Below are 57671 nucleotides of genomic sequence, written 5' to 3'. Positions count from 1 at the left end.
ATGAAGGACGCGATTTCGCGGATCGTCACCGACTCCAAAGCTCCAGGCGAAGCCAAGGATCCGGACAACTCGCACCTGTTCACTCTGTTCCAGGCCTTCGCCACGCCGGCGCAATCCGACGAATTCCGCAGCGAACTGTTGGGCGGTCTGGGTTGGGGCGAGGCGAAGAACCGTCTGTTCCAGTTGCTCGACAACCAACTCGGCGAGGCTCGCGACAAGTATCACCAGTTGATCGAGCGTCCGGCTGATCTGGAAGACATCCTGCAGATCGGCGCGAAAAAGGCCCGTGCCGTGGCGACGCCGTTTCTCAACGAACTGCGCGAAGCCGTTGGCCTGCGCTCTTTCGTCAATCAGGTGCAGGTCGCCGCGACCACCAAGAAGAAAGCCGCGAAAGCCGCACGCTTCGTCAGTTTCCGTGAAGACGACGGCAGCTTCCGTTTCCGTCTGCTGGCGGCCGATGGCGAGCAACTGCTGCTGTCGCGCAACTTCGCCGACGGCAAAACCGCCGGCCAGGTGACCAAGCAACTGCAATCCGGCCAGCCTTTGGATGTGCGCAGCGAAGACCTGAGCTTCAGCGTGTGGCTGGAAGGCGAGTGCGTCGGCGACAGCCCGGCGTTCGCCGATGTTGCTGCGCGGGATGCGGCCGTCGAGGCCTTGCGGATCGCTCTGACACCGGTTCAGGAATAATCAACGGGCCGGCCCGACCAAGGGCTGATTGCCATTCCCACGGGCCGTCGCTACAGTGACGGCCCGTTTTTGTTGCCTTGCTAACGAATTATGACGCCCCTAGAACGATACCAAGCTGATCTGAAACGCCCGGACTTCTTCCATGATGCCGCGCAGGAAACTGCTGTGCGTCATTTGCAGCGCCTGTACGAGGATCTGATCGCCGCCGATCAGAACAAGCCGGGCCTGCTGAGCAAACTGTTTGGCAAAAAGGATCAGACCCCGGTCAAGGGCCTGTATTTCTGGGGCGGCGTGGGTCGCGGCAAAACTTACCTGGTCGACACCTTCTTCGAAGCGCTGCCGTTCAAGGAAAAGACCCGCACCCACTTCCACCGCTTCATGAAGCGTGTGCACGAAGAGATGAAAACCCTCGGCGGCGAGAAAAACCCGCTGACCATCATCGCCAAGCGTTTTGCGACTGAGTCGCGGGTCATCTGCTTCGATGAGTTCTTCGTTTCCGACATCACCGACGCGATGATCCTCGGCACGCTGATGGAAGAGCTGTTCAAAAACGGCGTGACCCTGGTCGCGACCTCGAACATCGTTCCGGATGGTCTGTACAAGGATGGCCTGCAGCGTGCGCGCTTCCTGCCAGCCATCGCGCTGATCAAGCAGAACACCGATATCGTCAACGTCGACAGCGGCGTCGACTACCGTCTGCGTCACCTCGAACAAGCGGAACTGTTCCACTATCCGCTCGACGAAGCCGCGCACGAAAGTCTGCGCAAGAGCTTCAAAGCGCTGACACCGGAATGCACTGCGGCCGTGGAAAACGATGTGTTGATCATCGAAAACCGCGAAATCCGCGCCCTGCGCACCTGCGATGACGTGGCCTGGTTCGACTTCCGCGAACTGTGCGACGGCCCGCGCAGCCAGAACGATTACATCGAACTGGGAAAAATCTTCCACGCCGTGCTGCTCAGCGGTGTCGAGCAGATGAGCGTCACCACCGACGACATCGCCCGACGCTTCATCAACATGGTCGACGAGTTTTACGACCGTAACGTCAAGCTGATCATTTCTGCTGAAGTCGAGCTGAAGGATCTGTACACCGGTGGACGTTTGAACTTCGAGTTCCAGCGCACGCTGAGCCGTCTGCTGGAGATGCAATCGCACGAATTCCTGTCGCGGGCGCACAAGCCTTAAGCGGATTCGCCAAAAAAAGGGCCTGCAATTGCAGGCCTTTTTTATGCGCTGAAGAACAGCTCGAATGCACCGCAATCCCTGTGGGAGCCGGCTTGCCAGCGATGGCGTCGTGTCAGGTGATATTTATGTCTCTGACAAACCGCTATCGCTGGCAAGCCAGCTCCCACAGGTTTTGTATTTGCTTCGGGGGGTTAAGCAGCCTGCTGAAACTGCTGCCGATACTGGTTCGGCGACAGTTCGGTGTGCTGGCGGAACAATCGCGCAAAGAAGCTCGCATCGTCGTAACCGACTTCATAGCTGATGGTCTTGATGCTCTTGCGACTGCCGGACAGCAAGCCTTTGGCCGTCTCGATGCGCAGACGTTGCAGGTAGTGCAGCGGCTTGTCGCCCGTCGCGGTCTGGAAGCGGCGCATGAAATTGCGGATGCTCATGCCGTGCTCGCGGGCCACGTCTTCGAAGCGGAACTTGTCGGCGAAGTGCTCTTCAAGCCAGTGCTGGATCTGCAGGATGATCACGTCCTGATGCAGCTTCTGGCCGCCGAAACCGATACGTCCCGGCGAATAGCTGCGCTGCACTTCATAGAGGATGTCGCGGGCCACGGCCTGCGCCACGTTGGCCCCGCAGAAACGTTCGATCAGGTAGATGTAGAGGTCACACGCCGAAGTAGTGCCGCCGGCGCAATACAGATTGTCGGCGTCCGTCAGGTGTTTGTCCTGATTGAGGTAAACCTTCGGGAAGCGCTCGGCGAAGGCATTGAAGAAGCGCCAGTAGGTGGTCGCTTCCTTGCCGTTGAGCAGCCCGGCCTCGGCCAGCCAGAACACCCCGGTGGCTTCGCCGCATAACACGGCGCCCCGTGCATGCTGCTCGCGCAACCATGGCAGGACTTGTGGATAACGGCTGCATAGCGTGTCGAAATCGTCCCAGAACGCTGGAAGGATAATCACGTCGGCGTTTTCCAGACCGCCGTCCACCGGCATCACGACGTCACTGAAACTGTTCACCGGTTTGCCGTCGGGGCTGACGAGGCGGGTTTCAAACGCCGGTGTCAGGCCGTGGCCCAGTTGTTTGCCGTAACGCAGGCTGGCCAGATGGAAGAAATCCTTGGCTTGCATGAGAGTGGAGGCGAAAACCCGGTCGATAGCCAGGATGCTGACGCGCCGCAAGGGCGTGGAGACTTGCTTAGACATAATTCAACTTTTGTTTTGTTTTTATAAGGGAAAGTGGTCACCAGACGGCTGGATCGTCTTATTTTTTGTCGGATGTGTCCAGTGTCCTGTATCGGAGGCGAGGCTTAGTCTCTGAAGGTCATAACCCTCCAACAAGAAAGAAAGGTGCCGCATGATCCCCAGAACCTTGTTCAGCTCCGAGCACGAATTGTTCCGCGACAGCGTACGAACCTTCCTCGAAAAAGAGGCCGTGCCGTTCCATGCTCAGTGGGAAAAACAAGGCCATATCGACCGCAAGCTGTGGAACAAGGCAGGGGAGGCGGGGATGCTCTGCTCGCATCTGCCGGAAGAATACGGCGGGCTGGGGGCGGATTTTCTTTACAGCGCGGTGGTGATCGAGGAGGTCGGTCGATTGGGCCTGACCGGGATCGGTTTCTCGCTTCATTCGGACATCGTTGCACCGTACATCCTGCATTACGGCAGTGAAACGCTGAAGCACAAATACCTGCCGAAACTGGTCTCGGGCGAAATGGTCACGGCCATTGCCATGACCGAGCCGGGTGCCGGCTCCGACCTGCAGGGCGTGAAGACCACCGCCGTGCTGGACGGCGATGAATATGTGATCAACGGTTCGAAAACCTTCATCACCAACGGCTTTCTCGCCGATCTGGTCATCGTCGTCGCCAAGACCGATCCGAAGGCCGGCGCCAAGGGCACCAGCCTGTTTCTGGTCGAGGCGAATACGCCGGGCTTCGAGAAGGGCAAGCGCTTGGAGAAGGTCGGTATGAAGGCCCAGGACACGTCGGAATTGTTCTTCCAGGATGTGCGCGTACCGAAAGAAAACTTGCTGGGGCAGGCCGGGGCGGGGTTTGCCTATTTGATGCAGGAGTTGCCGCAGGAACGTTTGACCGTGGCGATCGGCGGTCTGGCCTCAGCCGAGGCTGCGCTGAAGTGGACGCTGGATTACACCCGTGATCGCAAGGCGTTCGGCAAGGCGATTGCCGATTTCCAGAACACGCGCTTCAAGCTGGCGGAGATGGCAACTGAAATCCAGATCGGTCGAGTGTTCGTCGATAAATGTCTGGAACTGCACCTGCAAGGCAAGCTCGACGTGCCGACGGCGGCGATGGCGAAATACTGGGGCACCGACCTGCAATGCAAGGTGCTCGACGAGTGCGTGCAGTTGCACGGCGGTTACGGCTTCATGTGGGAATACCCGGTAGCCCGGGCGTGGGCGGATGCGCGCGTGCAGCGGATTTATGCCGGCACCAATGAAATCATGAAGGAGATTATTGCGCGGTCGCTGTAATACAGCGGGATGATGATCGTTCCCACGCTCTGCGTGGGAATGCCGCCATGGACGCTCTGCGTCCGCTTTGGGAGTGACGCGGAGCGTCATGGTATGCGTTCCCACGCAGAGCGTGGGAACGATCATCTTCCTGGATTACGGTGCAGGATTCGGATGATCCTTGTGAATCGCCTCGATCCCCGCCAGCACTTCATCGGAAAGCTTCAGATCGAAGCTGGCAATGTTGCTGTCCAGTTGCTCAAGCGTCGTCGCGCCAATGATGTTGCTGGTGACGAACGGTTGCTGAGTGACGAACGCCAACGCCATTTGCGCCGGATCCAGACCGTGCTCTCGGGCCAGCGCGACATAACGGCTGCACGCTGCTTCGGATTGCGCATTGAAATAGCGGCTGAAGCGGCTGTAAAGGCTCAGGCGGCCTTTTGGCGGACGCGCACCACCTTCGTATTTGCCCGACAGGAAGCCGAACGCCAGCGGCGAATAGGCGAGCAACCCGCACTGTTCGCGAATGGCGACTTCCGCCAGGCCGACTTCAAAGCTGCGGTTTAGCAGGTTGTACGGGTTCTGGATCGACACCGCACGCGGCCAGCCACGAGCTTCGGCCAAGGCGAGAAAACGCATGGTGCCCCATGGCGTTTCGTTGGACAGGCCGATGTGGCGGATCTTGCCGGCCTTAACCTGCTCGTCGAGTGCTTCGAGGGTGTCTTCGAGCGGGGTGAGGTTGGCTTCGATCTTGTGTTTGTAGCCCAACTGCCCGAAAAAGTTGGTGCTGCGCTCAGGCCAGTGCAATTGGTAAAGGTCGATGTAGTCGGTCTGCAGGCGCTTGAGGCTGGCATCTACCGCTTCGGTGATGTGCTGGCGGTTGTGGCGCAGGTTTTTGTCGCGGATGTAATCGATAGTGTTGCCGGGACCGGCGATCTTGCTGGCGAGGATCCAGTCGGCGCGGTCGCCGCGACTTTTGAAGTAATTGCCGATGTAGCGCTCGGTGGTGGCGTAGGTTTCGGCTTTTGGCGGCACCGGATACATTTCGGCGGTGTCGATGAAATTGATCCCGGCCTCTTTGGCCCGTTCGATCTGCGCGAAGGCTTCAGCTTCAGTGTTTTGCTCGCCCCAGGTCATGGTGCCGAGGCAGATTGCACTCACGTTCAGGTCGGTACGGCCTAGCTGGCGATAGTCCATCGGGTGCTCCTTGGGCAAAACAATCATAAAAGCAGGTTGAAATATTTTTCGCAATCTGCATAATTGCCGACCTCTTTCTGCAGTGGAAGTGATGCGCCGCCGCCGAAGAATCTTGCCGTTGAACGGACGCGCCGACCCGAGCCCCCGAAAGCGTCTGTATCCGGCTGCCTTTGACTTGTCAAAGTACGCACTATTCAGTAAGATCCGCCGTCTAATTTACAGGGCGGCCCCTGAGGCTATAAAGAATGAAAACTTTTACTGCTAAACCGGAAACAGTAAAGCGCGACTGGTTTGTCGTCGACGCTGCTGGTCAGACCCTGGGTCGTCTGGCCACCGAAATCGCGAGCCGTCTGCGTGGCAAGCACAAGCCTGAGTACACTCCTCACGTTGACACCGGCGACTACATCGTCGTAATCAACGCTGAGCAGATCCGTGTTACCGGTGCTAAAACCACTGACAAAATGTACTACTCCCACTCCGGTTTCCCGGGCGGCATCAAGTCGATCAACTTTGAAAAGCTGATCGCCAAAGCCCCTGAGCGCGTGATCGAGACCGCGGTTAAAGGCATGCTGCCTAAAAACCCACTGGGTCGCGACATGTACCGTAAGCTGAAAGTCTATGCGGGCGCTGCACACCCACATACTGCTCAGCAGCCCCAAGAACTGAAGTTTTAACGGAATAGTACATTATGTCGGCGACTCAAAATTACGGCACTGGCCGTCGCAAGACCGCAACCGCACGCGTTTTCCTGCGTCCGGGTACTGGTAACATCTCCATCAACAACCGTTCGCTGGATAACTTCTTCGGCCGCGAAACTGCCCGCATGGTAGTTCGTCAGCCGCTGGAGCTGACCGAGACTGTCGAGAAGTTCGACATCTACGTCACCGTGATCGGCGGTGGTGTAAGTGGCCAAGCTGGCGCAATCCGCCACGGCATCACTCGCGCTCTGATGGACTACGACGAAACCCTGCGTGGCGCTCTGCGCAAAGCTGGCTTCGTTACTCGCGACGCCCGTGAAGTTGAACGTAAGAAAGTTGGTCTGCGTAAAGCGCGTAAGCGTCCGCAGTACTCGAAGCGTTAATTTCGCTTCCACGTTCAAAAAGAACGCCCGATTCCTCACGGAACCGGGCGTTTTTTTATGCCTGCGATTTATCAAAAGAATTGCGCTGTGACAACTTGCCACATTCGTAGACCCCCTATACTGCAAGGCTTGAGGGTGAGAGCTCCGGGTAATTCCCTTGTCAGAATTGGGGCTTTTCATTACCATCTCGGCAAAATTTTTATAAGTAACATTGATTTATTTAGTAGATGCCTGATTTAACAGGCCACAAAGCTGATGGGAGAGGACTGAATGAGCAATGACGGCGTGAATGCAGGCCGGCGTCGCTTCTTGGTAGCAGCCACATCCGTGGTGGGTGCTGCAGGAGCGGTGGGGGCTGCGGTCCCGTTCGTGGGGTCATGGTTTCCCAGTGCCAAGGCGAAAGCCGCCGGTGCACCGGTGAAAGTGAATGTCAGCAAAATCGAGCCAGGGCAGCAGATGATTGCTGAGTGGCGCGGCCAGCCGGTGTTCATTGTTCGTCGTACTGCGGAAATCCTGGGGAATCTCAAGAAGATCGAGGGCCAGCTCTCCGATCCAACCTCCAAAAACTCCACGCAACCTACCTATGTCGACCCTGAGGTGCGATCGATCAAGCCGGAAATTCTCCTGCTGATCGGGATCTGCACGCACCTGGGTTGCTCACCGACCTTCCGTCCCGAAGTGGCACCTGCGGATCTGGGTAAAGACTGGGTGGGCGGTTATTTCTGCCCGTGCCACGGTTCCCACTACGATCTGGCTGGCCGCGTCTACAAGTCGCAACCTGCGCCTTTGAACCTGCCAGTTCCCCCGCATTCCTATGAGACCGATGACCTGATTGTCATTGGCGTCGATACGGAGAAAGCGTGATGAGCAAGTTCATGGATTGGGTTGATGCGCGCTTCCCTGCGACCAAGATGTGGGAAGACCATCTCAGCAAGTATTACGCTCCAAAAAACTTCAACTTCTTCTATTTCTTCGGCTCGCTGGCGCTGCTGGTGCTGGTCAACCAGATTGTCACCGGTGTCTGGCTGACGATGAGCTACACGCCATCAGCAGAAGAAGCGTTCGCTTCCGTCGAATACATCATGCGCGATGTCGAGTACGGCTCGATCCTGCGTCTATTGCACTCGACCGGCGCCTCGGCGTTCTTCATCGTGGTCTATCTGCACATGTTCCGTGGCTTGCTCTACGGTTCGTACCAGAAGCCGCGTGAACTGGTCTGGGTGTTCGGCATGCTGATCTACCTGGCGCTGATGGCTGAAGCCTTCATGGGTTATCTGTTGCCTTGGGGGCAGATGTCCTACTGGGGTGCCCAGGTGATCATCTCGCTGTTCGGTGCGATTCCGGTCATCGGTAACGACCTGACTCAGTGGATTCGCGGTGACTACCTGATCTCCGGGATCACCCTGAACCGCTTCTTCGCCTTGCACGTTGTCGCTCTGCCGATCGTGATTCTCGGTCTGGTGGTGCTGCACATCCTGGCGCTGCACGAAGTCGGCTCGAACAACCCGGATGGCGTCGATATCAAGAAACACAAAGACGAAAACGGCATCCCGCTGGACGGCATTGCGTTCCACCCTTACTACACCGTGAAAGACATTGTCGGTGTCGTAGTGTTCCTGTTCATCTTCTGCTTTATCGTGTTCTTCTTCCCGGAAATGGGCGGCTACTTCCTCGAAAAACCAAACTTCGAGCAGGCTAACCCATTCAAGACGCCAGAGCACATTGCGCCGGTCTGGTACTTCACGCCGTTCTACGCGATCCTGCGGGCAATCCCGGACAAGCTCATGGGTGTTATCGCCATGGGTGCGGCAATCGCAGTGCTATTTGTCTTGCCTTGGCTCGACCGCAGTCCGGTCAAGTCGATGCGCTACAAAGGCTGGATGAGCAAAATCTGGCTGGTAGTGTTCTGCATTTCGTTCGTGATTCTCGGCATTCTGGGCGTTCTCGCTCCGACACCTGAGCGCACGCTGGTATCGCAGATCTGCACGTTCCTGTACTTCGCCTACTTCATTCTGATGCCGTTCTACACCAGGCTCGAGAAGACCAAAAAGGTTCCGGAAAGGGTGACTGGCTGATGAAAAAGTTATTTTTTGCTCTGATTTTTGCTGCTCTGCCAGTGCTGTCCTTCGCCGCTGAACATGGTGGTCCGGAGCTGGAAAAAGTCGACATCGACGTTTCCGACAAGGCTGCGTTGCAGGATGGCGCGCGTACCTTTGCCAACTATTGCATGGGTTGCCACAGTGCCAAGTTCCAACGTTACGAGCGAGTTGCCGATGATCTCGGCGTACCTCATGAGCTGATGCTGGAGAAGCTGGTGTTCACCGGTGCCAAGATCGGTGATCACATGAGCATCGGCATGCAGCCGGCCGACGCCAAGACCTGGTTCGGCGCTGCGCCACCGGATCTGACGCTGGTCGCTCGTGTGCGTGGCACTGACTGGCTCTACGGTTACCTGAAGTCGTTCTACGAAGATCCGGCACGTCCATGGGGCGTGAACAACAAGGTTTTCCCGAACGTCGGCATGCCCAACGTACTGGTCGGCCTGCAAGGTCGTCAGGTCGTGGGCTGCAAACAGGTGCAGATCGTCGAAGACGGCAAGAAGCAATATGATCCGCTGACCGGTACGCCGCTGACTCATGAAGCGTGCGATCAGCTGACCATCGTGCCGAAGTCCGGTGCTCTGAACGAAGAGCAGTTCGATGAGAAGGTCAAGAATCTGGTAACCTTCCTGGCTTACTCGGCTAACCCGGTTAAGCTGCAACATCAGCGCATCGGTACTTACGTCTTGCTGTACCTGGCGTTCTTCTTTGTGTTCGCCTATCTGCTCAAGCGTGAATACTGGAAAGACGTGCACTGATACGCTTCAAAAGCATTGCTGTTAATCGCGCGCGCCCAAGGGCGTCTCCGATAGCGCAACGTCTGGTCAGCCAGGTGTTGCGGGAGGCGCCCTCTGGGCGCGCGCGTTTTTCCGGTTCCGATAATTTCAACAAGCGAGGAGGATCGCCATGGGCGTGACCAATCGGTTGGCCTGTTACTCCGACCCCGCCGACCACTATTCCCACCGAGTGCGCATTGTGCTCGCAGAGAAGGGTGTCAGCGCCGAGATCATTTATGTGGAAGCTGGTCGCCAGCCGCCTAAACTGATTGAGGTGAACCCTTACGGAAGCCTGCCCACGCTGGTCGATCGCGACCTGGCGTTGTGGGAGTCGACCGTGGTGATGGAATATCTGGATGAGCGTTACCCGCACCCGCCGTTGATGCCGGTTTATCCGGTGGCGCGTGCCAACAGTCGTCTGCTGATTCACCGCATTCAGCGTGACTGGTGTGGTCTGGTGGATCTGATTCTGGATCCCAAGTCCAAGGAGGCCGCGCGTGTCGTGGCGCGCAAGGAATTGCGTGAAAGCCTGACGGGCGTGTCGCCGCTGTTTGCCGACAAGCCGTTTTTCCTCAGTGAGGAACAAAGTCTGGTGGATTGCTGCCTATTGCCAATACTCTGGCGTTTGCCGATTCTGGGTATTGAACTGCCGCGGCCAGCCAAGCCGTTGCTTGATTATATGGAGCGCTCGTTTGCGCGTGAGGCTTTCCAGGCGAGTCTGTCTGGTGTCGAACGCGATATGCGCTAAGGCTTAAGGAGCCGCTATGAACTCCAGTCGACCTTATCTGGTCCGCGCGCTCTACGAGTGGATTGTGGATAACGATTGCACCCCGCACATGCTGGTCAATTCCGAGTACCCGGCCGTGCAGGTGCCGCAGGGTTTCGCCAGTGACGGGCAGATTGTCCTGAACATCTCACCCAGTGCCGTGCGTCATCTGCACATGGACAACGACGTGGTGACCTTCGAGGGGCGCTTCGGCGGCGTCCCGCACAGTCTGTACGTGCCGATCAGCGCCATCCTGGGTATCTATGCCCGGGAAAACGGTCAGGGCATGGTGTTCGATATCGAGTCGCCGATGGATGACGAAGATGATATCGAGCAGGACGATGACCTGCCGCCACCGGACAGCGAGCCGCCGCGCCCAAGCGGTCGGCCAAGTTTGAAAGTGGTGAAATAAAAAAAGGCGATCCGGATGGATCGCCTTTTTTATGATCTGCAGGGTGCGTATCAGTCGATGTACTCAAACAGTTTTACAATCTTCTGTACGCCGGAAACGCCCTGTACCAAGTTGGTCGCTTGCGCCGCTTCCTGCTTGGTCAGCAGGCCCAGCAGATAAACGATGCCGTTCTCGGTCACGACCTTGATGCGCGAGCCGGGAATGCTGGCGTCGGTGAGCATCTGGGTCTTGATCTTGGTGGTCAGCCACGCGTCGTTCTGACGAGCCAGCAGGGAGGAGGGCTGCAGCACTTGCAGTTCGTTGTGGACCTTCTTCACGCGCTGCACGTTGGCGGCGGCCTGTTCGGCCTTGGCCTTGAGGTCTTCGCGGGGCGTCTGACCGGCCAGCAGCACAACGCCGTTGAAGCTGGTGACGACGATGTGTGAGTCGTTGTCCAGAGCCGGGTCGGCCTTGGCCACGTTCACGCCTACTTTGGTTTCGATCAGCGAATCGTCGATCTTGCTGCCGAAGGTGCGGGTGCCACGGTCGTCTTCAATCGGCGCTTCGCGGCTGGCATTCACCACCGAGGTGCAGCCGCTGATGCCGAGGCACAGGGTCAAGGCCAGAAGGCCAAGGCGATTAGGGGTCATTCTTCACTCCCGAACAGTTGGCTGTCGATCAGATCGCAGAGGCAATGGATCGCCAGCAAGTGGACTTCTTGAATACGTGCAGTGACGTTGGCCGGTACGCGAATCTCGACGTCCTCGGGCAACAGCAGCGACGCCATGCCGCCGCCATCGCGTCCGGTCAAAGCTACGACAATCATTTCGCGATCATGTGCGGCCTGGATCGCTTGAATAATGTTCGCCGAGTTACCGCTGGTCGAAATCGCCAGTAATACGTCGCCTGGTTGACCGAGTGCGCGGATCTGCTTGGAGAACACTTCGTTGTAGCTGTAGTCGTTGGCGATCGAGGTGATCGTCGACGTATCGGTGGTCAGGGCGATGGCCGGCAGGCTTGGACGCTCACGCTCGAAGCGGTTGAGCAACTCCGAAGAGAAATGCTGGGCGTCGCCGGCAGAGCCGCCGTTGCCGCAGGAGAGCATTTTGCCTTCGTTGAGCAGGGCGTTGACCATGATCTGGCTGGCTTGCTCGATGTGCGGTGCAAGTACGTCCATCGCCTGTTGCTTGGTGTCGATACTGGCCTGGAAAAGCTGGCGAATTCGGGATTGCATGTCCATCTGTGTGACCTTAAGTAGCGCGGCTGTCCGGCACATGAATGTGCAGCCCGCAAAGCAAAGAGCAAAATTTGTCGGATGAAAAAGTCCGGGTTGGCTGCAGGTCAACTGTCGAAAGCATTCTGCAACCAGTTCAGCTGACTCGGATGGCTGTCGATGGCCACCACGTCGAAGCGGCAGGGGGAATTGGCCCAGCGCGACTCGCGCTGAAGAAAATACTGCGCAGCGAAAATCAGTTTCTGCTGCTTGCGCGCATCGATGCTAGCGAGCGCGCCACCCCATTGAGTGTTTTTTCTGTAGCGAACTTCAACGAATACTACTGTATCGCCATCAAGCATGACCAGATCAAGCTCGCCGCGTTTGCATAACCAGTTCTGCGCCAATAGGCGCAGACCTTGATCCTGCAGATGCTCGAGCGCCTGGCGCTCGGCATCTTTACCGCTTTGCGAGCGTGACCTGTCAGGCATCAGCGTGGCGTATCCGGCAGGCGTTGTACCTGACCGCTGACGAACTGCGCCCAAGGCAACTGACGCACAACGCGCTGGGTCTGGGTCATGCCGAGGCTGCCCGACTCACCATCGATGCGGCTGTCCGGCAAGGCTTTAAGTTGGCCCAGGCGTGGCGCCAGGCGGTAGGCGTCCACGCCCATCGCGTACAGACGACCGAGGCTGCCTGCCGCTTGCGGCCACTGTGCAACCACTTGCTGGCGCAGTGGATCGCTGGTTTCCAACAGCCATGGGGTTTCGCAGAAGCGAATGCCGTTCATGTCGTTGTATTGGTTGACGTCACCGCTGGCGCTGTACACGTGCGAGGTTGCATACACAGGAACGTCACCGGCGTACTGGAAGTTCAGGGTCGGCTTGATCTGCTGCGCTTGCTGCGGGGTTGCAGCGAGGAAGATGAACTCGATGTCCTGACGGCGCGAAGGCTGTGCGGCGACGTTGGTGCCGGCAGCATTTTGCAGGCTCTTGGCGCGGGCTTCACTCTGGCGCAGCTGGAACATGTCGGCGATCTGCTGGGCCAGTTGCACTGGCTGATCAACACGTTCGGTGGCAACGATGCTGCCACCATTCGCCTGCCAGTCCTGGCTGAACGCACGCAATACGCGGTCGCCCCATTCGCCTTTCGGCACCATGATTGCGGCGCGGTGCAGGCCATCGGCGCGAGCGCGACGGGACACTTCACGGGCTTCGTCTTCAGCCGCCAGACCAAACTGGAACAGTTGCGCCGGACCTTGATCGCCTTCGCTGTAGTTCAGCGCGAGGGTGGTGATCGGCAGTTGCGGACGGGTGCTCAGTTGTTTGACCAGTGGTTTTTCCAGCGGGCCGACGACCAGTTGCACGCCGTCAGCCTGAGCCTTGCGGTAGAACTCGTCCATCGAAGTCAGCTTGGAGCTGTCGTAGAACTCGATCGCTGGCGGCTTTTGCCCGGCCTGTTGAGCCTGGTAGTGCGCAGCCATGAAGCCTTCACGCAGAGCCTTGCCGACTGCGGCCAGTTGGCCGTCCTGCGGCAACAGCAGGGCGATCTTGCTCAGTGGCTGGCTGGCCAGTTCCTTGAGCTTGGTCAATGGCAGCGGCAGGTTGATGGCGGCCGGGTGCTTTGGATTCTGCGCACGCCAGGCGTCGATCGCTGCTTGCTGCTGTTCCAGGGTGCCGGCGGATTTCACTGCCATGGCCAGGCCCATCCAGCCGCCGAGATCGTCGGTGGTGTTCGGTTGCAGTTGGTCGGTTGGCAGCGAGCCAATCAGGGTCCAGATCGCTTCGTGGTTTTTGCTGGCGGCTTCGCCTTGCAGCATCGGTGCGATGAACACACGTTCACGAGCGGCAGCCAGTGTCTGGCCATCGGCTTCAAGGGCGCGGGCATGTACGGTGCCGGTGCGTACTTGTTGCTCTTCTGGCATCTCGCCCAGGTGTTGCAGGCTTGGATGGCTCAGTGCAGTCAGCGCGGCTTTCGGCTGATTGCGGGTCATGGCCAGCTCAGCATTCAAGGTGCTGGCGAAAATCTGCTGGCCTGGCTTCAGTTGCTCCATCGGCACTTGTTGCAGGATTTGCGCGGACTGTCCGGCATTGCCCTGGCGATAAGCCAGGTCCGCAGCGCTCAGGCGCAACAGGGCGGCTTTTTCCGGGGTTTTCGCCTGACTAGCCTGTTCGAGCAGTTGCTCGATGCTGGCATCCGGGGTCCGTGGAAGTTCGCCAAGGCTGGAGGAAGGGGAGCTGGCGCAAGCCGCCAACAAGGCAGCGAGGCAGAGGGCAGTGAACAGCCGCAGGCAAGCGATCATGTAAGTGTTCCTGATACTCGATCAAATTAGCGTCGAATTGTACCCAAGCACTGGCCGGGGCGCGATGTTACTGGTGTGAATCAGGCAATTTAGCTGGAGTAAATGTTGCGTCAGTGCACAACGACACGCAAAACCGAGCATGGGCGGTGCACGTCGCAAGCCTCGTGACGCGTTACAATGCCGCCTTTTACCCATCACGAGGTGTGCGCTTTGACTGCTCCAGGTCCTTTGAATTCCGCTGCTGGCTCGCTTTATGTGGTGGCGACGCCCATCGGCAACCTGGACGACATCAGCGCCCGGGCCCTGAAAATTCTCCGCGAAGTGTCGTTGATCGCTGCCGAAGACACGCGTCATTCGCAGCGACTGATGCAGCACTTCGGGATTTCCACGCCGTTGGCTGCCTGTCACGAACATAACGAACGAGATGAAGGTAGTCGCTTTATTACCCGCTTGCTGGGAGGTGACAACGTCGCGCTGATTTCGGATGCCGGTACGCCGCTGATTTCTGATCCGGGTTACCACCTGGTGCGTCAGGCCCGTGCTGCCGGGATCAATGTAGTGCCGGTTCCTGGCGCGTGTGCGTTGATCGCCGCGCTGTCGGCCGCAGGTCTGCCATCTGACCGTTTCATCTTCGAAGGTTTTCTCCCAGCCAAGTCGGTCGGCCGCAAGGCGCGCCTGGAAGCTGTCAAGGAAGAGCCGCGCACGTTGATCTTCTACGAAGCTCCGCACCGTATTCTTGAATGTCTGCAGGATATGGAGGCGGTGTTCGGTGGTGAGCGTCAGGCCTTGCTAGCCCGTGAAATAACCAAAACCTTCGAAACGCTTAAAGGTTTGCCGCTGGCTGAGCTGCGCGCGTTCGTTGAATCCGACAGCAATCAGCAGCGCGGCGAATGCGTCGTGCTGGTGGCCGGCTGGAGCGCGCCAGAGTCCGAAGATGCCGTCAGCAGCGAGGCGATGCGCATCCTCAATCTGTTGCTTGAGGAGATGCCGCTCAAGCGTGCCGCCGCGCTGGCAGCGCAGATTACCGGCGAGCGTAAAAACGTGCTGTATCAGGTCGCGCTCGACAAACAAAAAGACGTGTAAGCCGTCGCCCATAACGCTCTTGGGGCTTTTAGCGCTTGTTCTTCGGCCGCTCTGCCGTTAACCTTCGCGGCGGAGAGTCGATCGGACAGTCGCTGCCCTCTATGAAAATTAGGGGGGGAGGAAAGTCCGGGCTCCATAGGGCGAAGTGCCAGGTAATGCCTGGGAGGCGTGAGCCTACGGAAAGTGCCACAGAAAATAACCGCCTAAGCGCGCAAGCGCCGGTAAGGGTGAAAAGGTGCGGTAAGAGCGCACCGCACGTCTGGCAACAGTTCGTGGCTAGGTAAACCCCACTTGGAGCAAGACCAAATAGGGTCCCAAGGCGTGGCCCGCGCTGGGACCGGGTAGGTTGCTAAAGATGTCCAGTGATGGCCATCGTAGACGAATGACTGTTCAAGACAGAACCCGGCTTACAGATCGACTCTCCACCTTTTTCTTTCCCTGCTTGAATCAATGGCATCAGGGCTGTGTATTATCAGCAGGCCTGCGCTGAAAGTTCGGCAGCGGCAAATGCAGTAATAGCCATTTCCCACCTTGCTTCAATCAACAGCAGAAGCGCTTTTGTAATACCGAAAAAATCTTACTCTTAACAAATTACTTTAACTTTCGAGCGCAGCTTTCAGTGCTGCATCAAGTTATAGGTCAAAAGTATCCGCCAGATTCTCGTTGCTCCTCCTTTTATGCTCCTAAATCTCCGTTCTGTAAGGGTTTTCCTTTAATCCGCGCCTTGACGGTGTGGTGGGCGCATTCCTATAGTGTGCGCAAGTGGCGGAAAGTGGCATGAAGTGGGTTTTTTGAGCTCAAAACGATAAAAATTGGAGAAACGCAGACGTGTTTCGCGGAGCTAACGCTATCAGTCTCGATGCAAAGGGCCGTCTCGCCATGCCGAGCCGGTACCGTGACGAGCTCGATTCGCGCAGTTCCGGCCAGTTGATCGTGACCATTGATGCCGTTGATCCGTGTCTGTGTGTCTATCCGCTCGACGAGTGGGAAATTATTGAAACCAAGTTGCGCGCGCTTCCTTCGCTTCGCGAAGAGAACCGTCGGCTGCAACGTTTGCTGATTGGTAATGCCGTCGACCTCGAACTCGATGGCAGTGGTCGTTTCCTGGTTCCACCGCGTCTGCGCGAGTACGCCAGGCTTGATAAGAAAGCGATGCTGGTGGGCCAACTGAACAAGTTCCAATTGTGGGACGAGGATGCCTGGAATGCGGTTTCTGCCGCTGACCTGGCTGCTATTCAACAACCGGGCGCGATGCCTGATGAACTGCGTGATTTGATCCTGTGACTATTGATAGCGGCTTTAACCACATCACCGTACTGCTTGACGAAGCCGTCGAGGCTCTCGCCGTACGTCCTGATGGCTGCTATCTGGACGGAACGTTCGGGCGCGGCGGACACAGCAGGCTGATCCTCAGCCAGCTCGGCACGGACGGTCGGCTCATCGGGTTCGACAAAGATCCACAAGCGATTGCCACCGGGCAAACGCTAGCGGCCGAAGACGGCCGCTTTGTCGTTGTGCAGCGCAGCTTTGCCGAGCTGGGTTCGGTAGTTGCCGAGCAGGGGCTGAGTGGCAAGGTCAGCGGCATTCTGCTCGACCTCGGCGTGTCTTCTCCGCAGCTCGACGACGCTGAGCGCGGCTTCAGTTTCCTCAACGATGGCCCGCTGGACATGCGCATGGATCCGTCCCGTGGCATCAGTGCTGCCGAATTCGTCAACACCGCGCCGGCTGAGGAAATCGCCCGGGTGTTCAAGGAATACGGCGAAGAACGTTTCTCCGGTCGTATGGCTCGCGCCGTCGTCGAGCGTCGCGATATCAAACCGTTCGAGCGCACCGCCGATCTGGCTGAAGTGCTGAAAGTCGCCAACCCGGCGTGGGAAAAGGGCAAGAACCCGGCCACCCGTGCATTCCAGGGTTTGCGCATTCACGTCAACAACGAACTGGGCGATCTGGAAGCCGGCCTCGAAGCCGCACTCGAAGCTCTGGAAGTTGGCGGCCGTCTGGTCGTCATCAGCTTTCACTCGCTGGAAGACCGCATCGTCAAACTGTTCATGCGCAAGCTGGTGAAAGGCGAAGCCGACAACCTGCCGCGCAACCTGCCGGTTCGCCACGTGGCGTTCGAACCGAAAATCAAAGTCCATGGCAAAGCGCAGACGGCCTCCGACGCCGAACTCAAAGCCAACCCACGTTCCCGTAGCGCCGTCATGCGCGTCGCGGAGAAGCTGCGGTGAGCAAGCTTTTCGCCAAGCCACTGCCCGGCGGCAGCTTTCTGATGCTGCTGCTGTTCATCGGCGTGCTCGTGTCGGCCATCGCCGTGTCCTACAGCGCGCACTGGAACCGGCAGTTGCTCAACACCCTGTACAACGAACTCAGCGTGCGCGACAAGGCGCAGGCCGAGTGGGGCCGTTTGATTCTCGAACAAAGCACCTGGACAGCGCACAGCCGGATCGAAGTGCTGGCCACCGAACAACTGAAGATGCACATTCCCGGCGCGGCTGACGTGAAGATGGTGGCGCCATGATGAAACTCGAAGGCGCACTGTTCCCATGGCGCTTCCGCCTGATGGTGGCGCTGCTCGGCGTGATGGTCGCGGCGATCTGCTGGCGCATCATCGACCTGCAAGTGGTTGACCGTGACTTCCTCAAAGGTCAGGGCGACGCGCGCAGCCTGCGTCACATTCCAATTCCGGCTCACCGTGGTCTGATCACCGACCGTAACGGCGAGCCTTTGGCCGTGAGTACCCCGGTGACCACGCTGTGGGCCAACGCCAAGGAAATGCAGACCGCCAAAGAGAAGTGGCCGGCACTCGCTGCCGCCCTGGGTCAGGACCCGAAAGCCCTGACCGAACGCCTCGAAGCGCAAGCCAACAAGGAATTCATCTATCTGGTGCGCGGGCTGACCCCCGAGCAGGGCCAGGCTGTACTCGATCTGAAAGTGCCGGGCGTCTACGGCATCGAAGAATTCCGCCGGTTCTACCCGGCCGGTGAAGTCACCGCGCATATGGTCGGGTTTACCGACATCGATGACCACGGTCGCGAAGGTGTCGAACTCGCTTATGACGAATGGCTCGCCGGAGTACCGGGCAAACGACAGGTCATCAAGGATCGGCGCGGTCGGCTGATCAAGGATGTCCAGGTCACCAAAAACGCCAAGGCCGGCAAGCCCTTGGCGTTGTCCATTGACCTGCGTCTGCAATATCTGGCCAACCGCGAGCTGCGTAACGCGATCATCGAGAACGGCGCCAAGGCCGGCAGTCTGGTGATCATGGACGTGAAGACCGGCGAAATTCTCGCCATGGTCAACCAGCCGACCTACAACCCGAACAACCGTCGCAACCTGCAACCGGCGATGATGCGTAACCGCGCAATGATCGACGTGTTTGAACCGGGTTCGACCATGAAAGCCATCTCCATGAGCGCCGCGATCGAAACCGGCCGCTGGAAACCGAGCGATACCGTCGAGGTGTACCCGGGCTCCCTGCAGATCGGCAAGTACACGATCAAGGACGTTTCCAAGACCGAAGGTCCGGTACTCGACCTGACCGGCATCCTGATCAATTCCAGTAACGTCGGCATGAGTAAGGTTGCCTTCGATATCGGCGGCGAAACGATTTTCCGTCTCGCGCAGAAAGTCGGCCTTGGCCAGGACACCGGCCTCGGCTTCCCGGGCGAACGTGTCGGCAACCTGCCGAACTACCGCGAATGGCGCAAGGCTGAAACTGCCACGCTGTCTTACGGCTACGGTATTTCCGTGACCGCGATTCAGCTTGTTCACGCGTTCTCGGCGCTGGCCAACAATGGTCGTCTGGCGCCATTGACTCTGATCAAAACCGACAAGCCGCCGCAAACCACGCAAGTGCTGCCGGAAGCGGTCGCGAAAACCATGCAAGGCATGCTGACGCAAGTGATCGAAGCCCCGCGCGGCGTGTTTCGTGCACAGGTGCCGGCGTACCACGTGGCCGGCAAATCGGGTACTGCGCGCAAGACTTCGGTGGGTACCAAGGGCTACGCCGAAAACTCTTACCGTTCGCTGTTCGCCGGTTTCGGGCCGATGAGCGATCCGCGTTACGCCATCGTTGTGGTGATCGATGAACCGTCCAAGGCCGGTTACTTCGGTGGTCTGGTTTCCGCACCGGTGTTCAGCCGTGTGATGTCCGGCACCCTGCGCCTGATGAACGTGACCCCGGACAACCTGCCGACCACGCAACAGGCCAACGCTACCCCGGTCGTTCCGCTGAAAGCCAATGGAGGGCGCGGCTGATGTCATTAAGTCTGAACAAGATATTCCCCCACGCCGGCCACGATCTGTTGATCCGTGAATTGGCGCTGGACAGTCGCAACGTACGCGCGGGCGACCTGTTCCTCGCGGTGCCTGGCGGAAAATTCGATGGCCGTGCGCACATTGCCGATGCTCTGGCGCGCGGCGCGGCGGCCGTGGCCTATGAAGTGGAAGGCGCCACTGTGCTGCCGATCACCGATGTGCCGCTGATTCCGGTCAAAGGTCTGGCGGCGCAGCTGTCGGATATCGCCGGGCGTTTTTACGGCGAGCCAAGCCATCACCTGAACCTGATCGGCGTGACCGGCACCAACGGCAAGACCAGCGTGACCCAATTGGTCGCGCAGGCACTGGATCTGCTTGGCCAGCATTGCGGCATCGTCGGTACCCTCGGTTCCGGCTTCTATGGCGCACTGGAAAGCGGTCTGCACACCACGCCGAATCCGATCGCCGTACAAGCGACCCTGGGCGACCTGAAAAAGGCCGGCGCCAAAGCCGTGGCCATGGAGGTCTCGTCCCACGGTCTGGATCAGGGCCGGGTCACTGCGCTGGCGTTCGACGTGGCGGTGATGACCAACCTGTCCCGCGATCATCTGGATTATCACGGCACCATGGAGGCGTACGCCGAGGCCAAGGCCAAGCTGTTCGCCTGGAATGATCTGAAGTGCCGCGTGGTCAACCTCGACGACGATTTCGGCCGGCAACTGGCTGCCGAAAAACGCGAGTCGCGTTTGATCACCTACAGCCTGCTCGACAGCAGCGCCTACCTGTTTTGCCGCGAAGCGCAGTTCGACGACCACGGTGTGCGCGCCACGCTGGTGACGCCGCAGGGCGAACATCATCTGCGCAGCACCTTGCTCGGTCGCTTCAACCTGAGCAACGTATTGGCGGCGGTCGGTGCCTTGCTCGGTCTGGATTACGCGCTCGACGAAATTCTCAAAGTGCTGCCGAAACTCGAAGGTCCGGCCGGTCGCATGCAGCGTCTGGGCGGCGGCACTCAGCCGTTGGTGGTGGTCGATTACGCCCACACTCCGGATGCATTGGAAAAAGTTCTGACCGCTTTGCGCCCGCACGTCAAAGGCCGACTGCTGTGCCTGTTCGGCTGTGGCGGTGATCGCGATCGCGGCAAGCGTCCGTTGATGGCCGAAGTGGTCGAGCGTCTGGCCGATCAAGTGCTGGTCACCGACGACAACCCGCGCACTGAAGACCCGGCAGTAATTTTCGATGACATCCGCGCCGGTTTCACGGCTGTGGATAAAGTCACCTTCGTCGCCGGCCGTGGCCAGGCGATTGCGCAACTGATTGCCGGCGCTTCGGCGGATGACGTGATTGTGCTGGCGGGTAAAGGTCACGAGGACTATCAGGAAATCAACGGCGAGCGCCATGCCTTCTCTGATCTGGTCGAGGCCGATCACGCCCTGACCGCTTGGGAGGTGGCCCATGCTTAAGGCCCTGAAACTCAGCGAGTTGACCAACGCGCTCGACGCACGCCTGATCAGCGCCGATGCCAGTTTCGACGGCGTCAGCATCGACAGCCGTGCGATCAAACCTGGCCAACTGTTTATTGCCCTGACCGGCCCGCGTTTCGACGGTCATGACTATTTGAACGACGTCGCCGCCAAAGGCGCGGTGGCTGCGCTGGTCGAGCGTGAAGTCGCCGACAGCACGCTGCCGCAATTGCTGGTCAAGGACACGCGTCAGGCCCTCGGCCAATTGGGCGCCTTGAACCGTGCCGCATTCACTCAGCCAGTCGCGGCCATCACCGGCTCCAGCGGCAAGACCACGGTCAAGGAAATGCTCGCGAGCATTCTGCGCACGCGCGGCCCGGTGCTGGCCACTCGTGGCAATTTGAACAACGACCTCGGCGCGCCGCTGACCCTGCTCGAACTAGCCCCGGAGCACACTTCGGCGGTGATCGAACTGGGCGCCTCGCGCCTCGGCGAAATCGCCTACACCGTTGGCCTGACCAAGCCGCATGTGGCGATCCTGAACAATGCCGGCACCGCGCACGTCGGTGAGTTCGGCGGCCCGGAAAAAATCGTCGAAGCCAAGGGCGAAATCATCGACGGGCTGGCGGCCGATGGCGTCGCCGTGCTTAACCTCGATGACAAGGCCTTCGGGATCTGGAAGATCCGTGCGGGCGCTCGCAAAGTGCTGACCTTCGCTTTGAGCAATTCGCAAGCTGACTTCTACGCCAGCGACTTGAGCACCGATGCCCGTGGTTGCCCGGCCTTCAATCTGCACACACCTGAAGGTGTCGAGCGCGTTCAACTGAACCTGCTCGGCACCCACAACGTTGCCAATGCCATGGCCGCCGCCGCCGCTGCGCACGCCCTGGGTGTGTCGCTGTTCGGCATCGCCACAGGGCTGGGCGCCGTGCAACCGGTCAAGGGTCGTACCGTTGCGCAACTGGCGAAAAACGGCATGCGCGTGATTGATGACACTTACAACGCAAACCCCACCTCGATGTGCGCGGCCGTTGATATACTCGCCGGCTTTTCCGGCCGCACCGTCCTGGTGCTCGGAGATATCGGCGAGTTGGGCGATTGGGCGGAGCAGGGGCACCGCGACGTGGGCGAATACGCCCGGGGCAAGGTTTCCGCGCTTTATGCAGTCGGGCCAAACATGGTTCACGCCGTAAACGCTTTCGGTGAGCAGGCGCATCACTTCGGCACGCAAGCCGAACTGATCCAGGCCCTCGACGCCGAGCAGGACACAAACACCACTATTTTGATCAAGGGTTCGCGCAGTGCAGCGATGGAAAACATCGTTGCGGCTCTGTGCGGGTCCAGTCTGGAGAAACATTAATGCTGCTGCTGCTAGCGGAGTATCTGCAACAGTTCTACAAAGGCTTCGCGGTCTTCCAGTACCTGACCCTGCGCGGGATCCTCGGTGTGCTGACCGCGCTGGTTTTGTCGCTGTGCTATGGCCCGTGGATGATCCGCACTTTGCAGAACCGTCAGATCGGTCAATCCGTTCGTAACGATGGTCCGCAATCGCACTTGTCGAAATCCGGTACGCCGACCATGGGTGGCGCGCTGATTCTCTCTTCGATCGGCGTCAGCACTCTGCTCTGGGCTGACCTGAGCAACCGTTACGTCTGGACTGTTTTGCTGGTGACCCTGCTGTTCGGTGCCATCGGCTGGGTCGACGATTACCGCAAAGTCATCGAGAAGAATTCGCGTGGCCTGCCGAGCCGCTGGAAGTATTTCTGGCAATCGGTGTTCGGCCTCGGCGCGGCGATCTTCCTTTATATGACCGCTTCCACCCCAGTGGAAACGACACTGATCCTGCCGATGCTCAAGGACTACAGCATTCCGCTGGGCGCCGGCTTCATCGTGCTGACCTACTTTGTGATCGTCGGTTCGAGCAACGCGGTCAACCTCACCGACGGCCTCGACGGTCTGGCAATCATGCCAACCGTGATGGTCGGCGGTGGTCTGGGCATCTTCTGCTACTTGTCGGGTAACGTGAAATTCGCTGAATACCTGCTGATCCCGTATGTGCCGGGCGCGGGTGAGCTGATCGTGTTCTGCGGTGCGCTGATCGGTGCCGGTCTGGGCTTCCTGTGGTTCAACACCTACCCGGCGCAAGTGTTCATGGGCGACGTCGGTGCACTGGCACTCGGCGCGGCACTGGGCACCATCGCGGTGATCGTCCGTCAGGAAATCGTCCTGTTCATCATGGGCGGCGTGTTCGTGATGGAAACCCTGTCAGTCGTCATTCAGGTTGCGTCCTTTAAGCTGACCGGTCGCCGTGTGTTCCGCATGGCTCCGATACACCACCACTTTGAACTCAAGGGCTGGCCCGAGCCGCGCGTGATCGTCCGTTTCTGGATCATCACCGTGATTCTCGTGCTGATCGGCCTTGCCACCCTGAAGCTGAGGTAGAACGAGTGTCTCTGATCGCTTCTGACCACTTCCGCATCGTTGTCGGCCTCGGCAAGAGCGGCATGTCCCTGGTTCGCTTCCTGGCGAACCGGGGCACGTCGTTTGCCGTGGCCGACACGCGGGAAAATCCACCGGAACTGGCCACGCTCAAGCGTGACTATCCGCACGTGGAAGTGCGTTGTGGCGAGCTGGACGTCGAATTCCTGTGCCGTGCCGACGAGCTCTACGTGAGCCCCGGCCTGGCGCTGGCGACCCCGGCCCTGCAAGCCGCTGCGGCCCGTGGCGTGAAACTGTCCGGCGACATCGAGCTGTTCGCGCGTAACGCGCAGGCGCCGATCGTGGCCATCAGCGGTTCCAACGCGAAAAGCACCGTCACCACCCTGGTCGGCGAGATGGCGGCTGCGGCCGGCAAACGCGTCGCTGTTGGCGGTAACCTCGGCACCCCGGCGCTGGACCTGCTCAGCGACGACGTCGAGCTGTACGTGATGGAGCTGTCGAGCTTCCAGCTGGAAACCACCGACCAGCTCAACGCTGAAGTGGCGACCGTGCTGAACATCAGCGAAGACCACATGGATCGCTACAGCGGTCTGCCGGCCTACCACCTCGCCAAGCACCGGATTTTCCGTGGCGCCAGGCAGTTCGTGGTCAACCGTCAGGATGCGCTGACCCGTCCGCTGATCGGCGAGGGCCAGCCATGCTGGACATTCGGCCTGACCAAACCGGATTTCAAGGCATTCGGTATCCGCGAAGAAGATGGCGAGAAGTACCTCGCCTTCGAATTCCAGAACCTGATGCCGGTGCGTGAGCTGAAGATTCGCGGCGCGCATAACCAGTCCAACGCCCTCGCGGCGCTGGCGCTCGGTCATGCGGTTGGCCTGTCGTTCGACGCCATGCTCTCGGCCTTGCGTACCTTTGCCGGTCTCGAACATCGCTGCCAGTGGGTGCGTGATCTCGACGGCGTCGCTTACTACAACGATTCCAAAGCCACCAACGTTGGCGCTGCGCTGGCGGCCATCGAAGGCTTGGGCGCGGACATCGACGGCAAGGTCATCCTGATCGCCGGCGGCGATGGCAAGGGTGCCGAATTCAATGATCTGCGTGCTCCGGTGGCGGCCAACTGCCGCGCCGTGATCCTGATGGGCCGCGACTCCGACAAGATCGGCGAAGCCATCGGTGATGCCGTGCCATTGATTCGTGCGACCTCGCTGGTCGACGCCGTTGCGCAATGCCGCGCCGCCGCCCAGCCGGGTGATGTGGTGCTGTTGTCGCCGGCCTGCGCCAGTTTCGACATGTTCAAGAATTACGAAGACCGTGGTCACCAGTTCGTCCGCGCCGTGGAGGATCTGGCATGAGCCTGCGCAATATCATCAAGCCGTATCCGTCGCCGATCATCACCGGGCGCGGCATCGACCTCGACTTCCCGATGCTCGCCGGTTGTCTGGCGCTGCTCGGTCTCGGCCTGATCATGATTGCCTCGGCGTCCACCGAAGTGGGTGCGGCGCAGTCGGGCAGTGCCCTGTATTACATGACTCGCCACCTTATTTATGTGGTGTTGGGTCTGGGCGCGTGCATCGTCACCATGATGATTCCGATCGCCACCTGGCAGCGTCTGGGCTGGTTGATGCTGATCGGTGCATTCGGACTGTTGGTGATGGTAATCATCCCGGGCATCGGCCGCGAAGTGAACGGTTCGATGCGCTGGATCGGTTTCAGCTTCTTCAACGTGCAGCCGTCCGAGATCGCCAAAGTATTCGTGGTGATCTACCTCGCCGGTTATCTGGTGCGGCGTCAGAAAGAAGTGCGCGAGAGCTGGATGGGCTTCTTCAAGCCGTTCATCGTGCTGCTGCCAATGGCCGGTCTGTTGCTGATGGAGCCAGACTTCGGTGCCACCGTGGTAATGATGGGCGCAGCGGCGGCGATGCTGTTCCTCGGCGGGGTCGGCTTGTTCCGCTTTTCGCTGATGGTGGTGTTGGCGGTCGGCGCCGTGGTCTTGCTGATTCAGATGCAGCCGTACCGGATGGCGCGTCTGACCAACTTCGCCGACCCGTGGGCCGACCAGTTCGGCGCCGGTTACCAGTTGTCGCAAGCGTTGATCGCGTTCGGTCGCGGTGAATGGCTCGGCGTCGGTCTGGGCAACAGCGTGCAGAAGCAGTTCTACCTGCCGGAAGCGCACACCGACTTCGTGTTCTCGGTCCTGGCCGAAGAACTGGGTGCGGTCGGTTCGTTGTGCACCGTGGCGCTGTTCGTGTTCGTGTGTATTCGTGGCATGTACATCGGCTTGTGGGCCGAAAAAGCCAAGCAGTTCTTCGCCGCGTATGTGGCTTACGGTCTGTCGTTCCTGTGGATCGGTCAGTTCCTGATCAACATCGGTGTGAACGTCGGCCTGCTGCCAACCAAGGGGCTGACCTTGCCGTTCCTCAGTTACGGCGGCAGTTCGTTGGTGATCTGCTGCGCCTGTCTTGGCTTGTTGCTGAGGATCGAGTGGGAGAGCCGAACCCACCTGGGCAGTGAAGAAATGGAATTCCATGAGAGCGACTTCGCCGAGGAGCCGAATCATGGGCGCTAACGTATTGATCATGGCCGGCGGAACCGGCGGCCACGTGTTCCCGGCGCTGGCTTGTGCCCGCGAGTTTCAGGCGCGCGGCTACACCGTGCACTGGCTCGGCACGCCACGCGGGATCGAAAACGAACTGGTGCCGGCCGCAGGGCTGGAACTGCACCGGATCAACGCCACTGGCCTGCGCGGCAAGGGCAAGCTGTCGCTGCTCAAGGCGCCATTCATGCTGCTGAAATCGGTGTGGCAGGCGCGGGCGATCATTCGTCGCTTGAAGCCGGTGTGTGTGGTCGGCTTCGGTGGTTATGTGACTGGCCCCGGCGGTCTCGCCGCGAAACTGGCCGGTGTGCCGGTGATCGTTCACGAGCAGAACGCTGTGGCCGGCACCGCCAATCGGTTGCTGGTGCCGTTCGCCGCCCGGGTGTGTGAAGCGTTCCCCGACACCTTTACTCTGTCGGACACCCGCCGTACCACCGGAAACCCGGTGCGCAGCGAGCTGTTCCTCGACACATCGCGACCTGCTCTGGCGGGCCGCAAAGCGCGTTTGCTGATCCTCGGCGGAAGCCTGGGCGCAGAACCGTTGAACAAGTTGCTGCCTGAAGCCCTGGCCCAAGTCGCTGCCGATTTGCGCCCGGAAGTGTTTCATCAGGCCGGCAAAAACCACGATGAAGTGACTGCAGAGCGCTACCGCGCCGCCGGCGTGGAAGCGCAGGTGCAGCCGTTCATCAAAGACATGGCCCAGGCCTATGGCTGGGCTGACCTGGTGGTGTGCCGTGCAGGCGCGTTGACCATCAGTGAGCTGGCTGCCGCCGGTCTGCCCTCGATGCTGGTGCCTTTGCCCCACGCGATCGACGATCACCAGACCCGCAACGCCGATTATTTGGCCCGCGAAGGCGCTGCCTTCCTGATGCCGCAAAGAACGACTGGTGCCGCGGACCTTGCCGCGCGCCTGACAGAGGTCTTGATGCAACCGCAACGACTCGAAGATATGGCCCAAGCGGCCCGCCGTCTGGCGAAACCCGATGCCACCCGTAGCGTGGTCGATACCTGCCTGGAGGTGGCTCATGGTTGAGAATCAGAAAGCCATGCCGCAACCGGAAATGCGCCGCATCCGTCGCATCCACTTCGTCGGTATCGGCGGCGTGGGCATGTGCGGGATTGCCGAAGTGTTGTTGAACCTGGGCTATGAAGTGTCCGGTTCCGACCTGAAAGCTTCGCCGGTCACCGAGCGTCTGGAGTCGTTCGGCGCGCACATCTACATCGGCCACCGTGCCGAAAACGCCGCGACCGCTGATGTACTGGTGGTGTCGAGCGCCGTGAACACCTCCAACCCGGAAGTCGCGACCGCGCTGGAACGTCGCATCCCGGTAGTGCCGCGTGCCGAAATGCTCGCTGAGCTGATGCGCTATCGCCACGGCATCGCCGTCGCCGGTACTCACGGCAAAACCACCACCACCAGCCTGATCGCTTCGGTGTTCGCCGCCGGTGGTCTGGATCCGACCTTCGTGATCGGTGGCCGTCTCAATGCGGCGGGCACCAATGCCCAGCTCGGCACCAGTCGTTACCTGATCGCCGAAGCCGACGAAAGCGATGCGAGCTTCCTGCACCTGCAACCGCTGGTGGCCGTGGTCACCAACATCGACGCCGACCACATGGCGACCTACGACGGTGACTTCAACAAACTGAAGAAAACCTTCGTCGAGTTCCTGCACAACCTGCCGTTCTACGGTCTGGCGGTGATGTGCCTGGACGATCCGGTGGTGCGTGAAATCCTTCCGCTGGTCAAGCGTCCGACTGTGACCTACGGCTTCAGCGAAGACGCCGACGTGCGCGCGATCAATGTGCGTCAGCAAGGCATGCAGACCTTCTTCACCGTGCTGCGTCCTGACCGCGAGCCGCTGGATGTGTCCGTGAACATGCCGGGCAACCACAACGTGCTCAACTCGCTGGCGACCATTTGCATCGCCACTGACGAAGGCGTCAGTGACGAAGCCATCGTCCAGGGCCTGTCGGGCTTCCAGGGTGTTGGTCGACGTTTCCAGGTCTACGGCGAATTGCCGGTGGACGGCGGCAACGTGATGCTCGTCGATGACTACGGTCACCACCCGACCGAAGTCGCCGCCGTGATCAAAGCCGTGCGCGGTGGCTGGCCGGAGCGCCGTCTGGTGATGGTTTACCAGCCGCACCGTTACAGCCGCACCCGCGATCTGTACGACGACTTCGTCAATGTACTGGCCGATGCCAACGTGCTGCTGCTGATGGAAGTCTATCCGGCGGGCGAAGAGCCGATCCCGGGTGCCGACAGCCGCAAACTGTGCAACAGCATCCGCCAGCGCGGTCAGCTCGACCCGATCTACATCGAGCGTGGCGTCGATCTGGCGCCGCTGGTCAAGCCGCTGCTGCGTGCCGGCGACATTCTGCTGTGCCAGGGCGCCGGTGATATCGGCGGTCTCGCGCCGAAGCTGCTGAAAAGTGAATTGTTCGCTGGCGCCGTGGCGGCGTCGGTCGAGGGGAAGTTGAAATGACTGCTGCCTACGCCAAGCTGTTTTCCACTGTCGCGCCGAAAGACTTCGGCCGCGTTGCCGTGCTCTTCGGCGGTCTGAGTGCCGAGCGTGAGGTGTCGCTGAAATCCGGTAACGCCGTGCTCGACGCGCTGCAAAGCGCTGGCGTGGACGCGTTCGGCATCGACGTCGGCGCCGATATTCTGCAGCGTCTGCTCAGTGAAAAAATCGACCGCGCGTTCATCATTCTTCACGGCCGTGGCGGTGAAGACGGCAGCATGCAGGGCTTGCTCGAAGTCGCCGGGATTCCCTACACCGGCAGCGGCATTCTGGCCTCGGCGCTGGCGATGGACAAATTGCGTACCAAGCAGGTCTGGCACAGCCTCGGGATTCCGACGCCGCGTCACGCCGTGCTGTGCAGCGAAGCCGATTGTATTTCCGCGGCGACGGAACTGGGCTTCCCTTTGATCGTCAAACCGGCGCATGAAGGTTCAAGTATCGGGATGGCCAAAGTGAGTTCTGCGTCCGAGTTGATCGACGCATGGAAAGCGGCCAGTACCTACGATTCGCAAGTTTTGGTTGAGCAATGGATTCAAGGTCCGGAGTTCACCATCGCCACCCTGCGTGACCAGGTGTTGCCTCCGATTGCCCTGGGTACACCGCACACGTTCTACGACTACGACGCCAAGTACATCGCCAACGATACCCAGTACCGCATTCCGTGCGGGCTGGACGCTGACAAAGAACAGGAACTCATGGATCTCACGGCCAAGGCCTGTGAGGCGCTGGGTATTGCCGGTTGGGGCAGGGCGGACGTGATGCAGGACGCCGACGGGCAGTTCTGGTTCCTCGAAGTGAATACCGCCCCGGGCATGACCGATCACAGCCTGGTGCCGATGGCGGCCCGTGCGGCCGGTCTGGATTTCCAGCAACTGGTTCTGGCCATTCTGGCCGCCAGTGTTGAAGACGCTAGAGGTTAAGACGATGCAAGGCGCTCAGCTCAGACATCAGCCACCCGCACCCGGCCGCAAGCCGGTGCCGCGGGGTGCCAGCCGAATGGTGGCCAAAGAGCCGATGTCCGCGCGCCTGCCGAAAGCCAACTTCGGTTTTCTCAAAAGCCTGTTCTGGCCAGTGCTGCTGGTGGCGCTCGGGTTCGGTACTTACGAAGGCGCACAGCGTTTGCTGCCGTACGCCGACCGGCCGATCACCAAGATCGCCGTACAGGGCGACCTGAGCTACATCAGCCAGCAAGCGGTGCAACAGCGAATCGCCCCGTACGTGGCGTCTAGCTTCTTCACCATCGACCTGGCGGGCATGCGCACCGAGCTTGAGCAAATGCCCTGGATCGCCCACGCCGAAGTGCGCCGGGTGTGGCCGGATCAAGTGGTGATCCGCCTCGAAGAGCAACTGCCGGTGGCCCGTTGGGGCGACGAGTCGTTGCTGAACAACCAGGGCCAGGCGTTTACGCCCAAGGAGCTGGCGAACTACGAACATCTGCCTCAGCTGTTCGGCCCTCAACGGGCTCAGCAGCAAGTGATGCAGCAGTATCAGGTCTTGAGCCAGATGCTGCGGCCGTTGGGCTTCTCGATCGCACGCCTGGAATTGCGTGAACGCGGAAGCTGGTTCCTGACCACCGGTGCCGGCAGCTCCGGCCCCGGCATCGAGTTGCTGCTGGGACGCGGCAACCTGGTGGAAAAGATGCGCCGCTTCATCGCCATCTATGACAAGACGCTCAAAGAACAGATTACGAACATTGCGCGCATCGATCTGCGCTACGCCAACGGCCTCGCTGTTGGCTGGCGGGAACCAGTAGCGCCGACGACAGCCCAACCCGCTGTCGCAAAGAATTAAGAAGAGGCAGGACCCATGGCAAACGTGCAAAGCGGCAAAATGATCGTCGGTCTCGATATCGGCACCTCCAAGGTGGTGGCGCTGGTCGGCGAGGTTTCCGACGACGGCTCGCTGGAAATCGTCGGGATCGGTACCCATCCGTCCCGTGGCCTGAAGAAGGGCGTGGTGGTCAACATCGAGTCCACCGTGCAATCGATCCAGCGCGCGATCGAAGAAGCCCAACTGATGGCGGGCTGCCGCATTCACTCGGCGTTCGTCGGCGTGGCGGGTAATCACATCCGCAGCCTGAACTCCCACGGCATCGTCGCGATCCGTGATCGCGAAGTCAGCTCGGCTGACCTTGAGCGTGTTCTCGACGCCGCCCAGGCCGTGGCGATCCCGGCTGACCAGCGCGTGCTGCACACCCTGCCGCAGGATTACGTGATCGATAACCAGGAAGGCGTTCGCGAGCCACTGGGCATGTCCGGCGTGCGCCTGGAAGCCAAGGTTCACGTAGTGACTTGCGCCGTCAACGCCGCGCAGAACATTGAAAAATGCGTGCGTCGCTGCGGCCTGGAAATCGACGACATCATTCTCGAGCAACTGGCCTCGGCCTACTCGGTACTGACCGATGACGAGAAAGAACTGGGCGTGTGCCTGGTCGACATCGGCGGCGGCACCACCGACATCGCGATCTTCACCGAAGGCGCGATCCGCCACACCGCGGTGATCCCGATTGCCGGTGATCAAGTGACCAACGACATCGCCATGGCGTTGCGCACCCCGACCCAGTACGCCGAAGAGATCAAAATTCGCTACGCCTGCGCCCTGGCCAAACTGGCCGGTGCCGGTGAAACCATCAAGGTGCCAAGCGTTGGTGACCGTCCACCGCGCGAACTGTCGCGTCAGGCTTTGGCCGAAGTGGTCGAGCCGCGTTACGACGAACTGTTCACCCTGATTCAGGCTGAACTGCGTCGCAGCGGCTACGAAGACCTTATCCCGGCCGGCATCGTCCTGACCGGCGGCACTTCGAAGATGGAAGGTGCCACCGAGCTGGCCGAAGAGATCTTCCACATGCCGGTACGCCTTGGTGTCCCGCATGGCGTGAAAGGTCTGGATGACGTGGTACGTAACCCGATTTATTCCACTGGCGTTGGCTTGTTGATGTACGGCCTGCAAAAGCAGTCCGACGGGGTTTCGTTCTCCGGCATCGGCAGCCGCGACAGCTATAGCAGCGAAGAGCCACAGGCGCCGCTGCTCGACCGACTGAAAAAGTGGGTCCAAGGCAACTTTTAAAAGCAGCTCGAAGCGTCAAGCTTCAAGCGGCAAGCAGTAGCAGTAGATGCACCGCGACAAAAAAGCAGTAGGCGAAAAAACTAGAGAATGTAAGGAGAGGGAAAATGTTCGAACTCGTAGACAACATCCCCGCAAGCCCGGTAATCAAAGTTATCGGTGTTGGCGGTGGCGGCGGCAACGCTGTCAATCACATGGTCAAGAGCAACATCGAAGGCGTTGAGTTCATCTGCGCCAACACTGATGCTCAAGCGCTGAAAAACATCGGCGCGCGGACCATCCTGCAACTGGGCACCGGCGTGACCAAAGGTCTCGGCGCCGGCGCCAACCCTGAAGTAGGTCGTCAGGCCGCTCTCGAAGACCGTGAGCGCATTGCCGAAGTCCTGCAGGGCACCAACATGGTGTTCATCACCACTGGCATGGGCGGCGGTACCGGTACCGGTGCTGCGCCGATCATCGCCGAAGTGGCCAAGGAAATGGGCATCCTGACCGTTGCGGTCGTGACCCGTCCGTTCCCGTTCGAAGGCCGCAAGCGTATGCAGATCGCCGACGAAGGCATCCGCATGCTCTCCGAAAGCGTCGACTCGTTGATCACCATTCCCAACGAGAAGCTGCTGACCATCCTCGGTAAAGACGCAAGCCTGCTGTCGGCTTTCGCCAAGGCAGACGATGTACTGGCCGGTGCCGTTCGCGGTATCTCCGACATCATCAAGCGTCCGGGCATGATCAACGTCGACTTCGCCGACGTCCGTACCGTGATGAGCGAAATGGGCATGGCGATGATGGGCACTGGCTGCGCCAGCGGTCCGAACCGTGCACGTGAAGCCACTGAAGCTGCAATTCGCAACCCGCTGCTGGAAGACGTGAACCTGCAAGGCGCACGCGGCATCCTGGTGAACATCACCGCCGGTCCTGACCTGTCCCTGGGTGAGTACTCCGACGTGGGTAGCATCATCGAAGCCTTCGCTTCCGAGCACGCGATGGTCAAGGTCGGTACCGTTATCGATCCGGACATGCGCGACGAACTGCACGTGACTGTGGTTGCCACCGGTCTGGGCGCGAAAATCGAGAAGCCTGTAAAGGTCATCGACAACACCGTTCACACCTCCATGGCTTCGGCTCAGGTGCAGCAACCGGCTCCGGCCCGTCAGGAAGCGCCAGCGGTGAACTACCGTGATCTGGACCGTCCGACCGTCATGCGCAACCAGGCTCAGGCCGGTGCTGCGGCTGCCGCGAAGATGAATCCGCAAGATGACCTGGACTACCTGGACATCCCGGCATTCCTGCGTCGTCAGGCCGATTGATGGAATGTATCAGGGCTATGAAGGTGATTGGTGTTCAGCAAAGGCATGGTCTGCTATCATCGCCAGCCTTTGTTGATACCAGTTCGCAATTTGCGCTGAAGCGGCCCAAGCCATGATTAAACAACGCACACTGAAAAATATTATCCGTGCCACAGGTGTAGGCCTGCACTCCGGTGAGAAGGTCTATCTGACTCTCAAGCCTGCGCCTGTCGACACTGGCATTGTGTTTTGTCGCGCTGACCTCGACCCTGTGGTGCAGATTCCTGCCCGCGCGGAAAACGTCGGTGAAACCACTATGTCGACGACGCTGATCAATGGCGACGTCAAAGTGGACACGGTAGAGCACTTGCTCTCGGCCATGGCTGGCCTGGGCATCGATAACGCCTACGTCGAGCTCTCCGCGTCCGAAGTCCCGATCATGGATGGCAGCGCTGGACCCTTCGTATTCCTGATTCAATCGGCTGGCCTGGAAGAACAGGACGCCCCCAAGAAATTCATCCGCATCCTGCGTGAAGTGACAGTGGAAGACGGCGACAAGCGCGCCACTTTCGTCCCTTTCGAAGGATTCAAGGTGAGCTTCGAGATCGATTTCGATCACCCGGTATTCCGGGACCGCACCCAAAGTGCAAGCGTGGATTTTTCCAGCACTTCGTTCGTAAAAGAAGTCAGCCGCGCGCGTACTTTCGGCTTCATGAGTGATATCGAGTACCTGCGCAAGCACAACCTCGCACTCGGCGGCAGCGTTGAAAACGCAATCGTGGTCGATGCCGATGGTGTACTGAACGAAGACGGTCTTCGCTACGAAGACGAATTCGTGAAGCACAAGATCCTCGATGCCATTGGTGACCTGTACCTGCTGGGTAACAGCCTGATTGGTGAGTTCAAAGGCTTCAAGTCCGGTCATGCACTGAACAACCAGCTGCTGCGCAAGTTGATTGAGCAGACAGATGCGTGGGAAGTCGTGACGTTCGAAGACGCCAGCACTGCACCGATCTCTTACATGCGCCCTGTTGCGGCCGTGTAAGTAAAAAACCTCTCTAGTTTTTTGAAGGCCATCCTCGGATGGCCTTTTTTTATGCCTGCGGTTTTTGTATTGCCTCTACTGGCCCCATCGCTGGCAAGCCAGCTCCCACAGGGATTTTGAGTGTATTGAAGATCTGTGAATAACGCGCAAACCTGTGGGAGCTGGCTTGCCAGCGATGGGGCCGTTGAAGCCACTACATCAATCAGGCAGCCACCACCACCCGATTACGCCCACCTTCCTTGGCCTGATACAACGCCTTGTCCGCCGCAAACAACAACTGCTCCAGCTTCATCTCACTCGTCGCTGTCCACGTAGCGATGCCAATACTCACGGTCATCGGCAGCTCAGCCCCGTCAACCAATGGCAGTTGCTCCACCGCCTGGCGAATATGCTCGGCAATCTGCTGCGCGCCGTGGCTGTCGGTCTCGGCCAGAATCACCGAAAACTCCTCACCACCATAACGTGCGACCAGATCCGCCGGTCGCCGCACATTTTCGGTAATGACCTGGGCCAGCCGCTTCAATGCGTGATCGCCGGCCTGATGCCCGTGCTGGTCGTTGAAGGCCTTGAAGTGATCGGCATCAATCATCATCACCGACAGCGGTTTACCCGAGCGCTGAGCGCGGAACCATTCGTGGCGCAGTGATTGATCAAGCATCCGCCGATTGGCCACGCCGGTCAGTGCATCGGTTGCCGCCAGTTGCGCCAGTTCGTGCTCGGCGCGCTGGCGCAAGCGCAGTTCCCGGGCGAGCAGCCATGTGAGCCAGAGCAGGCCGAGGCACAGCACGCCGGTCGCACCACTGATCAACAATGCCGTGCGCCGCCAGGTGCCGAACACCTCGTCGCTGGACAACGCGACGATCACCGTCAGCGGTAAGTTGCCCACCCTCGAATAGGTGTAGAGACGTTGCTGATGATCGATGCTGGAAACGCTGTTGAAGCTGCCATTGCCATCACTGTCGCGCAGAATTCGCACCACGTTGGGCCGGTTACCGAAGCTTTTGCCAATGGAGTCGCTTTGCAGATACGGCTTCTGCGCGAGCAGGATGCCGTCGTTGTCGATGATGTTCAGGGTACTGTCGTTGCCGATATCGAGGCTGTTGAACAACTGGTCGAAGTAGTCGAGTTTCAGCGACGCCACGGCCACGCCGGCGAACTCACCGGTTTCCGTGGAAATGCGCCGGCTGAAGCTGATGCGCCACTGGTTGGCTTCATCGCAGTCGCAGCGGGTCTTGAACGGGCGGCTGATGAACATGCCGACGTCACGGTTGAAGGCGTGCGCGAGAAAGTAGTCGCGGTCGGCGAAATTGCCGGGTTTTGGCTCGATCCGCGAGGAGTCAGCGACCACATCGCCGTGCTTGTCGAGCAACAGGATGTCGCCCTTGAAGCGCGCGGTGGTCGAGCGGTCGAACAGCGCCAGATGGCGGATCTGTGGGGTAACGTCGCGCAAGTCATCGCGCTGCGAGGCAGCAATCAGGCCTTGCAGTGTCAGGTCGTACAGCTCGACGGTGCGCAACACGTCGGCGTCGATCAACTGGGCAATAGTGGTGGCGCTGCGGGTGGCCGACTCCTGAGCGCTGGCGTGCTCACGAATCAACAGGAAAGTGACGATGCACACGATCGCGATCACGCTCAGCAGGCTGCCGGAGATCAGCAGCAGCTCGGGGCGTCCGGTCTTGCCCGCAACAGGTGGGGTACGGCTCGCGATCATGATGGAGTTATCGGTTGGGGGATTTGTGTGGTGAGGGGATTTATCCCCGATGGGCTGCGCAGCGGCCCTGATTTTTCAGTGAAGACAGGGGGGGCGCTGCGCGCCCCATCGGGGATAAATCCCCTCGCCACAGCTTAGAAGACGTTGATCGGGTAGTCGATGATCACGCGGTATTCGTCGGTGTCTGAATCGATCACACCATAACCGTTACCGCCGCGGTTGGTGGCCCATTGCAGGCGCACGGCCAGATCTTTGGCCTGACCGCTCTGCACCACGTACTTCAAGTCGAGATCGCGTTCCCAGTGCTTGGCGTTGCGTCCATCGGCACTGTACCAGTTGGCGTAGCCCTTGCTGTCCGGGTCGACCTTGGTCAGGTCAACCGTGCCGCGCGAGTAGGACACCGCCGAGGTCAGCCCCGGTACCCCTAGACCGGCAAAGTCATAGGCGTACTTGAGTTTCCACGAACGCTCGTTCGGACCGTTGAAGTCCGAGTATTGCTGCGAGTTGTCGAGGTAAACGCTGTCGCCCTGACTGATGTAGTCGAACGGTGTGTTGCCGTTGACCCGCTGGTACGCGGCGGTCACGCTGTGGCTGCCGATGCCGACGGTGAAATGCAGGCTGTAGGTGTTGTTGTCGATATTGCCCAGCAGCGCATCGCCGGTGTCCTGGGTGTGATAGAAGTGCAGGCCCGGGTTGAGGCTGATCAGGTCGTTCAACTGCCAGGTGTAGTCGAGGTCGTAGTAGTACTGGTTCCAGATGTCCTTGAGCTCGGAGGCGTAGAGGCTGCTGGTCAGACCTTCGACACCGCTCCAGGCGACGCCGGCCCAGTTCAGGTGCTGGCTCTCGTCGCCATCGGCCAACGTCCCGTACGAGGTGCCGATGCGTGTTTGACCGCTCTGGTTGTACGGCTTGGTGAAACTGGCCTGGCCGCCTTCGATCAACCAGCCGTCGAAGCTGTGGTTGGTCAGACTGACACCGCGAAAGGTCTGCGGCAGCATGCGGCTGTCACCGCCGGCAATCACCGGATTGGTCAGGAACAGGTCACCGGCCTTCAGCTCAGTGTCGAACGCACGTATTTTCAGCGTACCGCCTGCTGTCGAGAACGACCCCGGCGCTTTACCGTTGCCATCGCTGATCGGCAGGATGCTGGAGCCGTCCGTGCCGCCACCACCATCGAGTTTCAGCCCGAGCATCGCATGGGCATCAATGCCGAAACCGACCGTGCCTTCGGTGTAACCCGACTGGAAGATCCCGAGAAAACCCTGGCCCCACTCGATGTTGTCGTCCGCTTTCTGCAAGCGGTTACGATTCATGTAGTAGTTGCGGGCGTTAAGGTTGAGGCTCGAGCCTGCGACGAAACCTTCTTGCGCCGGTTCGTCGGCGTGAACGGAAGGGGCAATCGTTGCGGCAATTGCAATGAACAGCGGAGTGAAGCGGACTGGGTAACGCACGTGCGGTAAAGCTCCTTGGGTCAGCGGCGCCTCATTGGCTTGAGGCACGAGATGTTTCTTGTTGTAAAAGACGCACCAAACAGCTTTCAGACCACAACGAAAAAAGGCCGCTGAAAATCAGCGGCCTGGAATGACGACGGTTGAACGGGAAGAGCCAAACAACCGCGTCGAGGGAAACGGTGCGGGGCGTGACTCAGCTGTCTTTCTCGGACGCTTGAGCCTGGGTGGCGGCAGCTTGAGGTGCCTGCGTCGCGTCTTTGGTCTTGGCCATCATTTCTGCCTGATGCTGATCGTACGCCTGCGCCCGTGCGCTGTTTTGCGCAACGAAGGCGTGGGACTCTTCAGCCATCGCCATCGGCGACAGGATCAATGAGGACAAAACGAAAGCGCTGGCAATACCCATACTGTTGGACATTCTGAAAACCTTCTTGCTTGGCAAGTGCTGTTTGGTGCGGGCAAAGATAAGGTTGCCGGGCGTTGGGAAACAGCGTGATTTTCATAAATGACTGTTACAGCAGAGGCAAAGATCACACATTCCCGCAGGTGCACAGATACTTTTGGCGAGGGGATTTATCTGTGGCGAGGGGATTTATCCCCGATGGGCTGCGAAGCAGTCCTGAATTCTGTGTGCATGTTGTGTCAGAAAGATCGCGATCGCTGGTTTTGGGGCCGCTTCGCAGCCCATCGGGGATAAATCCCCTCACCACAAAAGCTCCCTCGCCACATGGGGTTTTTGATCGTTCCCACGCTCTGCGTGGGAATGCCTCATCGGACGCTCCGCGTTCGGCTTTGGAAGGACGCAGAGCGTCCCCGGCTGCATTCCCACGCGGAGCGAGGGAACGAGCGGTGCGGGAGAGTTAGACGGGAAGGTGGATGCCGAACGTATTCATCCCCCGATCACTCTTCACAAACACATCCCCACCGTGCATCAGCGCAATCGCCTTGACGATCGCCAGCCCCAACCCGTGGTTATTGCCACTGTTACTGCGCGACGCATCCACCCGATAAAACCGCTCGAACAAGCGTGGCAGATGCTCATTGGCAATCGGTGAGCCGGGGTTGGCCACGCCGATACTCACCTGATGTTCCTCGATCTCGATCCGCACTTCGATGACCTCGCCCGGTGCCGTGTGCTGGACAGCGTTACTCAACAAATTGATTAACGCCCGGCGCAAATGCGCAACCTCGATCTGCACCTGCGCATCGCCGCTGACCTGCACCTGGACCTGCGCGTCTTCGAGAATGAAATCCAGGTATTCCAGCGTGGTTGCCACCTCATCGGCCAGCGACGTCGAGGTCAGTTTGGTGGCCTTGTTGCCCTGATCGGCACTGGCCAAAAACAGCATGTCGTTGATGATCGAACGCAGCCGTTCCAGCTCTTCGAGATTGGATTGCAGCACTTCGAAGTAGTGTTCAGCCGAGCGCCCACGGGTCAGCGCCACCTGAGTCTGGCCGATCAGATTGGTCAGCGGCGAACGCAGTTCATGGGCGACGTCGGCGTTGAACGATTCCAGCCGCGAATAGGCTTGTTCGACCCGCTCCAGCGTCGAGTTGAACGAGTCGACGAACTGCTCCAGCTCCGGCGGCAGCGGCGACAAACGCAAGCGCCCGGCCCGCAGCGGCGGCGCCAGGCGTTGCGCTTCGTGGGACAGTTTGATCAACGGTTTCAAGCCAATCCGCGCGACCCAATAGCCCAGCGCCGAAGCCATCAGCACACCGGCAATCGCCAGGCCGATCAGCGCGATCAGCAGATTGTGTTGAGTCTCGTGGAAGGTCTCGGTGTCGATGCCGATCATGAAACGCAGCGGTGGGCGCTGATCCTTGGCCGGCAACTCGGTCAACAACACTTTCAGCGGATAAGGGTGGTCGGCCAACTGCAGGTCATGCATGCCCAGCGGGCCTTTGGCGAAGGCACGGATCGCGGCGTCCGGCTGACCATATTCGTAACCCGGATCACCACTCACCACCCAGAAACGAATGCGTTTGTCCTCTTCGCCGAGCAGCTTCAACTTGGCGTTGATCTTCACCCAATGCTCGGGTGTGCCGAAGCGATTGAGTGCTGACTCAAGCACGCTGTAGCGCGCATCCAGCTCGGCTTCCGGCAACAATCCCAAGCCTTTGTCCACCTGCTGATACAGCGCGCCGCCGATCAACAGAAACACCAGCAACGCCACCAGCGTAAACATCCCGCTGAGACGCAGCGCAATCGAATTACTGGACACCACGGCTCTCCAGCACATAACCCATGCCGCGAATGGTATGCAGCAGTTTTTCGTCGAACGGCCCGTCGAGCTTGGCGCGCAGGCGCTTGATCGCGACTTCGACGACGTTGGCGTCGCTGTCGAAATTGATGTCCCAGACCATCTCGGCGATGGCGGTTTTCGAGAGGATTTCACCCTGACGCCGCGCCAATACACTGAGCAGGGAAAACTCTTTCGCGGTCAGATCCAGCCGCGTGCCGGCGCGGGTAGCTTTACGACTGATCAAATCTATCCACAGGTCGGCAATGCTCACTTGCACCGGCTCATGGCCGCCGCTGCGGCGGGTCAGCGCTTGCAGGCGTGCGACCAGTTCAAGGAAGGAAAACGGTTTGCCGAGGTAATCGTCGGCGCCATCACGCAGGCCCTTGATCCGGTCTTCGACCCGTTCGCGGGCGGTGAGCATGATCACCGGGGTTTGCTTGCGCGCCCGCAACGCGCGCAACACGCCGAAGCCATCAAGGCCCGGCAGCATGACGTCGAGGACGATCACCGCGTAGTCGCTTTCCAGCGCCAGATGCAGCCCTTCGACGCCGTCGCGGGCCAGATCCACGGTGTAACCCTGTTCCGTCAGACCACGGTGCAGATAGTCCGCGGTTTTTTCCTCGTCTTCGATAATCAGAACGCGCATGACCCGCCTCAGTCTGTGGTGGCCAGCGTCGCTACAGACGCAGGCTTAGGCCGATGGAACAGCCGCTCGAGCCACAAGTATATGACCGGAGTGGTAAACAGCGTCAGCATCTGGCTGACCAGCAAACCGCCGACCACCGCGATCCCCAGCGGCTGGCGCAGTTCGGCGCCGGTGCCATAGCCGAGCATCAGCGGCAGCGCACCGAGCAACGCGGCGAGAGTGGTCATGATGATCGGCCGGAACCGCGTCAGGCACGCTTCGAAGATTGCATCCTGTGGCGCCAACCCGCGATTGCGCTGAGCTTCCAGGGCAAAGTCGATCATCAGGATGCCGTTCTTCTTGACGATACCGATCAGCAACACCAGCCCGATCAACGCCATGATCGAAAAGTCCTGACCGCAGATCCACAGCATGATCACCGCACCGAGACCCGCCGCTGGCAACGTCGAGATGATCGTCAGCGGATGCACGAAGCTCTCGTAAAGCACGCCGAGAATGATGTACACCGCCACCAGCGCCGCCAGAATCAGCCACGGCTGACTGGCCAGAGAACTCTGGAAAGCTTGCGCCGCCCCCTGGAAATTGCCGCTGATCGCGGTCGGCATGCCGATTTCGGCCTTGGCCTGATTGAGCAGAATCACCGCATCGCCCAGCGCCACGCCGGGGGCGAGGTTGAACGACAGGTTGGCGGCCGGGAACATGCCGTCGTGGGCGATGGACAATGGGCCAATGGTCGGCGCATCGAATTTGGCCAGCGCCGACAGCGGCACCATCTCGCCACTCAGCGGCGAACGCAGGTAGAAGTAGTTGAGGCTTTCGGCCTTGCCGCGCTGTTTGGTGTCCAGTTCCAGAATCACGTTGTACTGGTTGACCTGAGTCTGGAACTCGTTGATTTGCCGTTGACCGAAGGCGTCATACAACGCTTCATCGACATCGCTTGCCGTGAGGCCGAAACGCGCGGCGGCGCTGCGGTCGATGCTGATGTGAGTGATGCTGCCGCCCAGTTGCAGATCGTTGGAAATGTCGCGGAACGCCGGGTTGCTGCGCAGTTTTTCGGTCAGGCGTTGCGTCCAGGTGGCGAGGGTCGCGCCGTCGTTGCTCTTGAGTACGTATTGGTACTGCGCACGGCTCGGGCCGGAGCTTAAGTTGATGTCCTGACCGGCGCGCAGATAAAGCACGATGCCGGGGACTTTCATCAGCTGCGGACGAATCCGGTCAATGAACTGACTGGCGCTGACGTCGCGGTCGCCGCGCTTTTTCAGAGCGATCCAGAAACGGCCGTTGGCGATGGTTTGGTTACTGCCCGACACACCCACCGAATGGGAAAACGCCTGCACGGCCGGGTCGGCGGCGACGATTTCGGCCATCGCCAAGTGTTTTTTCACCATGTCGCCGTAGGAAATGTCCGCAGCGGCTTCGGTGGTGCCGAGGACGAAACCGGTGTCCTGCACCGGGAAGAACCCTTTCGGGATAAAGATGTAACCGGTGATGGCCAACGCCAGCGACAAACCGAACACGCCGATCATCAGTTTCTGATGGGCGAGGGCGCGGCGCAGGCCTTTTTCGTACCAGCCGAGCAAGCGTTCGCTGAAGCCCGGTTTATCGCTGGCGTGATGCACCGGTTTGCGCATGAACAACGCCGCCAGCGTTGGTGCCAGCGTCAGCGAAACCACCACGGAAATCATGATGGTCGAGGTCGCGGTCAGGGCGAATTCCTTGAACAACCGTCCGACCACGCCGCCCATGAACAGCAGCGGAATAAACGCTGCCACCAGCGAGAAACTGATCGAGACCACGGTGAAGCCGATTTCGCCTGCACCCTTGATCGCCGCTTCGCGCATGTCGTCGCCAGCCTCCAGATGCCGGTGGATGTTCTCCACCACCACAATCGCATCGTCGACCACAAACCCCACGGCCACCACGATGGCTACCAGCGTCAGATTGTTGAGGCTGAAGCCGAGGATATACATCAGGGCGAAACTGGCGACCAGCGATACGCCGAGCACTGCCGAGACAATCAGGGTCGCCGACAACTGACGCAGGAACAGCGCCATCACTGCCACCACCAACAGGATCGCGATCAACAGGGTGATCTCGACCTCGTGCAGCGAGGCGCGGATGGTCTGGGTGCGGTCGATCAGGGTTTTCACCTCCACCGACGCTGGCAGCATGGCTTCGAGGCCGGGCAGGGCGGCCTGAATGCGGTCTACGGTCTCGACGATGTTGGCGCCGGGCTGGTGCGAGATCACCAGGTTTACTCCGGGGCGATCACCGGCCCAGGCTTGCACGTAGGCGTCTTCTGAACCGTTGACGACTTTGGCGACATCACGCAAGTGAACCGGGGCACCGTCCTTGTAGGAAACGATGAGTTGGCTGTAGTCCTCGGGGTGGAACAATTGGTCGTTGGTCGACAGTGTCGAGATACTCGATTCGCCGTACAGCGCACCTTTGGCCAGGTTGAGGCTGGTCTGCTGGATCGCCAGACGAATGTCGGCGAGGGTCAGGCCGATCGCCGCCAGTTTGTCCGCTGAAGCCTGCACACGAATCGCCGGACGTTGCTGACCGGTGATGTTGATTTGGCCTACGCCGTCGATCTGACTGATCTGACGGGACAGCAGGGTTTCCACCAGATCGCTGAGTTCGGTGCCGGGCATCTGCGTCGAGCTGACACTGAGGATCAGCACCGGGCTGTCGGCCGGGTTGACCTTCTTCCAGGTCGGCAGCGTCGGCATGTCTTTGGGCAGTTTGCCGGCGGCGGTGTTGATCGCCGCTTGCACTTCCTGGGCGGCGGTGTCGATGCTCTTGTCGAGGGTGAATTGCAGGGTCAGCAGGGTTGAGCCCAAGGCGCTGCTGGAGGTCATCTGGGTCATGCCGGGGATGGCGCTGAATTGCACCTCCAGCGGCGTGGCCACGGACGAGGCCATGGTGTCGGGGCTGGCGCCGGGTAACTGCGCAGAGACCTGAATCGTAGGAAATTCCGCTTCCGGCAGTGGGGCAATCGGCAAGCGCGGGAAGGCAATTGCGCCGACCAGCACCAGCGCAATCGTCAGCAGAATCGTCGCGACCGGGTGATTGATGCACCAGGTGGAGACGCCTTTGTGCGCCTTCATGGTTTCGGCTCCGACTGCACCACTTGCGGCGGCTCGCTCATGACCTGCACGGTGGAACCGGGTTTGAGCCGCGACTGGCCGTCGGTGACCAGCACATCACCGGCCTTCACGCCTTTGATGATGTCCTGGCCACTGCCTTGGTAAACCATCTGCACTTGCACGGCTTCGACCTTGTCGCCGTTGACCCGGTAAACGAAGTGCTGGTCGAGGCCACGTTGTACGACAGTGGGCGGTACGACCAGCGCATCTTTGTCGAGGGCTGTCTGAATTTTTACCGTGACCAGCAGGCCGGGCCAGAGCTTTTGGCTGGCATTGTCGAATTCGGCTTTGGCGCGGATGGTGCCGGTGTTGGCGTTGATCTGGTTGTCGATCAGGGTCAGGTGGCCTTCGCCGAGCAGGTTGCCGGTTTCGCCGTCGCTATCGGCGCCGATGTAGGCTTTGACCTGTGCGCGCTGTGGGTCGTTGATCAGTCCCTGCAGGGTCGGGAGCATTTGTTGCGGCAGGGAGAATTCCACGGCGATCGGGTCGATCTGGGTGACGGTGAACAGGCCGGCGGTGTCGGTCATGCGCAGGAAGTTGCCTTCGTCGACTGTGCGAATGCCGACGCGGCCGGTGACTGGGGAGCGGATCTGCGTGTAGGAAAGTTGTACCTGTGCGGCGTCGATCGAGGCCTGGTTGCCTTGGGCGGTGGCTTTGAGTTGGTTGACCAGGGCTTGTTGCTGGTCGTAGGTCTGTTTGGATACGCCGTCGTCGACGCTGAGCAGTTTGTAGCGTTTGAGGTTGACCAGGGCGACTTGCAGTTGTGCCTGGCTTTCGCCCAGTTGCGCGCGGGTCTGGTCGAGGCTGGCACGGATGGAGCGGTCGTCGATGGTGGCCAGCAGGTCGCCTGCTTTGACGAGTTGGCCTTCCTTGACGAGGATTTTGGTGAGGATTCCGTCGATTTGTGGGCGCACTACGACGCTGTGCAGGGAGAGTACGGAGCCGATGCCGCTGGTGTAGCGGGGGATGTCTTTTGCGCTGACCGCTATGACTCGCACGGGGATGGCGGTGGGGGTGGCGAGTTTTGTTGGGGCGGGTTTCATTGCCCACCATGTGCCTGCGGCGGCCAGGACGATCACTAGGGCTAGCAGGGCTTTGTTCTTTTGGATTCGCATGCGAAGTCGGCGCCGGACGGAGTTTGGGCAGGGTTAGGGTCTTTATAAACTTGTTTGGGGGTCAGGAGGGTGACGGCTGGCTGTCAGCGCTGTCAGTTTTCTCTGTGTGTATATCCGTTTTTGCGGGTGTGGCTGATTACGGTTCCGCCCTTACGGCGGGTCACTTTTTACAAACGCCTAAAAAGTAACCAAAAACGCTTGCTCCTACGTGCGGCCCGCTCGCTGGGGCTCGGGGTTCCTTCGCTCCGGGATCGATCCGGGCGCAGCGCCTACGGTTTGCTTCGCTGCACCTCCTCTCGCTGTGTTTGGCTTCGCCAAACGGTCGCTGCGCTCCCACGCCCGAATCAATCCCTCCACTCAGCCTTCCGATGTCGCCCGTGGATCAAGATCAAGAGCGGTACTCGAGCTAACGCTCATTGTGTTGAGTGGGGCGGCATGCGCCGCGTGCGGGTTGTACTTATCTTCCCTGGAGCTGCCGCAGGCTGCGATCTTTTGATTTTGATTTTGCTCTTTTGTGGGAGCTGGCATGCCAGCGATGGCGGCCTGACAGCCGACCAGTCTCTGCCAGATGAACTCAACCCCTGTGGGAGCTGGCTTGCCAGCGATGGCGGCCTGATAGCCGACCAGTCTCTGGCAGATGACCTCAACTCCTGTGGGAGCTGGCTTGCCAGCGATGGCGGCCTGATAGCCGACCAGTCTCTGGCAGATGACCTCAACCCCTGTGGGAGCTGGCTTGCCAGCGATGGCGGCCTGAAGCCGACCAGTCTCTGCCAGATGAACGCAACCCCTGTGGGAGCTGGCTTGCCAGCGATGGCGGCCTGATAGCCGACCAATCTCTGGCAGATGAACTCAACCCCTGTGGGAGCTGGCTTGCCAGCGATGGCGGCCTGATAGCCGACCAGTCTCTGGCAGATGACCTCAACCCCTGTGGGAGCTGGCTTGCCAGCGATGGCGACCTGATAGCCGCCCAATCTCTGGCAGGTGTACTCGGTTCAGTGTGAGAGCGAGCCTGCTCGCGAAGAGGTCTGTCCAGTCAGCCGATTACTTTGGTCTGTTTAAATATGAGTCAAATAACCAGAACCTTCCCACAAGGTTTTCAGGTTGTCCGTCGGACGTGCGCTCTCTAGTCTTTGGTTGTCGCCGAAAACTCGGCGATCGGGTGTGAGAGCCCGTAGGAACTGTTAATCCAACACCAGTACCACCATAATTGCCGCCGGCTATTTGCTGCCCTGCAATTTTTATGGCGGCTGTGTGCGGGCGAACTTCGGTTCGGCCGGGCTTGTTCCTACCGGTTTCTCACTCCGCACATAGCTGCCACCACTCCGCCGCGTGAGAAACGGCTCGTGTTGGCTTTTGATTAGGAACATATCCATGACTAAGCCCGTACCCGATCCACCCCTCGAAACCCCAACCCCACTCGAAGACGCCATCCGCGCCGACGACCAGATCAAAACCCGCGAAGCCATCAAGCGCGCCCTCGATTTCTATCTCTGCCCTGAACCGGTCAAACCGCGTCAGCCCAGTACGATGTTCCTTATCCAGCCGAACATCGACACCGAAAGTCTGCTCGCCCACGCCTGTGAATCGCTGGCTTCTGCCAATGTCATGGCCGGTGACCTGGCCGACCAGCTCAGTCGCCCGCAGCGCAGTACAGCGCTGGCGATCCAGCAGATCGTCATGCTCGCCGAGCTGGCGGTAAACAGGGCGCTGGATCGGGTTGATCCGCAAACCTGATCACGCAAGAACACCGCGTCATCGTTCTTCGCGAGCAGGCTCGCTCCTACATTTGAAATGCATTCCCCCTGTAGGAGTGAGCCTGCTCGCGATGGCGGTATAACGGTCCCCAAAAGGGACCGATCAGTCCCAATTCGGGACCCATTTGCCAACTACGCTTCTCAAGATCCGTCCCTGCTCGCGGATAAAAATTGTGTAGCCCGGGTTTTCTCTGGGCCGCTCACCCCGGAGTGTCTTGAAATGAAGCTGAAAACCGCTCTGCCGTACGTGCTTCTCTTGCTTCCACTCACATCCTTCGCCGCGCCTGGCAATCAATCCGGCGAGATCCGGTTTACCGGGCAGATCGTCGATTCCGGCTGTGAAGTCGGTCGAGTCGGTGCATTGAGTTCCAGCGAATCACGCCAGGTCGAACTCAAGCCCGGCCTGAAGCTCGACATCGATGCCTATCGCAATGTGTGCAGCCATGAAACGCTGCCAATGACCATGACCTTTGAGCCACTGAAGACTTCGACCGACAAAGGCATCGTCACCATCACGTACCTGTAAACCGTTCGGCTTGTGGCTTAAATCTTCAGCTGCCGAGTTGCGGCGCACAGGTATACTGCGCGCCTTCGCGGCTCACTGTTCGGGCCCGACTTTATGCTTTCCGGAGCTTTTATGACTTCCCCGACCCAACCGCCGGTTGACGACGCCGTGAGCGATGTCGCGGCTGAAATGGCTGACGCCAACGAAACCAAAGCCGAGATCCCGGCGTTCAAGTTCCCGTTCAAACCAGGTGAGCTGGCCGCTGCCAAAGGCTCGAATCAGCCGTGGTACAAGAACGGCGCCAAGAACGGCCACACCAAGACCCCGGGCATGGCGCCGCCGGGCACCCGTCGTTCGATGGGCAAGCGCTGAGTTTCATCCCGCCTTCAGCCATCGACTGCGATTTTCCGTCGCAGTGATGGCTAAGTGCTCATCCCCTGAGCCAGATCAATATTTAACCAATGAGTGCGCTTAGAGTCAGCAGCCCTGCCGACTCCTCCAATAATACGAGCGCGCTATCCATGAAGATCAATCTCCCGGTGACCGGCCGCAACGTCGATGTTGCGCTGGATGCGAATATTCTTTCGACTACTGATCTGACCAGCGCGATCACCTACGCGAACGACGACTTCATCAATATCAGCGGTTACAGCCGCGACGAATTGCTCGGTACGCCGCATAACCTGCTGCGCCATCCGGACATGCCGGCGCAGGCGTTTGCGCATATGTGGCAGACGCTCAAGGGCGGGCGATCCTGGATGGGCATGGTGAAAAATCGTTGTAAGAATGGTGATCACTATTGGGTCAGTGCCTATGTCACACCGGTGACGCAGAACGGCGCCGCCGTTGAGTATCAGTCGGTGCGCACCCGGCCGGATGCGCGGCAAGTCGCGGCAGCGGAGCGGGCGTATGCACAGTTGCGCGGCGAGGAGGTGGCGCGTTGGCGATTGCCGAATATCGATGTGCGAGCGCGGATTACGGCGCTGGCCAGTGTGTTGCTCGGTGGGCTGTTGACGCTTGAGTCTTGGCTGCGACCGGAATTGATGGAGATTAATGCTGCGGCGTTTGTCATCGGCAGCGGCAGTTGTGCGCTGGGCGTACGCTGGATCCTGCGGCCGCTGGAGCGCTTGACCGAGCGTGCGCGCAAGGTGGCGGACAATCCGCTGGGCCAAGGCATTTATACCGGTCGGCGCGATGAGTTCGGGCAGATCGAGTTTGCCTTGCAGATGCTCGAAGCACAGGTTAGCGCAGTGGTGGGGCGTATTGGCGACGCGTCGCAGCAGTTGGCCGGGCATGCGGCGCAATTGGTTGATCATCTGCAAAGCAGCCATAGCAGTTCATTGGCGCAGCAGGCGGAAACCGATCAGGTCGCGGCGGCGATTCATCAGATGGCCGCCAGCGTCGCGCAGGTTGCCAGCCATGCGCAGCAGGCTTCGGTGGCGGCGGACCTGGCCGGGACGGAAACCCGCGAAGGGCATTTGCTTGTAGGTGAAAGTCGCAGCGCTGTCCTGCGCCTGGCGCAAGAGCTTGGCCGGGCGACCGAGGTCATTCATCAACTCGAAGGCCACAGCAGCGAGATCTCCGGGGTGCTGGAGGTGATCCGCAGCATCGCCGAACAGACCAATTTGCTGGCGCTCAACGCGGCGATCGAGGCGGCGCGGGCGGGGGATGCCGGGCGCGGGTTTGCAGTGGTGGCCGATGAGGTGCGCGGGCTGGCGCAACGCACGCAGCAATCGACCAACGAAATTCAGCGCATGATCAGCACCCTGCAAACCGGCGCGCGCGACGCGGTGCTGGTGATGCAGGAGAGCAGCGAGCATGTGGAAAACAGCGTCGAACAAGCGCAGCGCGCGGCGCGGGCGCTGGACGGGATCAGCGAGCGGGTCGAACAGATTACCGAGATGAGTCTGCAGATTGCGGCGGCGGTGGAGCAGCAGAGTGCGGTGAGCGAGGACATCAATCGCAACATCGTCAGCATCCGCACGGCGTGCGAGGTGACGGTGGATGAGGGGCGCGAGAGTCAGCGCAATTCCGAGGATGTGGCGGGGCTGGCGGGGGACTTGCGCTTGCTGGCGCGGGAATTCTGGGGGCGGCGGCGGGTTCGGGATTGAAGTTGCCTGAACTGGCGCCATCGCTGGCAAGCCAGCTCCCACAGGTTTTGCCGGTGTTCATCTGATTGGTGCACGAGGCAAAACCTTGTGGGAGCTGGCTTGCCAGCGATGGGGCAGGTCCAGTCTCTACAAAACGCTGATCAAGCCACCCGCAACGGAATAAACGCATACGTCTGCGCCGGCTCGCTCACCACCTGCGCCCCTGCTGCCAGCACTTGCCCGGCAACATCATCCCCGGACAAATGAAACAGCCATTCACTGGCTACGTCGCTCAACGGTTGCGCACTCACCTGATCAACCACCGCTGCAAAAGCGTCCATGTTCGGCAGATATGCGGTAAACCCGTCGCCTTTGAGCGCCGTGGTACGAATCCCCAGCGCCGCACAAATCGCATCCTTGAGCCGAATGTCATCGCGATCCGCCTGCCGCGAGCGCTGGATCAGTTCGACCAGTTCCTGATCAACCAACTCGCCGCCAACAATCAACGCCGGCCCCTGTTCCCAAGACTCCGGCGGGCAGTCCTTGGCAGCCGGGTTGAGCGGGATGTGCGGATTGATTTCGGCCGGATAAATGCGACACACCAATGGCCGTCGCTCGTAGATGCGACACAGCTTGTCTTCGTCAAGATTTCGACACGGCCCGACGTTGTACGCGGCAAAGGTGATTGCCACGTGCGCATCGGTTGCGCCGCTGCGCACCACCACCGATCGCCGTTCGGCGTGTTCACGCTGCTGCGCCGGCAAGCCCAGGCCATTGCCGAGAAAGGCCTCCACCAGCACGATCACCTGACCACCATCCGCCGCCCACATTCGGGCTTCGGCGAGGGTCAGGGGCACATGGTGGTCGGTGCAGCACTTGCCGCAACCGACGCAGGAAAACGTCGTATTCATGGGACGATCAATCTTCAATCAAGGTGTTAAGCAGCGACGTAAAGCCGCCATGCAGACCGGGATCGAAGCAAATTATGCGCCATTTACCGGGTCTTGGCGGTCGGGCGGATTGAGTCCCACTCGGTGACAAACGCGGTTTTCGACTGTTTGTTGAACAGGCACAGTTCGGTGCCTTGCTGGCCTTTCATGTGTTTTTGCGGGTATTGACCTTGCAGCAACACGGCGGTGTAACCGACGCGGTCATCGAATTGCGCGGGAGTGCCGACGGGTTTGGCATTTTTCAAACCGCTGGCCTTGGTGCAACTGGCGAGGACTGTCTTGTCGTAGGCCGCCCAGGCGTCGGGGCTGGAGGCGTGGGCCTGGGAGGCGAGGGCGGTGAGGCAGAGCAGGCTGAGCAAACTGAGGGTCACGGTTTTCATGGTGGACGTCCTTGGGTAGTGGCCAAGGTTGGAGTATGCCTCAGGGTGAAAAGTTGTCTTTGAGGTCGCCATCGCTGGCAAGCCAGCTCCCACAAGTGTTGTGAGCGGCGCCGATCTCTGTGGGAGCTGGCTTGCCAGCGATGACGGACGATCAGTCCGGCACAATCTCCCGGCGGATCACATACATTCCGGCACTTTCATACAACCGCTGCGCCCGAACGTTATCTTCCAGCACCTTTAAATCGACAAACCCTTCACGCCGCTGTTGAAACGCAATGAATGCATTCAACAGCAACGCCCGGCCCAAACCTCGACCCTGAGCGCGCGAATGCACTACCAGATTCTTGATATAGGCACTGGTCCAGCACTGCGCCACACCGACGACACCCTCGGCATCCATGGCGATGAAGCACAGTTGCGGATCGTATTCCGGATCGCGTTCAAAGCGCTGCTGCCAGACCTCGAGCGCTGGGACCCGACCGCCTCCTTGTAGGTAGCCGAGTTGCATCAGGTCATGCACGGCGGGCGCCAGTTGCGGTTGGTAAGTGCTGATCTCGATACCTTTCGGCCAGACGATATCCGGCACGGCGGTGCCCAGATCCCGCCGCATCAACAAGCAATACGTCTCGCCCAAGGCTCAGTGACCGTTGGCGGCGACGTGTTTGGCCGCTTCGATCAAGCGCTGGGTCAGTTCCGGCGACGAAAACTTGGTCAACACGGCATTGGCCCCGGCCAGTCGCGCTTTTTCGCTGTTCATCGCGCTGTCGAGCGAGGTATGCAGCAGCACGTAAAGGTGGGAGAAATCCGGAGTCTCGCGCAAGGTGCGGGTGAAGGCGTAACCGTCCATCTCGGACATTTCGATGTCGGAGACGATCAGGTTGATCTGCTGCGCGGTGCCTTGCAGGTCGAGCAGGCAGTCGATGGCTTCCTTGGCACTGCGCGCGGTATGACATTGCAGGCCGAGGTTGCGCAGGGTGTGCACCGATTGCTGCAACGCCACCTGGCTGTCGTCGACCACCAGAATGCGTGCGTTGCCAAGGACGTCGGCGTCTTCCATGGACAGGTCGGTCGGGGCCATTTCGATCTGTGCCGGGGCGATGCTGTGGATGACTTTTTCGATGTCCAGCACTTGCACCAGCGTACCGTCCACCGAGGTCACGCCGGTGATATAGGCGCGCGAACCACCGGAGCCGAACGGCGGCGGTTTGATGTCAGTGGTCAGGCAGTGGACGATTTTGCTCACCGCTTGTACGTGCAGACCCTGTTTGGACCGGCTGACGTCGGTGACGATCAGGCAACCGCCGTTCGGGTCTTCCAGTGGGCGCTCGCCGATGGCGCGGCTGAGGTCGATCACCGACAGTGAAGCACCACGCAACGTGGCGATGCCTTTGACGTGCGGGTGCGACTCCGGCAGCTTGGTCAGCGGCGGGCAAGGGATGATTTCACTGACTTTCAGCAGGTTGATCGCCATCAGCTTGCCGCTGCGCAAAGTGAACAGCAGAAGCGAAAGTGAATCTGCGCGGGCTTTGGTGGAAGACATATAAACCTTCTGTGGAAAAAGGTGATGGGCGAGGGTGCAAATCGCCAGAAACTATTGATGCCGGGTTATCGGCGTCAAAAGGTTGGGCTTTAGGTTGGTTGTCGGGTGGCGTGAGAACTGAAGCCAAGGCCAAGGCCAAAGCCAAAGCCCCTCACCCCAGCCCTCTCCCGGAGGGAGAGGGGGCCGATTGGGGGATGCTCAAGAAATCCACCGACCTGATTTTGCTTCGCCGAATCCATAATCGACTCAATCTTTCAGGTCGATGTATGGCGCAAAACACCTCGGTCGGCTCCCTCTCCCTCCGGGAGAGGGCTGGGGTTGAGGGGGCTTCTCGGCTTCTCAGCTTTTCATACCGAGGCGCTTGGCCATCCGCCCAAGATTCGCCCGATCCAGCCCCAACTCCCGCGCCGCACTCGCCCAGTTATCCTGATTGCGCTCCAGCGCTGCAGCAATCAATCGCCGCTGATATTCCTCGGTAGCGGCGCGCAGATCCCCGCTGATCAGCGGTAAAGAAGCCACCACCCCGGCAACCGGCTCAACCGGGTTATCCACAACCTCCCGCGGCAAATCGAGATCGGCGGCACTTAAGCTGAGAATCTTCGGCCTTACCTTGCAGTTGCCCAGCGCCTTCAACGCACTGCGCCCGATCAAGTGCTCCAGTTCACGCACGTTGCCCGGCCAAGTGTAGGCGAGCAGCGCTTCCTGGGCGTCGCTGTTGAGGCGCAGACTGTTGAGGCCCATGCGTGAGCGGTTCTGTTCGAGGAAGAAGCCGCTGAGCAGCAACACATCACGCCCGCGATCACGCAGGGCCGGCACCCGCAGCGGGTACACGCTCAAACGATGATAGAAGTCGGCACGATAGCGACCGCTGCGCACTTCTTCGGCCAGATCGCGGTTGGTCGCGGCGATCAGGCGTACATCGACCTGATGTTCCTTGTCCGAGCCCAGGCGCTGCAACTGGCCGCTCTGCAACACGCGCAGCAATTTGGCCTGCACGGTCAGCGACAACTCGCCGACTTCGTCGAGAAACAGCGTGCCGCCATTGGCCAGTTCGAATTTGCCGCGACGGTCGCTGGTGGCGCCGGTGAACGCGCCGCGCACGTGGCCGAACAGTTCGCTTTCCACCAGCGTGTCCGGCAGCGCGGCGCAATTGAGGCTGATGATCGGCTTGTCGGCGCGCGGTGAGGCGGCGTGAATGGCCTGAGCCACCAGTTCCTTGCCGACCCCGGTTTCGCCGGTGATCAACACGGTCAGGTCACTGCCGCCGACCAGATTGATTTCCTCCACCAAACGTTTAAGTGCTTTGCTCTGGCCGATCATTTCGCGGTTCTGCTGACCGCTGGCCTGACGGTAGACCTCGGCGCGCTGGTGTTCGTCTTCGGCACGGATTGCCAGCCGCTCGATGCGTTCGGCAGCGTTGACCGTGGCCGAGGCGAGGCTGGCGAAGGCTTGCAGGGCATCCAGTTCGATGGGTTCGAAACGCTCGGGATCAAGGGCGTCGAGGGTGATCAGGCCCCAGAGTTTTTCATCGACGAACAATGGGCAGCCGAGGCAGTCGTGGACTTCAAGGTGATCGTCGAGGCCATCAACCAGGCCGTCGTAAGGATCGGGCAAGTCGCTGTCGGCGGCGAAACGGGTCGGCCCATTCCCGGCCAGCAAAATCTCGAAACGCGGATGCTCGCTGACCTTGAAGCGCCGACCGAGGGTGTCTGCACTCAAACCATCGACCGCCAGCGGCACCAGCGATTCGCCGTCCAGGCGCAGCAGTGCGGCGGCATCGCACGGCAGCAGGGCGCGCATGGCTTCGAGCAAGCGTCGGTAACGTTCGCCCTCAGGCAATTCGCGGGACAGGTCGGAAACCAGAGGCAGCAGAGCAGTGAGCAGGGATTTGGCAGTCATGGTGTTGTAGTCAAAGAGACAAGATGTAGTCGCGATGACTATAAGGTGCTTTGAGTCGATTTGACTACGTTGTTTTTAAGCTATTGATTTATAACGATAAATAAGTTGGCACGGAAACTGATAAACCCAAGGTAACTTTTCATCGAAGCTCAGGAGTCACCCCATGCTTAGCGTCCAGGATCGTGCCATCGTCAAATCCACCGTGCCTCTGCTGGAAAGCGGTGGTGAAGCGCTGATCACCCACTTCTACCGGATGATGCTCGCCGAATACCCGGAAGTTCGCCCATTGTTCAACCAGGCGCATCAGGCCAGCGGCGATCAGCCCCGGGCTTTGGCCAACGGCGTGTTGATGTATGCCCGTCACATCGATCAGCTCGACCAGTTGGGTGATCTGGTGGCGAAGATCATCAACAAGCACGTCGCTCTGCAAATCCAGCCGGAGCACTACCCGATCGTCGGTGCCTGCCTGTTGCGCGCCATATCCGAAGTGCTCGGCGAAGAAATCGCCACGCCAGAAGTGATGAGTGCGTGGGGCGCGGCATACGGACAACTGGCCGATATCCTGATTGGCGCCGAAACGGCAATCTACGACCAGAAAGAACAAGCCGTCGGCGGCTGGCGCGGGGCGCGCGAGTTTATCGTCGCGGCCAAGGTCGAGGAGAGCGCGGAAATCATTTCGTTCTACTTCGAACCGGCCGACAAAGGTCCCATCCTTGCGGCTGAGCCCGGCCAGTACATCGGCATGAAACTGATCCTCGACGGCGAGGAAATCCGCCGCAACTATTCGCTGTCAGCGCTGGCAAACAAAGGTCAGTACCGCATCAGCGTCAAGCGTGAACCGGGTGGCCGTGCTTCCAATCACTTGCACGATCAACTGCATGTCGGCGCAAGCATTCAGCTGTTCCCGCCATCGGGCGAATTCACCCTGACTGCCAGCGACAAGCCGTTGGTGCTGATCAGTGGCGGCGTCGGCATCACGCCAACCTTGGCGATGCTGGAAGCGGCACTGGAGACTGAACGTCCGGTGCACTTTATCCACTGCGCGCGCAATGGCAGCGTGCATGCGTTCCGCGACTGGATCGACGGCCTGGCCGAGCGTCATCCGCAACTCAAGCGCTTCTACTGCTACGCCGAAGATGATGGTGTGAGCCCAGCGGCGGACAAGGTCGGGATGTTGAGTCAGGAGTTGCTCGGCGAGTGGTTGCCCCAGCAGCGTGATGTCGACGCTTACTTCCTTGGGCCGAAGGGGTTCATGGGGGCGATCAAGCGCCACCTGAAAGCGCTGGGCGTGCCGGAGCAGCAGAGCCGTTACGAGTTCTTCGGGCCGGCTTCTGCTCTGGAATAATTCCTGAGACCGAGTCGTCTGCATCGCGGGCAAGCCCGCTCCCACAGGATTTGTGGCGTGCACAGAGTTTGTGAACGACACTGGAACCTGTGGGAGCGGGCTTGCCCGCGATTGGCCGTTACACGGTCTTGATTCTTAAAAAGTGTTTAAAGGTTAATCGTTTCTTAACCGGTTTATCGTTTATTCCCCGATGCTGATGATAGGCGCTCGTTCGTTTACCTGATCAGGATCGCCCTCATGTCGCACCTCACCTTCGCCCGTCGTATCAGCTTCGCTGCCCTGAGCCTGTCGGCCACTTTGCTGGCCAGCCCGTTTGCTTCTGCCGAATCTGCCTTGATCACACCGCAGACCCTGATTGTCGATCAGAGCCTGCCCAAGGCACAGGCTGCAGCCATGGAACTGGCAGCACGGCGTTACGGCAGTTTCTGGAACAGTGGCGAAGAGGCACTGGCCACGGCCGCCTTGTCGCCGCAGTTTGTCGACAAGACGCCGCCCGAAGGCCGGGTGCAGGGGCCGACGGGGCCGTTGCTGGCGTCGAAGTTCTTTCGCACGGCGGTGCCGGATTTGAGCTGCGACATCGAGCAAATGATCGTCGCCGGAGATCGCGTGGTGGTGCATCTGCACTTTCGCGGGCATTTCACTGGCACGTTCAAGGCTCTCAAAGGGCAGGGCCAGCGTGTAGACTTCCGGGCAACCGATATCTATCAGATCGACAACGGTCGCATCGCGGCCAATTGGCATATCGAAGACAACATCAGCCTGATGGCGCAACTGCAAGCGCAGCCGCCGGCCAGCTGAACCATGGACATACAAGGGAAACGCGATGAGCGAGGAAACGATTCGATTGGGACGTGAGCGGCGCTTTCTGGTGCTGCTGGGCATTATCTGCCTGGCATTGATCGGTGGCGCGCTGTACATGCAGATCGTGCTCGGCGAGGCGCCGTGCCCACTGTGCATCTTGCAGCGTTATGCATTGCTGCTGATCGCGCTGTTCGCCTTCATTGGCGCGGCCATGCGCACGCGGCGCAGCATCACCGTGTTTGAAGTGCTGGTGGTGATTTGTGCGATAGCCGGGGCCGGTGTGGCCGGGCATCACGTGTACACCCAGTTCTATCCGGCGGTGAGCTGCGGCATCGATGTGTTGCAGCCGATTGTCGATGATCTGCCGCTGGCGAAGATCTTCCCGCTGGGCTTCCAGGTCGACGGTTTCTGCTCGACGCCGTACCCGCCGATCCTCGGCCTGTCGTTGGCGCAATGGGCACTGGTGGCATTTGTATTGGTGGTGATCCTGGTGCCGCTGTTGACCTCGCGTAACCGAAAAGCACTGCGCTGAATCAACTATTCGGCGCATTGGCCGATACAGAAAACGCCTCGATTTGCGTATCAGCAAATCGGGGCGTTTTGCATTTCAGAGTGTTTGTGAAAACACCGTGACGAACGGCAAGGGAGGGTGTGACAGGTGTGCGACATGTTGTCACACACGCCGTGTCGCAGGTCTCTTCAGTGACGCGGATTGGTGTGCTGTTACAAAAAAGGATTGGTCTGTTTCGGTGTTTTTGCGCTTTTGCACGCGAGTGCCAGATCAGGCAGTTTTAACAAGACCTGGCAGATGGCCAAAAGCCTTGGGGTATCGGGCTTTGCGCTGATCGGGCCAGCAGAAAATGCCCTCAGAGCTGTCTGAATTGAGGCGGGTACACCTACAAAATTTGGTGTTTTTGTTGAGAATCGATTTCGATAACATGCGGCACTTTTGCAAAAATGGCGATGGATTGTTGCTCGAACGGATAAAAATTATTTCGGGATAAGACATGGTGTATAGGGCGCTACCTATCTACAATCGCCCGCACTGAATTCCCGGCACTGTTCAGCCTTTATTAAGGAGCGAGCAGGAAGTCGGGTGTCGAGCAAGTCGTGAGGCTTTCAAGACACCCAGGTGTCGGTGCCTTCCAACTTTCCGCACCAAATGGAATTGGTCTGTAACAAGGCCTTTGACCACGAATTCGAATAAGAACTGACCGCTGTCCCAGGTTTTGTCGAGCGTCTGACGCGCGACGGGCGGCCCTTATTCAATCCAAAGAAAATGCCAACCCTTGGCAGGGTGAAGTGTTGGCGATCAAAACCCAACTGCATTGCGCAAGCTGCTTTAGAGGTCGTGAGATGAGTAAAAACAGGTACCCCAGATTACTAGGCCTAGTGCCGCTGCTCGGCACGTTGTTGCTGGGAGGCTGCAACATGACCTTGCTCAATCCAACGGGCCAGGTCGGCCTGGAACAGCGCAACCTGATCATCACCGCCACGCTGCTGATGCTGTTGGTCGTTGTGCCGGTTATCGTCATGACCTTCCTGTTCGCCTGGAAATACCGCGCGTCGAACAAGAACGCTGTCTACACCCCGAAATGGTCGCACTCGACCAAAATCGAAGTGGCAGTCTGGACCATCCCGGTCCTGATCATCATTGCCCTGGGTTACATCACCTACATCTCGACCCACGAACTGGACCCTTATCGTCCGATTCAATCCGACGTCAAGCCTGTGACCATCGAAGTGGTCGCGCTGGACTGGAAGTGGCTGTTCATCTACCCGGAACAAGGCATCGCCACGGTCAACAAGATCGTGTTCCCGGCGCACACGCCAATCAACTTCAAGATCACCTCTGACGCTGTGATGAACTCGTTCTTCATCCCGGGTCTGGGCGGCCAGATCTACGCGATGGCGGGCATGCAGACCAAGCTGCACCTGATCGCTGACCGCAACGCTGAAATGGACGGTATCTCCGCCAACTACAGCGGCGCGGGTTTCACCGGCATGAAGTTCAAAGCTATCTCCACCACTCAGGAAGATTTCGACGCCTGGGTAAGTGAAGTCAAGAAGTCACCTAAACAGCTTGATCAAGCTGAATACGCAGCCCTTGCCAAGCCAAGCCAGAACAACCCAGTCGAGCTCTACTCCTCGGTCACGCCGAACCAGTTCCAGATCATCGTCGACAAGTAC

General features: G+C 59.7%; 53 protein-coding genes, 1 other RNA gene and 2 pseudogenes (2 of these 56 running past the window's edge). 38 read left to right on the top strand and 18 right to left on the bottom strand.

Going from position 1 to position 57671, the window contains the following annotated elements; all coding sequences use genetic code 11:
• A protein-coding gene (locus KI231_RS24340) for a tryptophan--tRNA ligase (RefSeq protein ID WP_103306231.1) crosses the window boundary here: on the top strand, positions 1-687 show its 3' portion. Its footprint begins 669 nt before the window's first position; the window shows 687 of its 1356 coding nt (coding positions 670-1356); the start codon falls outside the window, past its left edge; its stop codon occupies positions 685-687.
• A 90-nt stretch (positions 688-777) separates the two neighbouring features.
• The gene (gene zapE, locus KI231_RS24335; RefSeq protein ID WP_103306230.1) at positions 778-1872 is read left to right on the top strand and encodes a cell division protein ZapE; all 1095 of its coding nucleotides are present in this window, start codon (positions 778-780) and stop codon (positions 1870-1872) included.
• Between the two features lie 191 nt (positions 1873-2063).
• Here zapE and KI231_RS24330 read toward each other — a convergent pair whose 3' ends face one another.
• Positions 2064-2960: a GlxA family transcriptional regulator gene (locus KI231_RS24330; protein ID WP_169842445.1), complete on the bottom strand. Its 897-nt coding sequence runs from the start codon at positions 2958-2960 to the stop codon at positions 2064-2066.
• 250 nt (positions 2961-3210) lie between these two features.
• Between KI231_RS24330 and KI231_RS24325 the strand changes: the two genes are divergently transcribed.
• A complete protein-coding gene (locus KI231_RS24325; RefSeq protein WP_103306228.1) occupies positions 3211-4347 on the top strand; it encodes an acyl-CoA dehydrogenase family protein in 1137 nt (378 codons plus the stop codon).
• Between the two features lie 135 nt (positions 4348-4482).
• On the opposite strand, the gene KI231_RS24320 is transcribed toward KI231_RS24325, so the two are convergent.
• Positions 4483-5523, bottom strand: coding sequence for an NADP(H)-dependent aldo-keto reductase (locus KI231_RS24320; RefSeq protein ID WP_213026549.1), 1041 nt, complete (start codon positions 5521-5523; stop codon positions 4483-4485).
• Between the two features lie 245 nt (positions 5524-5768).
• Here KI231_RS24320 and rplM point away from each other — a divergent pair, with 245 nt between their 5' ends.
• The 7 genes from rplM (at position 5769) to KI231_RS24285 (ending at position 10657) form a co-directional block, all read left to right on the top strand.
• Positions 5769-6197, top strand: a complete 429-nt coding sequence (gene rplM / locus KI231_RS24315; protein WP_007917032.1) for a 50S ribosomal protein L13 — start codon at positions 5769-5771, stop codon at positions 6195-6197.
• 14 nt (positions 6198-6211) lie between these two features.
• Positions 6212-6604: a 30S ribosomal protein S9 gene (gene rpsI, locus KI231_RS24310; RefSeq protein ID WP_003205364.1), complete on the top strand. Its 393-nt coding sequence runs from the start codon at positions 6212-6214 to the stop codon at positions 6602-6604.
• Between the two features lie 270 nt (positions 6605-6874).
• Complete coding sequence (petA, locus tag KI231_RS24305) at positions 6875-7468, top strand: ubiquinol-cytochrome c reductase iron-sulfur subunit (RefSeq protein ID WP_003228055.1); 594 nt, start codon at positions 6875-6877, stop codon at positions 7466-7468.
• Positions 7468-8679, top strand: coding sequence for a cytochrome b (locus tag KI231_RS24300; RefSeq protein WP_103306226.1), 1212 nt, complete (start codon positions 7468-7470; stop codon positions 8677-8679). The genes petA and KI231_RS24300 overlap by 1 nt, the downstream gene beginning before the upstream one ends.
• A complete protein-coding gene (locus KI231_RS24295) occupies positions 8679-9461 on the top strand; it encodes a cytochrome c1 (RefSeq protein WP_213026548.1) in 783 nt (260 codons plus the stop codon). The genes KI231_RS24300 and KI231_RS24295 overlap by 1 nt, the downstream gene beginning before the upstream one ends.
• Before the next feature lie 148 nt (positions 9462-9609).
• Complete coding sequence (locus KI231_RS24290) at positions 9610-10227, top strand: glutathione S-transferase N-terminal domain-containing protein (RefSeq protein WP_007917025.1); 618 nt, start codon at positions 9610-9612, stop codon at positions 10225-10227.
• A gap of 16 nt (positions 10228-10243) precedes the next feature.
• Positions 10244-10657: a ClpXP protease specificity-enhancing factor gene (locus KI231_RS24285; RefSeq protein ID WP_103306224.1), complete on the top strand. Its 414-nt coding sequence runs from the start codon at positions 10244-10246 to the stop codon at positions 10655-10657.
• Between the two features lie 50 nt (positions 10658-10707).
• On the opposite strand, the gene KI231_RS24280 is transcribed toward KI231_RS24285, so the two are convergent.
• The 4 genes from KI231_RS24280 to KI231_RS24265 form a co-directional block, all read right to left on the bottom strand.
• Complete coding sequence (locus KI231_RS24280) at positions 10708-11286, bottom strand: BON domain-containing protein (protein WP_103306223.1); 579 nt, start codon at positions 11284-11286, stop codon at positions 10708-10710.
• Positions 11283-11876, bottom strand: a complete 594-nt coding sequence (locus tag KI231_RS24275; RefSeq protein ID WP_008082788.1) for a phosphoheptose isomerase — start codon at positions 11874-11876, stop codon at positions 11283-11285. Before KI231_RS24275 ends, KI231_RS24280 begins: the two co-directional genes overlap by 4 nt.
• A 101-nt stretch (positions 11877-11977) precedes the next feature.
• On the bottom strand, positions 11978-12340 hold the full coding sequence (locus KI231_RS24270; protein WP_103306222.1) for a YraN family protein: 363 nt from the start codon (positions 12338-12340) through the stop codon (positions 11978-11980).
• Positions 12340-14151 (bottom strand): penicillin-binding protein activator, encoded by a 1812-nt coding sequence (locus KI231_RS24265; protein ID WP_103306221.1) that lies wholly within the window; start codon positions 14149-14151, stop codon positions 12340-12342. Before KI231_RS24265 ends, KI231_RS24270 begins: the two co-directional genes overlap by 1 nt.
• Before the next feature lie 177 nt (positions 14152-14328).
• On the opposite strand from KI231_RS24265, the gene rsmI reads away from it, so the two are divergent.
• From rsmI to lpxC, 18 genes are all read left to right on the top strand, one after another.
• On the top strand, positions 14329-15234 hold the full coding sequence (gene rsmI, locus KI231_RS24260; protein WP_213026547.1) for a 16S rRNA (cytidine(1402)-2'-O)-methyltransferase: 906 nt from the start codon (positions 14329-14331) through the stop codon (positions 15232-15234).
• A gap of 73 nt (positions 15235-15307) precedes the next feature.
• An RNA gene (gene rnpB / locus KI231_RS24255) (RNase P RNA component class A) lies at positions 15308-15660 on the top strand.
• Positions 15661-16062: 402 nt separating this feature from the next.
• Positions 16063-16518, top strand: a complete 456-nt coding sequence (mraZ, locus tag KI231_RS24250; protein WP_103306219.1) for a division/cell wall cluster transcriptional repressor MraZ — start codon at positions 16063-16065, stop codon at positions 16516-16518.
• A complete protein-coding gene (rsmH, locus tag KI231_RS24245; protein ID WP_371919332.1) occupies positions 16515-17462 on the top strand; it encodes a 16S rRNA (cytosine(1402)-N(4))-methyltransferase RsmH in 948 nt (315 codons plus the stop codon). Before mraZ ends, rsmH begins: the two co-directional genes overlap by 4 nt.
• Positions 17459-17752, top strand: a complete 294-nt coding sequence (gene ftsL / locus KI231_RS24240; RefSeq protein ID WP_007917008.1) for a cell division protein FtsL — start codon at positions 17459-17461, stop codon at positions 17750-17752. Before rsmH ends, ftsL begins: the two co-directional genes overlap by 4 nt.
• Positions 17752-19491, top strand: a complete 1740-nt coding sequence (locus KI231_RS24235; protein ID WP_177431450.1) for a peptidoglycan D,D-transpeptidase FtsI family protein — start codon at positions 17752-17754, stop codon at positions 19489-19491. Before ftsL ends, KI231_RS24235 begins: the two co-directional genes overlap by 1 nt.
• A complete protein-coding gene (locus KI231_RS24230; protein WP_213026546.1) occupies positions 19491-20954 on the top strand; it encodes a UDP-N-acetylmuramoyl-L-alanyl-D-glutamate--2,6-diaminopimelate ligase in 1464 nt (487 codons plus the stop codon). Before KI231_RS24235 ends, KI231_RS24230 begins: the two co-directional genes overlap by 1 nt.
• Positions 20947-22314, top strand: coding sequence for a UDP-N-acetylmuramoyl-tripeptide--D-alanyl-D-alanine ligase (locus KI231_RS24225; protein WP_213026545.1), 1368 nt, complete (start codon positions 20947-20949; stop codon positions 22312-22314). The genes KI231_RS24230 and KI231_RS24225 overlap by 8 nt, the downstream gene beginning before the upstream one ends.
• Positions 22314-23396 (top strand): phospho-N-acetylmuramoyl-pentapeptide-transferase, encoded by a 1083-nt coding sequence (mraY, locus tag KI231_RS24220; protein ID WP_103306215.1) that lies wholly within the window; start codon positions 22314-22316, stop codon positions 23394-23396. The genes KI231_RS24225 and mraY overlap by 1 nt, the downstream gene beginning before the upstream one ends.
• A 5-nt stretch (positions 23397-23401) precedes the next feature.
• Entirely contained in the window at positions 23402-24748 is a 1347-nt protein-coding gene (gene murD, locus KI231_RS24215) for a UDP-N-acetylmuramoyl-L-alanine--D-glutamate ligase (protein WP_213026544.1), read from the top strand.
• Positions 24745-25962, top strand: coding sequence for a putative lipid II flippase FtsW (gene ftsW / locus KI231_RS24210; protein WP_103306213.1), 1218 nt, complete (start codon positions 24745-24747; stop codon positions 25960-25962). The genes murD and ftsW overlap by 4 nt, the downstream gene beginning before the upstream one ends.
• Positions 25952-27022 carry an undecaprenyldiphospho-muramoylpentapeptide beta-N-acetylglucosaminyltransferase gene (gene murG / locus KI231_RS24205; protein ID WP_007916994.1) on the top strand — a complete coding sequence of 357 codons (1071 nt, stop codon included), beginning with the start codon at positions 25952-25954 and terminating at the stop codon, positions 27020-27022. The genes ftsW and murG overlap by 11 nt, the downstream gene beginning before the upstream one ends.
• Positions 27015-28475 carry a UDP-N-acetylmuramate--L-alanine ligase gene (murC, locus tag KI231_RS24200; protein WP_007961634.1) on the top strand — a complete coding sequence of 487 codons (1461 nt, stop codon included), beginning with the start codon at positions 27015-27017 and terminating at the stop codon, positions 28473-28475. Before murG ends, murC begins: the two co-directional genes overlap by 8 nt.
• Complete coding sequence (locus tag KI231_RS24195; protein ID WP_213026543.1) at positions 28472-29431, top strand: D-alanine--D-alanine ligase; 960 nt, start codon at positions 28472-28474, stop codon at positions 29429-29431. The genes murC and KI231_RS24195 overlap by 4 nt, the downstream gene beginning before the upstream one ends.
• Positions 29432-29435: 4 nt before the next feature.
• Positions 29436-30302, top strand: a complete 867-nt coding sequence (locus KI231_RS24190) for a cell division protein FtsQ/DivIB (protein WP_103306211.1) — start codon at positions 29436-29438, stop codon at positions 30300-30302.
• 15 nt (positions 30303-30317) lie between these two features.
• Entirely contained in the window at positions 30318-31577 is a 1260-nt protein-coding gene (gene ftsA, locus KI231_RS24185; protein WP_103306210.1) for a cell division protein FtsA, read from the top strand.
• Positions 31578-31681: 104 nt separating this feature from the next.
• Positions 31682-32878, top strand: a complete 1197-nt coding sequence (gene ftsZ / locus KI231_RS24180) for a cell division protein FtsZ (RefSeq protein WP_016986475.1) — start codon at positions 31682-31684, stop codon at positions 32876-32878.
• A 112-nt stretch (positions 32879-32990) separates the two neighbouring features.
• Positions 32991-33902 carry a UDP-3-O-acyl-N-acetylglucosamine deacetylase gene (lpxC, locus tag KI231_RS24175; RefSeq protein ID WP_103306209.1) on the top strand — a complete coding sequence of 304 codons (912 nt, stop codon included), beginning with the start codon at positions 32991-32993 and terminating at the stop codon, positions 33900-33902.
• A 202-nt stretch (positions 33903-34104) separates the two neighbouring features.
• Here the strand turns inward: lpxC and KI231_RS24170 are convergent, their stop codons facing one another.
• The 7 genes from KI231_RS24170 to KI231_RS24140 form a co-directional block, all read right to left on the bottom strand.
• The gene (locus KI231_RS24170; RefSeq protein ID WP_213026542.1) at positions 34105-35613 is read right to left on the bottom strand and encodes a sensor domain-containing diguanylate cyclase; all 1509 of its coding nucleotides are present in this window, start codon (positions 35611-35613) and stop codon (positions 34105-34107) included.
• Between the two features lie 134 nt (positions 35614-35747).
• A complete protein-coding gene (locus tag KI231_RS24165) occupies positions 35748-37064 on the bottom strand; it encodes an OprD family porin (protein ID WP_213026541.1) in 1317 nt (438 codons plus the stop codon).
• Between the two features lie 193 nt (positions 37065-37257).
• Entirely contained in the window at positions 37258-37479 is a 222-nt protein-coding gene (locus KI231_RS24160) for a hypothetical protein (RefSeq protein WP_213026540.1), read from the bottom strand.
• A gap of 442 nt (positions 37480-37921) precedes the next feature.
• Positions 37922-39286 carry a heavy metal sensor histidine kinase gene (locus tag KI231_RS24155; RefSeq protein WP_213026539.1) on the bottom strand — a complete coding sequence of 455 codons (1365 nt, stop codon included), beginning with the start codon at positions 39284-39286 and terminating at the stop codon, positions 37922-37924.
• A complete protein-coding gene (locus KI231_RS24150; protein ID WP_007916978.1) occupies positions 39276-39953 on the bottom strand; it encodes a heavy metal response regulator transcription factor in 678 nt (225 codons plus the stop codon). The genes KI231_RS24155 and KI231_RS24150 overlap by 11 nt, the downstream gene beginning before the upstream one ends.
• Before the next feature lie 8 nt (positions 39954-39961).
• Positions 39962-43063, bottom strand: a complete 3102-nt coding sequence (locus tag KI231_RS24145) for a multidrug efflux RND transporter permease subunit (protein WP_213026538.1) — start codon at positions 43061-43063, stop codon at positions 39962-39964.
• The gene (locus KI231_RS24140) at positions 43060-44217 is read right to left on the bottom strand and encodes an efflux RND transporter periplasmic adaptor subunit (protein ID WP_213026537.1); all 1158 of its coding nucleotides are present in this window, start codon (positions 44215-44217) and stop codon (positions 43060-43062) included. Before KI231_RS24140 ends, KI231_RS24145 begins: the two co-directional genes overlap by 4 nt.
• A gap of 435 nt (positions 44218-44652) precedes the next feature.
• Here KI231_RS24140 and KI231_RS24135 point away from each other — a divergent pair, with 435 nt between their 5' ends.
• The 6 genes and pseudogenes from KI231_RS24135 to KI231_RS30425 all read left to right on the top strand — a co-directional run.
• On the top strand, positions 44653-45039 hold the full coding sequence (locus KI231_RS24135; RefSeq protein ID WP_213026536.1) for a hypothetical protein: 387 nt from the start codon (positions 44653-44655) through the stop codon (positions 45037-45039).
• 549 nt (positions 45040-45588) lie between these two features.
• On the top strand, positions 45589-45951 hold the full coding sequence (locus KI231_RS24130) for a DUF6124 family protein (protein ID WP_103304500.1): 363 nt from the start codon (positions 45589-45591) through the stop codon (positions 45949-45951).
• Positions 45952-46191: 240 nt separating this feature from the next.
• Entirely contained in the window at positions 46192-46497 is a 306-nt protein-coding gene (locus tag KI231_RS24125) for a type 1 fimbrial protein (protein WP_213026535.1), read from the top strand.
• 111 nt (positions 46498-46608) lie between these two features.
• On the top strand, positions 46609-46848 hold the full coding sequence (locus KI231_RS24120; RefSeq protein ID WP_103304502.1) for a hypothetical protein: 240 nt from the start codon (positions 46609-46611) through the stop codon (positions 46846-46848).
• An 89-nt stretch (positions 46849-46937) separates the two neighbouring features.
• Positions 46938-47279: pseudogene (locus tag KI231_RS30430) on the top strand (PAS domain-containing protein); the annotation flags it as partial.
• A 303-nt stretch (positions 47280-47582) separates the two neighbouring features.
• A pseudogene (locus KI231_RS30425) lies at positions 47583-48587 on the top strand (methyl-accepting chemotaxis protein); the annotation flags it as partial.
• Positions 48588-48727: 140 nt separating this feature from the next.
• On the opposite strand, the gene KI231_RS24110 reads toward KI231_RS30425, so the two are convergent.
• The 5 genes from KI231_RS24110 to norR form a co-directional block, all read right to left on the bottom strand.
• Positions 48728-49477, bottom strand: a complete 750-nt coding sequence (locus KI231_RS24110; protein WP_103304504.1) for a YkgJ family cysteine cluster protein — start codon at positions 49475-49477, stop codon at positions 48728-48730.
• 83 nt (positions 49478-49560) lie between these two features.
• The gene (locus KI231_RS24105) at positions 49561-49896 is read right to left on the bottom strand and encodes a hypothetical protein (protein WP_213026533.1); all 336 of its coding nucleotides are present in this window, start codon (positions 49894-49896) and stop codon (positions 49561-49563) included.
• A gap of 151 nt (positions 49897-50047) precedes the next feature.
• Positions 50048-50506, bottom strand: a complete 459-nt coding sequence (locus KI231_RS24100) for a GNAT family N-acetyltransferase (RefSeq protein WP_213026532.1) — start codon at positions 50504-50506, stop codon at positions 50048-50050.
• Between the two features lie 27 nt (positions 50507-50533).
• A complete protein-coding gene (locus tag KI231_RS24095; RefSeq protein ID WP_103304507.1) occupies positions 50534-51436 on the bottom strand; it encodes a chemotaxis protein CheV in 903 nt (300 codons plus the stop codon).
• Between the two features lie 339 nt (positions 51437-51775).
• The gene (gene norR, locus KI231_RS24090; protein ID WP_213026531.1) at positions 51776-53335 is read right to left on the bottom strand and encodes a nitric oxide reductase transcriptional regulator NorR; all 1560 of its coding nucleotides are present in this window, start codon (positions 53333-53335) and stop codon (positions 51776-51778) included.
• Between the two features lie 163 nt (positions 53336-53498).
• Here norR and hmpA point away from each other — a divergent pair, with 163 nt between their 5' ends.
• The 4 genes from hmpA to cyoA form a co-directional block, all read left to right on the top strand.
• The gene (hmpA, locus tag KI231_RS24085; RefSeq protein WP_213026530.1) at positions 53499-54680 is read left to right on the top strand and encodes an NO-inducible flavohemoprotein; all 1182 of its coding nucleotides are present in this window, start codon (positions 53499-53501) and stop codon (positions 54678-54680) included.
• A 237-nt stretch (positions 54681-54917) separates the two neighbouring features.
• Positions 54918-55478 (top strand): ester cyclase, encoded by a 561-nt coding sequence (locus KI231_RS24080; protein WP_213026529.1) that lies wholly within the window; start codon positions 54918-54920, stop codon positions 55476-55478.
• 25 nt (positions 55479-55503) lie between these two features.
• Complete coding sequence (locus KI231_RS24075) at positions 55504-56013, top strand: disulfide bond formation protein B (RefSeq protein WP_025109264.1); 510 nt, start codon at positions 55504-55506, stop codon at positions 56011-56013.
• Between the two features lie 824 nt (positions 56014-56837).
• Positions 56838-57671, top strand: the 5' portion of a protein-coding gene (cyoA, locus tag KI231_RS24070; RefSeq protein ID WP_007916947.1) for a ubiquinol oxidase subunit II. 108 nt of this gene lie beyond the right edge of the window; the window shows 834 of its 942 coding nt (coding positions 1-834); the start codon lies at positions 56838-56840; the stop codon falls past the right edge of the window.

The sequence above is a fragment of the Pseudomonas sp. Seg1 genome (genome assembly GCF_018326005.1).
GTDB lineage: Bacteria > Pseudomonadota > Gammaproteobacteria > Pseudomonadales > Pseudomonadaceae > Aquipseudomonas.
Note: the sequence above shows the minus strand (reverse complement) of the source record. Positions and strands in the feature narration are given on the sequence as shown.

Coding starts and splice junctions, on each gene's coding strand:
- zapE (WP_103306230.1), top strand. CDS start 778: ATGACGCCCCTAGAACGATACCAAGCTGATCTGAAACGCCCGGACTTC.
- KI231_RS24325 (WP_103306228.1), top strand. CDS start 3,211: ATGATCCCCAGAACCTTGTTCAGCTCCGAGCACGAATTGTTCCGCGAC.
- KI231_RS24320 (WP_213026549.1), bottom strand. CDS start 5,523: ATGGACTATCGCCAGCTAGGCCGTACCGACCTGAACGTGAGTGCAATC.
- rplM (WP_007917032.1), top strand. CDS start 5,769: ATGAAAACTTTTACTGCTAAACCGGAAACAGTAAAGCGCGACTGGTTT.
- rpsI (WP_003205364.1), top strand. CDS start 6,212: ATGTCGGCGACTCAAAATTACGGCACTGGCCGTCGCAAGACCGCAACC.
- petA (WP_003228055.1), top strand. CDS start 6,875: ATGAGCAATGACGGCGTGAATGCAGGCCGGCGTCGCTTCTTGGTAGCA.
- KI231_RS24300 (WP_103306226.1), top strand. CDS start 7,468: ATGAGCAAGTTCATGGATTGGGTTGATGCGCGCTTCCCTGCGACCAAG.
- KI231_RS24295 (WP_213026548.1), top strand. CDS start 8,679: ATGAAAAAGTTATTTTTTGCTCTGATTTTTGCTGCTCTGCCAGTGCTG.
- KI231_RS24290 (WP_007917025.1), top strand. CDS start 9,610: ATGGGCGTGACCAATCGGTTGGCCTGTTACTCCGACCCCGCCGACCAC.
- KI231_RS24285 (WP_103306224.1), top strand. CDS start 10,244: ATGAACTCCAGTCGACCTTATCTGGTCCGCGCGCTCTACGAGTGGATT.
- KI231_RS24280 (WP_103306223.1), bottom strand. CDS start 11,286: ATGACCCCTAATCGCCTTGGCCTTCTGGCCTTGACCCTGTGCCTCGGC.
- KI231_RS24275 (WP_008082788.1), bottom strand. CDS start 11,876: ATGGACATGCAATCCCGAATTCGCCAGCTTTTCCAGGCCAGTATCGAC.
- KI231_RS24270 (WP_103306222.1), bottom strand. CDS start 12,340: ATGCCTGACAGGTCACGCTCGCAAAGCGGTAAAGATGCCGAGCGCCAG.
- KI231_RS24265 (WP_103306221.1), bottom strand. CDS start 14,151: ATGATCGCTTGCCTGCGGCTGTTCACTGCCCTCTGCCTCGCTGCCTTG.
- rsmI (WP_213026547.1), top strand. CDS start 14,329: ATGCCGCCTTTTACCCATCACGAGGTGTGCGCTTTGACTGCTCCAGGT.
- KI231_RS24235 (WP_177431450.1), top strand. CDS start 17,752: ATGAAACTCGAAGGCGCACTGTTCCCATGGCGCTTCCGCCTGATGGTG.
- KI231_RS24230 (WP_213026546.1), top strand. CDS start 19,491: ATGTCATTAAGTCTGAACAAGATATTCCCCCACGCCGGCCACGATCTG.
- KI231_RS24225 (WP_213026545.1), top strand. CDS start 20,947: ATGCTTAAGGCCCTGAAACTCAGCGAGTTGACCAACGCGCTCGACGCA.
- mraY (WP_103306215.1), top strand. CDS start 22,314: ATGCTGCTGCTGCTAGCGGAGTATCTGCAACAGTTCTACAAAGGCTTC.
- ftsW (WP_103306213.1), top strand. CDS start 24,745: ATGAGCCTGCGCAATATCATCAAGCCGTATCCGTCGCCGATCATCACC.
- murG (WP_007916994.1), top strand. CDS start 25,952: ATGGGCGCTAACGTATTGATCATGGCCGGCGGAACCGGCGGCCACGTG.
- murC (WP_007961634.1), top strand. CDS start 27,015: ATGGTTGAGAATCAGAAAGCCATGCCGCAACCGGAAATGCGCCGCATC.
- KI231_RS24195 (WP_213026543.1), top strand. CDS start 28,472: ATGACTGCTGCCTACGCCAAGCTGTTTTCCACTGTCGCGCCGAAAGAC.
- KI231_RS24190 (WP_103306211.1), top strand. CDS start 29,436: ATGCAAGGCGCTCAGCTCAGACATCAGCCACCCGCACCCGGCCGCAAG.
- ftsA (WP_103306210.1), top strand. CDS start 30,318: ATGGCAAACGTGCAAAGCGGCAAAATGATCGTCGGTCTCGATATCGGC.
- ftsZ (WP_016986475.1), top strand. CDS start 31,682: ATGTTCGAACTCGTAGACAACATCCCCGCAAGCCCGGTAATCAAAGTT.
- lpxC (WP_103306209.1), top strand. CDS start 32,991: ATGATTAAACAACGCACACTGAAAAATATTATCCGTGCCACAGGTGTA.
- KI231_RS24170 (WP_213026542.1), bottom strand. CDS start 35,613: ATGATCGCGAGCCGTACCCCACCTGTTGCGGGCAAGACCGGACGCCCC.
- KI231_RS24160 (WP_213026540.1), bottom strand. CDS start 37,479: ATGTCCAACAGTATGGGTATTGCCAGCGCTTTCGTTTTGTCCTCATTG.
- KI231_RS24150 (WP_007916978.1), bottom strand. CDS start 39,953: ATGCGCGTTCTGATTATCGAAGACGAGGAAAAAACCGCGGACTATCTG.
- KI231_RS24145 (WP_213026538.1), bottom strand. CDS start 43,063: ATGAAGGCGCACAAAGGCGTCTCCACCTGGTGCATCAATCACCCGGTC.
- KI231_RS24140 (WP_213026537.1), bottom strand. CDS start 44,217: ATGCGAATCCAAAAGAACAAAGCCCTGCTAGCCCTAGTGATCGTCCTG.
- KI231_RS24135 (WP_213026536.1), top strand. CDS start 44,653: ATGCGCCGCGTGCGGGTTGTACTTATCTTCCCTGGAGCTGCCGCAGGC.
- KI231_RS24130 (WP_103304500.1), top strand. CDS start 45,589: ATGACTAAGCCCGTACCCGATCCACCCCTCGAAACCCCAACCCCACTC.
- KI231_RS24125 (WP_213026535.1), top strand. CDS start 46,192: ATGAAGCTGAAAACCGCTCTGCCGTACGTGCTTCTCTTGCTTCCACTC.
- KI231_RS24120 (WP_103304502.1), top strand. CDS start 46,609: ATGACTTCCCCGACCCAACCGCCGGTTGACGACGCCGTGAGCGATGTC.
- KI231_RS24110 (WP_103304504.1), bottom strand. CDS start 49,477: ATGAATACGACGTTTTCCTGCGTCGGTTGCGGCAAGTGCTGCACCGAC.
- KI231_RS24105 (WP_213026533.1), bottom strand. CDS start 49,896: ATGAAAACCGTGACCCTCAGTTTGCTCAGCCTGCTCTGCCTCACCGCC.
- KI231_RS24100 (WP_213026532.1), bottom strand. CDS start 50,506: ATGCGGCGGGATCTGGGCACCGCCGTGCCGGATATCGTCTGGCCGAAA.
- KI231_RS24095 (WP_103304507.1), bottom strand. CDS start 51,436: ATGTCTTCCACCAAAGCCCGCGCAGATTCACTTTCGCTTCTGCTGTTC.
- norR (WP_213026531.1), bottom strand. CDS start 53,335: ATGACTGCCAAATCCCTGCTCACTGCTCTGCTGCCTCTGGTTTCCGAC.
- hmpA (WP_213026530.1), top strand. CDS start 53,499: ATGCTTAGCGTCCAGGATCGTGCCATCGTCAAATCCACCGTGCCTCTG.
- KI231_RS24080 (WP_213026529.1), top strand. CDS start 54,918: ATGTCGCACCTCACCTTCGCCCGTCGTATCAGCTTCGCTGCCCTGAGC.
- KI231_RS24075 (WP_025109264.1), top strand. CDS start 55,504: ATGAGCGAGGAAACGATTCGATTGGGACGTGAGCGGCGCTTTCTGGTG.